Annotated in this window: 48 protein-coding genes, 3 pseudogenes and 1 riboswitch (2 of these 52 only partly in view); of the genes and pseudogenes, 30 read left to right on the top strand and 21 right to left on the bottom strand. The window is 65.9% G+C overall.

Annotation, left to right across the window (positions count from 1 at the left end; translation table 11 throughout):
* From J8F10_RS12855 to J8F10_RS12845, 3 genes are all read right to left on the bottom strand, one after another.
* Window positions 1-365, bottom strand: the beginning of a protein-coding gene (locus J8F10_RS12855; RefSeq protein WP_210654202.1) for a hypothetical protein. The gene continues 1507 nt to the left of window position 1, outside the view; 365 of the gene's 1872 nt are visible here — the first part of the coding sequence; the start codon lies at window positions 363-365; its stop codon lies beyond the left edge, outside the window.
* A gap of 241 nt (window positions 366-606) precedes the next feature.
* On the bottom strand, window positions 607-3360 hold the full coding sequence (locus J8F10_RS12850) for a protein kinase domain-containing protein (protein ID WP_210654201.1): 2754 nt from the start codon (window positions 3358-3360) through the stop codon (window positions 607-609).
* A gap of 207 nt (window positions 3361-3567) precedes the next feature.
* Complete coding sequence (locus J8F10_RS12845; RefSeq protein ID WP_210654200.1) at window positions 3568-4485, bottom strand: LysR family transcriptional regulator; 918 nt, start codon at window positions 4483-4485, stop codon at window positions 3568-3570.
* Between the two features lie 144 nt (window positions 4486-4629).
* Between J8F10_RS12845 and J8F10_RS12840 the strand changes: the two genes are divergently transcribed.
* Both J8F10_RS12840 and J8F10_RS12835 read left to right on the top strand, forming a co-directional pair.
* Window positions 4630-5268, top strand: coding sequence for a hypothetical protein (locus tag J8F10_RS12840; RefSeq protein ID WP_210654199.1), 639 nt, complete (start codon window positions 4630-4632; stop codon window positions 5266-5268).
* Window positions 5269-5613: 345 nt separating this feature from the next.
* Entirely contained in the window at window positions 5614-6750 is a 1137-nt protein-coding gene (locus tag J8F10_RS12835) for a prenyltransferase/squalene oxidase repeat-containing protein (protein WP_210654198.1), read from the top strand.
* Between the two features lie 240 nt (window positions 6751-6990).
* Here the strand turns inward: J8F10_RS12835 and J8F10_RS12830 are convergent, their stop codons facing one another.
* Together J8F10_RS12830 and J8F10_RS12825 are read right to left on the bottom strand one after the other, a co-directional pair.
* Entirely contained in the window at window positions 6991-7194 is a 204-nt protein-coding gene (locus J8F10_RS12830) for a hypothetical protein (protein WP_210654197.1), read from the bottom strand.
* A 141-nt stretch (window positions 7195-7335) separates the two neighbouring features.
* A complete protein-coding gene (locus tag J8F10_RS12825) occupies window positions 7336-7497 on the bottom strand; it encodes a hypothetical protein (protein WP_210654196.1) in 162 nt (53 codons plus the stop codon).
* Window positions 7498-7736: 239 nt separating this feature from the next.
* Between J8F10_RS12825 and J8F10_RS12820 the strand changes: the two genes are divergently transcribed.
* Window positions 7737-8363, top strand: a complete 627-nt coding sequence (locus J8F10_RS12820) for an FMN-binding negative transcriptional regulator (protein WP_210654195.1) — start codon at window positions 7737-7739, stop codon at window positions 8361-8363.
* 389 nt (window positions 8364-8752) lie between these two features.
* On the top strand, window positions 8753-12487 hold the full coding sequence (locus J8F10_RS12815; protein ID WP_210654194.1) for a PAS domain S-box protein: 3735 nt from the start codon (window positions 8753-8755) through the stop codon (window positions 12485-12487).
* Between the two features lie 3 nt (window positions 12488-12490).
* Here the strand turns inward: J8F10_RS12815 and J8F10_RS12810 are convergent, their stop codons facing one another.
* From J8F10_RS12810 to msrB, 4 genes and pseudogenes are all read right to left on the bottom strand, one after another.
* A complete protein-coding gene (locus J8F10_RS12810) occupies window positions 12491-13468 on the bottom strand; it encodes a tRNA dihydrouridine synthase (RefSeq protein WP_246523237.1) in 978 nt (325 codons plus the stop codon).
* A gap of 20 nt (window positions 13469-13488) precedes the next feature.
* The gene (locus tag J8F10_RS12805; RefSeq protein ID WP_210654193.1) at window positions 13489-14232 is read right to left on the bottom strand and encodes a GNAT family N-acetyltransferase; all 744 of its coding nucleotides are present in this window, start codon (window positions 14230-14232) and stop codon (window positions 13489-13491) included.
* A gap of 45 nt (window positions 14233-14277) precedes the next feature.
* Window positions 14278-15216, bottom strand: a complete 939-nt coding sequence (locus tag J8F10_RS12800) for an aldo/keto reductase (protein ID WP_210654192.1) — start codon at window positions 15214-15216, stop codon at window positions 14278-14280.
* Window positions 15202-15673, bottom strand: a pseudogene (msrB, locus tag J8F10_RS12795) (peptide-methionine (R)-S-oxide reductase MsrB); the annotation flags it as partial. The gene J8F10_RS12800 and the pseudogene msrB, both read right to left, overlap by 15 nt.
* A gap of 101 nt (window positions 15674-15774) precedes the next feature.
* On the opposite strand from msrB, the gene J8F10_RS12790 reads away from it, so the two are divergent.
* Complete coding sequence (locus tag J8F10_RS12790; protein WP_210654190.1) at window positions 15775-16620, top strand: alpha/beta hydrolase family protein; 846 nt, start codon at window positions 15775-15777, stop codon at window positions 16618-16620.
* A 69-nt stretch (window positions 16621-16689) separates the two neighbouring features.
* Here J8F10_RS12790 and J8F10_RS12785 read toward each other — a convergent pair whose 3' ends face one another.
* Complete coding sequence (locus J8F10_RS12785) at window positions 16690-17244, bottom strand: PepSY-associated TM helix domain-containing protein (RefSeq protein ID WP_210654189.1); 555 nt, start codon at window positions 17242-17244, stop codon at window positions 16690-16692.
* 417 nt (window positions 17245-17661) lie between these two features.
* On the opposite strand from J8F10_RS12785, the gene J8F10_RS12780 reads away from it, so the two are divergent.
* The 3 genes from J8F10_RS12780 to J8F10_RS12770 all read left to right on the top strand — a co-directional run bounded on the left by J8F10_RS12780 (window position 17662) and on the right by J8F10_RS12770 (window position 20313).
* Window positions 17662-19152 (top strand): DUF1501 domain-containing protein, encoded by a 1491-nt coding sequence (locus J8F10_RS12780; protein WP_210654188.1) that lies wholly within the window; start codon window positions 17662-17664, stop codon window positions 19150-19152.
* A gap of 344 nt (window positions 19153-19496) precedes the next feature.
* Window positions 19497-19718 (top strand): hypothetical protein, encoded by a 222-nt coding sequence (locus J8F10_RS12775; RefSeq protein WP_210654187.1) that lies wholly within the window; start codon window positions 19497-19499, stop codon window positions 19716-19718.
* A 256-nt stretch (window positions 19719-19974) separates the two neighbouring features.
* On the top strand, window positions 19975-20313 hold the full coding sequence (locus J8F10_RS12770) for a hypothetical protein (RefSeq protein WP_210654186.1): 339 nt from the start codon (window positions 19975-19977) through the stop codon (window positions 20311-20313).
* A 113-nt stretch (window positions 20314-20426) separates the two neighbouring features.
* On the opposite strand, the gene J8F10_RS12765 is transcribed toward J8F10_RS12770, so the two are convergent.
* Window positions 20427-20891: a hypothetical protein gene (locus J8F10_RS12765; RefSeq protein WP_210654185.1), complete on the bottom strand. Its 465-nt coding sequence runs from the start codon at window positions 20889-20891 to the stop codon at window positions 20427-20429.
* Window positions 20892-21286: 395 nt separating this feature from the next.
* Window positions 21287-21498, top strand: a riboswitch (cobalamin riboswitch).
* A gap of 203 nt (window positions 21499-21701) precedes the next feature.
* Here J8F10_RS12765 and J8F10_RS12760 point away from each other — a divergent pair.
* Both J8F10_RS12760 and J8F10_RS12755 read left to right on the top strand, forming a co-directional pair.
* Entirely contained in the window at window positions 21702-24014 is a 2313-nt protein-coding gene (locus J8F10_RS12760; RefSeq protein ID WP_390891139.1) for a ribonucleoside-diphosphate reductase subunit alpha, read from the top strand.
* A gap of 231 nt (window positions 24015-24245) precedes the next feature.
* A complete protein-coding gene (locus tag J8F10_RS12755; RefSeq protein WP_210654183.1) occupies window positions 24246-25244 on the top strand; it encodes a ribonucleotide-diphosphate reductase subunit beta in 999 nt (332 codons plus the stop codon).
* 85 nt (window positions 25245-25329) lie between these two features.
* On the opposite strand, the gene J8F10_RS12750 is transcribed toward J8F10_RS12755, so the two are convergent.
* The 4 genes from J8F10_RS12750 to J8F10_RS12735 all read right to left on the bottom strand — a co-directional run bounded on the left by J8F10_RS12750 (window position 25330) and on the right by J8F10_RS12735 (window position 29080).
* On the bottom strand, window positions 25330-25545 hold the full coding sequence (locus tag J8F10_RS12750; protein WP_210654182.1) for a hypothetical protein: 216 nt from the start codon (window positions 25543-25545) through the stop codon (window positions 25330-25332).
* Window positions 25514-26134, bottom strand: coding sequence for a zeta toxin family protein (locus J8F10_RS12745; protein ID WP_210654181.1), 621 nt, complete (start codon window positions 26132-26134; stop codon window positions 25514-25516). Before J8F10_RS12745 ends, J8F10_RS12750 begins: the two co-directional genes overlap by 32 nt.
* 57 nt (window positions 26135-26191) lie before the next feature.
* Window positions 26192-27757: a D-alanyl-D-alanine carboxypeptidase/D-alanyl-D-alanine endopeptidase gene (dacB, locus tag J8F10_RS12740; RefSeq protein WP_210654180.1), complete on the bottom strand. Its 1566-nt coding sequence runs from the start codon at window positions 27755-27757 to the stop codon at window positions 26192-26194.
* 516 nt (window positions 27758-28273) lie between these two features.
* Window positions 28274-29080, bottom strand: a complete 807-nt coding sequence (locus J8F10_RS12735; protein WP_210654179.1) for a hypothetical protein — start codon at window positions 29078-29080, stop codon at window positions 28274-28276.
* A gap of 260 nt (window positions 29081-29340) precedes the next feature.
* On the opposite strand from J8F10_RS12735, the gene J8F10_RS12730 reads away from it, so the two are divergent.
* The 6 genes from J8F10_RS12730 (at window position 29341) to J8F10_RS12705 (ending at window position 38900) form a co-directional block, all read left to right on the top strand.
* Window positions 29341-30303 carry an ExeA family protein gene (locus J8F10_RS12730; RefSeq protein ID WP_210654178.1) on the top strand — a complete coding sequence of 321 codons (963 nt, stop codon included), beginning with the start codon at window positions 29341-29343 and terminating at the stop codon, window positions 30301-30303.
* Window positions 30304-30403: 100 nt separating this feature from the next.
* Window positions 30404-31372 carry a hypothetical protein gene (locus J8F10_RS12725; protein WP_210654177.1) on the top strand — a complete coding sequence of 323 codons (969 nt, stop codon included), beginning with the start codon at window positions 30404-30406 and terminating at the stop codon, window positions 31370-31372.
* Between the two features lie 1210 nt (window positions 31373-32582).
* Window positions 32583-33188: a S1C family serine protease gene (locus J8F10_RS39835; RefSeq protein WP_210654176.1), complete on the top strand. Its 606-nt coding sequence runs from the start codon at window positions 32583-32585 to the stop codon at window positions 33186-33188.
* A gap of 143 nt (window positions 33189-33331) precedes the next feature.
* Complete coding sequence (locus tag J8F10_RS12715; protein ID WP_210654175.1) at window positions 33332-34027, top strand: S1C family serine protease; 696 nt, start codon at window positions 33332-33334, stop codon at window positions 34025-34027.
* A 123-nt stretch (window positions 34028-34150) separates the two neighbouring features.
* Window positions 34151-34405, top strand: a complete 255-nt coding sequence (locus J8F10_RS12710) for a serine protease (RefSeq protein WP_210654174.1) — start codon at window positions 34151-34153, stop codon at window positions 34403-34405.
* Between the two features lie 289 nt (window positions 34406-34694).
* Window positions 34695-38900 carry a tetratricopeptide repeat protein gene (locus tag J8F10_RS12705; protein WP_210654173.1) on the top strand — a complete coding sequence of 1402 codons (4206 nt, stop codon included), beginning with the start codon at window positions 34695-34697 and terminating at the stop codon, window positions 38898-38900.
* A 123-nt stretch (window positions 38901-39023) separates the two neighbouring features.
* On the opposite strand, the gene J8F10_RS12700 is transcribed toward J8F10_RS12705, so the two are convergent.
* Window positions 39024-40226, bottom strand: coding sequence for a PP2C family protein-serine/threonine phosphatase (locus tag J8F10_RS12700; RefSeq protein ID WP_246523235.1), 1203 nt, complete (start codon window positions 40224-40226; stop codon window positions 39024-39026).
* Window positions 40227-40411: 185 nt separating this feature from the next.
* On the opposite strand from J8F10_RS12700, the gene J8F10_RS12695 reads away from it, so the two are divergent.
* Window positions 40412-40831, top strand: coding sequence for an NUDIX hydrolase (locus tag J8F10_RS12695; protein WP_210654172.1), 420 nt, complete (start codon window positions 40412-40414; stop codon window positions 40829-40831).
* 78 nt (window positions 40832-40909) lie between these two features.
* Here the strand turns inward: J8F10_RS12695 and J8F10_RS12690 are convergent, their stop codons facing one another.
* Both J8F10_RS12690 and J8F10_RS12685 read right to left on the bottom strand, forming a co-directional pair.
* Window positions 40910-41833, bottom strand: coding sequence for a hypothetical protein (locus J8F10_RS12690; protein WP_210654171.1), 924 nt, complete (start codon window positions 41831-41833; stop codon window positions 40910-40912).
* An 84-nt stretch (window positions 41834-41917) separates the two neighbouring features.
* Window positions 41918-43066 (bottom strand): hypothetical protein, encoded by a 1149-nt coding sequence (locus tag J8F10_RS12685; protein ID WP_210654170.1) that lies wholly within the window; start codon window positions 43064-43066, stop codon window positions 41918-41920.
* A gap of 289 nt (window positions 43067-43355) precedes the next feature.
* Here J8F10_RS12685 and J8F10_RS12680 point away from each other — a divergent pair, with 289 nt between their 5' ends.
* The 6 genes and pseudogenes from J8F10_RS12680 (at window position 43356) to J8F10_RS12650 (ending at window position 49884) form a co-directional block, all read left to right on the top strand.
* Entirely contained in the window at window positions 43356-45431 is a 2076-nt protein-coding gene (locus J8F10_RS12680; protein ID WP_210654169.1) for a YgiQ family radical SAM protein, read from the top strand.
* A gap of 354 nt (window positions 45432-45785) precedes the next feature.
* Window positions 45786-46199, top strand: coding sequence for a hypothetical protein (locus J8F10_RS38765; protein WP_246523233.1), 414 nt, complete (start codon window positions 45786-45788; stop codon window positions 46197-46199).
* A gap of 49 nt (window positions 46200-46248) precedes the next feature.
* Window positions 46249-46863, top strand: coding sequence for a hypothetical protein (locus J8F10_RS38760; RefSeq protein WP_246523224.1), 615 nt, complete (start codon window positions 46249-46251; stop codon window positions 46861-46863).
* Window positions 46864-47094: 231 nt separating this feature from the next.
* Window positions 47095-47463 carry a DUF3362 domain-containing protein gene (locus J8F10_RS12665; RefSeq protein ID WP_210654168.1) on the top strand — a complete coding sequence of 123 codons (369 nt, stop codon included), beginning with the start codon at window positions 47095-47097 and terminating at the stop codon, window positions 47461-47463.
* A gap of 93 nt (window positions 47464-47556) precedes the next feature.
* Window positions 47557-49072, top strand: a pseudogene (locus J8F10_RS40790) (DUF1254 domain-containing protein).
* Window positions 49073-49164: 92 nt separating this feature from the next.
* On the top strand, window positions 49165-49884 hold the full coding sequence (locus J8F10_RS12650) for a YebC/PmpR family DNA-binding transcriptional regulator (protein WP_210654165.1): 720 nt from the start codon (window positions 49165-49167) through the stop codon (window positions 49882-49884).
* Between the two features lie 143 nt (window positions 49885-50027).
* Here the strand turns inward: J8F10_RS12650 and J8F10_RS12645 are convergent, their stop codons facing one another.
* The gene (locus J8F10_RS12645; RefSeq protein ID WP_210654164.1) at window positions 50028-51359 is read right to left on the bottom strand and encodes an outer membrane protein assembly factor BamB family protein; all 1332 of its coding nucleotides are present in this window, start codon (window positions 51357-51359) and stop codon (window positions 50028-50030) included.
* A 281-nt stretch (window positions 51360-51640) separates the two neighbouring features.
* Between J8F10_RS12645 and J8F10_RS12640 the strand changes: the two genes are divergently transcribed.
* From J8F10_RS12640 to J8F10_RS12630, 3 genes are all read left to right on the top strand, one after another.
* Window positions 51641-52540 (top strand): AraC family transcriptional regulator, encoded by a 900-nt coding sequence (locus J8F10_RS12640; RefSeq protein WP_210654163.1) that lies wholly within the window; start codon window positions 51641-51643, stop codon window positions 52538-52540.
* A gap of 126 nt (window positions 52541-52666) precedes the next feature.
* Window positions 52667-52939 carry a DUF3362 domain-containing protein gene (locus tag J8F10_RS12635; protein WP_246524202.1) on the top strand — a complete coding sequence of 91 codons (273 nt, stop codon included), beginning with the start codon at window positions 52667-52669 and terminating at the stop codon, window positions 52937-52939.
* A 189-nt stretch (window positions 52940-53128) separates the two neighbouring features.
* The gene (locus J8F10_RS12630; protein WP_210654162.1) at window positions 53129-54214 is read left to right on the top strand and encodes a ligand-binding sensor domain-containing protein; all 1086 of its coding nucleotides are present in this window, start codon (window positions 53129-53131) and stop codon (window positions 54212-54214) included.
* 791 nt (window positions 54215-55005) lie between these two features.
* On the opposite strand, the pseudogene J8F10_RS12625 reads toward J8F10_RS12630, so the two are convergent.
* Both J8F10_RS12625 and J8F10_RS12620 read right to left on the bottom strand, forming a co-directional pair.
* Window positions 55006-55170: pseudogene (locus J8F10_RS12625) on the bottom strand (aldo/keto reductase); the annotation flags it as partial.
* Window positions 55171-55207: 37 nt separating this feature from the next.
* Entirely contained in the window at window positions 55208-55603 is a 396-nt protein-coding gene (locus tag J8F10_RS12620) for a (R)-mandelonitrile lyase (RefSeq protein ID WP_210654160.1), read from the bottom strand.
* Window positions 55604-55901: 298 nt separating this feature from the next.
* On the opposite strand from J8F10_RS12620, the gene J8F10_RS12615 reads away from it, so the two are divergent.
* The 4 genes in view from J8F10_RS12615 to J8F10_RS12600 are tightly spaced (at most 32 nt apart) and all read left to right on the top strand, a layout consistent with a single transcriptional unit that may run on beyond the window.
* The gene (locus J8F10_RS12615) at window positions 55902-56378 is read left to right on the top strand and encodes a hypothetical protein (protein WP_210654159.1); all 477 of its coding nucleotides are present in this window, start codon (window positions 55902-55904) and stop codon (window positions 56376-56378) included.
* Window positions 56379-56404: 26 nt separating this feature from the next.
* Entirely contained in the window at window positions 56405-56809 is a 405-nt protein-coding gene (locus J8F10_RS12610) for a hypothetical protein (protein WP_210654158.1), read from the top strand.
* Window positions 56810-56841: 32 nt separating this feature from the next.
* Window positions 56842-57195 (top strand): hypothetical protein, encoded by a 354-nt coding sequence (locus J8F10_RS12605; protein WP_210654157.1) that lies wholly within the window; start codon window positions 56842-56844, stop codon window positions 57193-57195.
* Window positions 57195-57671, top strand: partial view of an RluA family pseudouridine synthase gene (locus J8F10_RS12600; RefSeq protein WP_210654156.1) — the beginning only. It continues 507 nt past the right edge of the window; the window shows 477 of its 984 coding nt (coding positions 1-477); the start codon lies at window positions 57195-57197; its stop codon lies off the right edge, out of view. Before J8F10_RS12605 ends, J8F10_RS12600 begins: the two co-directional genes overlap by 1 nt.

The following is a 57671-nucleotide window of genomic DNA, read 5'->3' as shown; positions in this document are numbered from 1 at the left end:
TCGTACAAGTTGTACGGAGCCGTGATCGCCAACACGTCTCCGGCGAGCGCTCGGCCGCCCACGCGGACATCACCGAACCGCGGATCGCCCTGGATCGCGCCTCCGGTACCAAAGGCCGCGCCCGAATCGGGCACGAGGCCGATGTTCACGTCCGCGTGAACCGCCCACGCCTGGAACGCGCGCAGGACCGCGAGCCGCGCATCCGGCCCGAGTTCCGCGAACAAGTCGGACGCGGACGAGCCGATGAGCGCGCCATCGGGCGCGAAACTGAGCGTGACGCGCTCGCCGTCCGGCCACGGAGTGCCGAACGTTGCGGGGACGTCGCGAGCTTCGAGTGCTTCCACTTGCAGAAGGGGGGCGGGCATCGACTCGGGCTCCTCTGGCGGGGGGAGGAGGTAGGGACCATCCGGTATGAAACGCTAGTTCCGATTATTCATGTTGCAAGGAAGTGACGGCTTTCGCAGCACACGAGTGTCCGGATAATTGACAGTGTCGTGTTCTTATTCAGGCCGCGAAATGATGCTAATTCGGCGCGGGAGCTTTTGGAGGATGGGAAAGTGGCTTCGAGATCGAATGCCCGAGCGGCCGGACGTCGCGCCGAGTGAGCTATTTCGCAGCGCCCGGGACAACGTGACTCACCGCGCGGAGGAGGCGCTGGAACTCGGGGTCGTTGCGGATCGGGTCGAGGTCGGTGTCCGTCGCCAGGAGTTTCATGTCGTCGAATCCGGCGCGCAGTGCGAGCGCGAGGAGCCTCAGTGCTTCCGCGCGATCGGGACCGCGCGGGACGTGTTTCGCGAGCTGGGCGTGTAACCCGGCCATCTGGTACTTGCGGTACGCGGTGGGCTCCGCCGCGAGCACCGCGGTCGCGTCCGCGCGGGCCTCGGGCGCGCGCCCCAACCGCGCGAGGTACACCCCGCGCCCGGCGCGCCCCTCGGTGTGGTCCGGGTACAGGTCGAGCAGTCGGTCCAGGAGCGGGACGGCGTCCGCTTCGCGGTGCAGGTGGTCGGCGAGCACGATGGCCTTATCGAGCAGGGCCTCTCGCATCGCGGGTGCGTGTTTCAGTGCGGCGTCGAAGTCCGCGAGCGCGGCCCGCGGGTCTTTCGCCATTCGGTGGCGCCCGCGCGTGGCCCAACTGATCGGGTCGCTCGGTTCGCGCTTCAGTCCCTCCGCGCGGTCCGCACTCGCGCCCGCGGGGTCGTTGTCCGCGAAGCGCACGCGCGCCCGGAGGAACAGCACCCGCGTGGGGGCGGCCGGGGCCGCCAGTGCGGAGGTGAAGTCGGTCTCGGCGCCCTTGTACTGCTTCAGCCCCTCGCGCGCGAGCCCGCGGTTCACGAGCACAACGGTCCAGTCCGGCTTGAGTTCGAGCGCGCGGGTGAAATCGGCTTCGGCTTCCTGGTAGCGCTTCTGTTTCAGCCGGGCGATGCCGCGGTTCGCGAGCGCGAGCGGGAAGTCCGGCACGAGCGCGAGGCACACGCTGAACGCGGTCGCGGCGTCGGCCGGTTGGCCGAGCGCGTCGTGGCACATCCCGCGCGCGAACCACGCCCGGAAGTGCGCCGGGTTGCGGTCGCAGAACCGCGCGAGGAGCGGGAGCGCTTCGCGGTAGCGGTCCGTGGCCGCGAGGTCGAGCCCGTCGAACTGGAGGTCCGGGTCGCGCGCGGTGACCGGTGCGGCGCGGAACGGCGGAACGGGTCGGCCGTCGCGCCGGGCTTCGAGTTCCGTGCGGTGCCGGTCGAGGACGCCCGGCCGGTCCTCCGGTGTAAACAACTGGTCCGCGGCGGCGTTCCATCGCAGCCCGGCCTCGATCGCGGCGCGCGAGTACCCACCGGCCTCGGCCTCGACGCGCGTCATCAGCACAAGCATTTCTGCCAGTGCCTTCTTCAGTTCCAAGCGGCGCCCGGTATCGAGGAGCACGAACTGCGGGCGCCGGTCCCACTTCGGGTCTTCGGTGACCGCGTACTGCGCGACCACCTTGCGCGCTTCAAACAACCCGCGGTCGCGCAGGGCGGGATCGGTGCGGGAACCGAGTTCCACGGCCGCGGTGTGGAGCGCGCTCACGGCGTCGTCGGCCGCGACCAGTGCCTCCGCGCGCTGCACTTCTTTCGCGCGCGAAGCGATCTGCGTTTGCCGGACCGCGGCGACGGACGCGGGCAGCACGAACAGCACCAGCGCCGCGGCCGTGACCATTAGCGCGGTCGCGGGGCGCGGGTTCCGCCGGCGCCACTTCCGGGCGCGCTCGCGGACCGAGGGTTCTGGGGCGAAGCGCAGCGGGAGGTCCGCGAGGTGCCGGGTGACGTCTTCCCGCAGGTCCGCCGCGCTCTGGTACCGGCGCGCGGGGTCCGGGTCGAGGAGCTTCCCGACGAGCGCCGCGACCGCGGGCGTGACGGCCGGGTTCCGCTCGCGCACCGGGACCGGCGGGAGCGACTGAACGGCGATCTGCCGGCGCACCGTGTCCTGCTTGTTCGGAAGCGAAACGTGGGGGAAGGGGAGTTCCCGCGTGAGCATCTGGTAGAGCATCACGCCGAGCGAGAAGAGGTCGCTGCGCGCGTCCACGACGGCCGGCTCGCCGGCAAAGGCCCGCAGGTGCTCGGGGGCCATGTACGGGAACGTCCCGCCGACCGAACTCGAGGCCACATCGGTGCCGTCGGTCGAGGTCGCCACGTTGAAGTCGAGGATCATCGGCGTGCCGTCGTCGGTGAGCAGCACGTTCCCGGGCTTCAGGTCGCGGTGGAGGGTGCCGGCGCGGTGGGCGTGGGTCAGCCCGGCCGCGAGCTGGCCGATCACCCACAGGCACCCGTCCGCGTAACCCGCGCGGTTCCGCTCGTGCTCGCGCGCACCGGGGAGCTGGTCGAACAGCGCGCGGGCGGAGGTCGGGATCGTGTCGGGCAGGTCGGCGAGCACCCGGGCCAGCGTGTGGCGCCCCAGGAACGGCATGCACACCACCTGGAACCGGCCCGCTTCGTGGACCGAGTACACCGGGATGATGTTCGTGTGCCGGAGCTTGGCGAGCGTCTGCGGCTCGGCGGTCCAGATGAGCGTGACCTTCAGCGCGACGAGCCGGTTCGCGAGCGACTCCTGGCGCGCGAGGTACACGCGCGCGAACGCCCCGCGCCCCAACTCTTCGACGATCTCGAAGTGCAGCAGGTGCGAGCCGACGCGCGGGTACGGGTCGTCGGAGAACAGCCCCGAGAGCTCGGCGGAGTCGCCGGACTCGGGCTCGTGGCCCACGAAGCACACGCAGTCGGTCGCGTCGTGTGGGGCGAGCACGGGCGGGGGCGTGCTCATGTGGCTGGTGCCGATTTCCTCGGCGAACGCGCGAGCGCTGCTGTCGTCGCGGTCTCGGGTTTGGGTCGAACGGGGCACCGCGCACCTCCGCGTGTGACGCGGACGAGTAGGGGCGACGTGTGGACTGAGCAGACGACCGGGAAACTGAACGCTCCGGGCCGGGACGATGTGTGGCCGTTGCAAGCCTAGTGCGCGTTTCGGCGCCGCGTGCGAATTCCCGCGTTTTCATTTCGGCGCCGAATTCTATTTGGGTCGAGTGCGGTCTGGTTGTGCGGCTCCGGAATTTCATCCCGGTGCCGCGGTGCCTGTGGGCTTCAGGAACTGGATGAACGCTTCCGCGGCGGGCGGCGGGGTTTCGCCGCGTCGAATCAGTATGCCCGAGTGGATCGGGTCGATCTGGCCGGGCAACTTTCGCACGCCGACCTTCACGCCGCTCGTCACCGCGCCGTTGGGCATCAGTGGAACCAGTGACACGCCCAATCCCGCTTCCACCATCTTCACCACGATACCAGTTGTGGTGGCCTCCATATCGACGCGGGGACTCAGGCCCAATCGGTAGAAGGCGTTCAACACGTGCTGTCGGCCGGTCGATCCGCGCTCGAACACGATCAGCGGTACGCCCACCAGGTCCGCCAGGGTCAGCCCGCGCTTCTTGAGGAGCGGGTGGCGCGGGGGCGCGATGAGCCCCCAATCGAGCGAGAACAGGTGCCGGTAGTCGAGGCCCGCGCCGCCCTCGTAGGGCGCGGCCACGCCGAACGCGAGGTCCGGGTCGCGGAGCAGCGCGTCCTCGATGTCGCGCTCGGTCCGCGTACTCAGGCGCACGCGGATCGCCGGGAACGTGCGGTGGAACCGGCGGATCGCGTCGAGCATCGCGTAGAGCGTGAGGTACTGTGTCGCCGCGACGTGGACTTCCTGTGGGCCGGTCGATTCGCCCCCGCCGAGGCGCCGGGCGCTCTCCAGGAACGCGGTCGCGCGCGGGAGGAACTGTTCGCCCTGTGGCGTGAGCGGGGACCGGCGCCGCGGGCCGCGCTGCTTGTGGTACAGCGACACCTTGAGCAGCCCTTCCAGCGCGACGAGCCGGTTCCGCAGCCCCTGTTCGGTGATGTGCAGCCCGGTGGCCGCGGCCCGCAGGCTCCCCGCTCGGGCCAACTCCACGAGGGCCGCGACCTGATCGGTCGAAACGGACGGGAGCTGATCGGCCACTGGCGCGCTCCGGGTTAAACAACACTCTACTGTTTAAGATTCAATTTTTACCACATTCTGTTGTCAGTACAAGCGGCTATGGTTCATCAACGGCCGGCGCCGTCGCACGGGGCGGGGGCGCGGTCGAGCTTTAGAGGAGCGAACATGGAGCGGTACCTGACGACGGGCGCGGTCGTGCTTGTGGTGGGGGCGCTGGTCGCCGCACCGGTCCCACCGGACACGCGGACGCCCGCGGCGTTCCCCGCCGGGCAATACGTTCTCGGCGGGTCTGGTGAGGCGGCGCGGGGCGAAGACCGCTACGAGTTCACCAAGACGTTCCGGCTCAAACGCGATCAGTACGTGCTCTCGGGCGGGCCGAAACCGACGGACCTGATCGTGGTGGACGACGATCTCGAAGTGACCCAGGGTGGGAAGAAGATGTTCGTGGACGACGACCATCGCGCCAGCACCGACACGCGCGGGAAGGAAGCGGCCCAGTACCAGGGGCAACCGATCGTTCTGGTTCTCGACCCCGCGAAGAAGGTGCGAATCGTCGCGACCGACCACGGCGGCGCGGACGCGGTCCTCAGCGCGCTCTGGCTCCACCGGTGGGACGGCGCGCGCAAGAAACTGACCGACGGGAAGAAAGTGACATCGGCCGCGACCCTTCCTTCGACGTTCTTCGATGAGTCGTTCGCGCTAGATGCCGGGTTCGAGATGCCCGAAAAAGTACCCACCGACGCGGTGGTCGACGTGCCCGAGAAACCCGCGATGCTGCTCCCGCGCTTCAAGAACAAGCCTTGATGTGTGTGGGGCCTTTTGTAGAGGTCGTGCCGCCAAATCAGACTCGGCGGTTTTCCGTGTGGCCCGCGCGCTCCGTGAGCGGTCGGTATCGCGCAGTGTCTGACGCGCCGGGGTCCAAACTCCGCTCGCGGAACGAGCGGACCACATGGGAGGCACAAAACAGGGAGACGAATCGCCACACTCCGGGCTGGTCACTTATCGACCCCTGCTGGTCAGGGATTGTCCATTCCCCCCGCCGCAATTCGCGCGTACTCTGGCGTTGGGCCGGTGCGCGCGTTCTCACGAGTGCAGGCGCACCGGTTGCATTTCGCTGGCGCTCCCGTTCCCTAAATTTCGAGGTTCCGCATGTCCGCACTGAACCGTCGCGATTGGCTCAAAGTTGCTGCCGTTGCGCCCGCGGCGCTGGTCGCGTTCCCGCGCTTCACGTTCGCCGCGCCGAGCGCCGACGACGTGAAGGCCGTTGTTGATAAGGCGCTGGGGTTCTACAAGACGGCCCAGAAGGACGACGGCAGTTTCGGGTCCAGCCCGCGCGCCGGCGAGCCGGGGCTGACCGCGCTCATTATCTCGGCACTCGTTAAGAACGGGGTCGCGGCCGACAACCCGACCATCGCCAAGGGGCTCAAGTACCTCGAATCGAAGGTGCAGAAGGACGGCGGCGTCTACGACCGGGGGCTGTCCAACTACATGACGTGCCTGGCCATCATGACGTTCAAGGAGGCGAACGCCGGGGGCAAGTACGACAAGGTGATCGAGGCCGCCGCGAAGTACGTGAAGTCGCTCCAGTTCGCCGACGGGCTGACCGAGAAGGACGCGGCCTTCGGCGGGGCCGGGTACGACAAGCCGAACGCGAAGGGGCGCCCGGACATGTCGAACACGCACTTCATGGTCGAGGCGCTGTTGGCGTCGGGCGTGAGCAAGGACGACCCGTCCATCAAGCGGGCGCTGGTGTACATCAGCCGGAGCCAGAACCTGGCGACCGAGGAGTTCAACAACCTGCCGTTCGCGAAGAAGGCGGGCGAGGCGGACAAGGGCGGGTTCGTCTACAACCTGTCCGACGCGGACAACCCGAAGAGCCCCAAGATCACCGCCGAGGGCGGGCTGCGGAGCGAGGGCGGGATGACCTACGCGGGCCTCAAGAGCTTCCTGTACGCGGGCGTGGGCAAGGACGACAAGCGGGTCCAGGCCGCGGTGACGTGGGTGCGCCAGCACTACAGCGTGACCGAGAACCCGGGGCAGAAGGACTCGGGCCTGTACTACTACTACCACACGTTCGCCAAGGCGATGGACGCGCTCGGCGAGGACCAGTTCGCCGACGCGAAGGGGACCAAACACGACTGGCGCCAGGAACTGTTCGACGAGCTGAAGAAAAAGCAGAAGGAGAACGGGAGCTGGGCCAACTCCAACGGCGCGTTCCTGGAGAATCTGCCCGAACTCGCGACCGCGTTCGCAGTTCTTTCAATCAGCTATTGCAAAAAGAAGTAGGCCGGTGTTTTCGGGCGAGGCCAGAGGGAAGGGGCCACGCCCTCGGTTCGGGGTCACGTTGAGGCAAGCGAGCCGCGACCGCCAGGGCAATGAGGTTCTGTGGGGCCGAGTAGCGCCTCCCGCTCCCTGGCGGTCGCGGCTCGTCGCAAGAAAAAGTGAAGACGGTGGGCACCATAAAAACGCGCGCGGGCCGTGGAGTATCCACGGCCCGCGCGCGTTCGTGACGTCATTAACCGCGCATCAGAACCCGACATCGGGACCGTCAATGACCGGCGCCCGGTTCGCGCGGAGCCCCTTGCGGGTTCGCGGGGAGAGGCGCTCGTCACGGGCTTCGGCCGTGACCACGGCGAGGTGGCGCCGGGCGGCCGCTTCGCGGGCCGCTTCATCGGCCGTCAGGCACGGGTCGAGCAGGAGCATCGTCAGCACGTCTAATTCGCGGTCCATGACGTCGGTCTCCTCAAATGTGGTCGGGGCGCTCGCGTGCGGTTAACCTCGTAACGGCTCGAGGGGTGGTCGTTTGCGCCGGAACGCCCCTCGGTTAATTTCGCGTAAAAACTACAGTTCGGGTCGTGTGCGTGGCAAGGGTTACACGGCGAGGGAGCCGGGTAGATCTACGCCCCCAATATCAAGCCACCAGTCGCCGTCGTCCGGGTTCGCGTCGAATGTGGCGTCGAGGAAGAACCGGGGGGCCGTCGCGTCAATTTGGGTGGATTGTGTCAGGTCGGAGAGGGCATCCACGGGAGTCATCGCGAATCTCGCACTGTATTTGTTGCCGAACCGCGACCCGTTCGCGTGTTCGATGGGAGTGGTAACGCAGTGCGCGTGCCACTCGCCGTACAAAAATGTGTGATTCACTCGACCGAGTGGCGCGCGGCGTTAGAACCGATAGAGGTTCCGTGCCCTCGCCCGGGGCACCAATTTACCCGTACTTCCAAGACGAACCCGTCGCACGCGGCGCGTGTCTGAAGTGACCCCGAGGAGCAAGCGTGTATACCCCTCCGTACTTCGCCGAGACCGACCGCGCCGTGCTTCACGATCTCATCGAGCGGCACAGTTTTGGTGTGCTCGTGTCGCTCGTTGATGGGGCGCCCTTCGCGACGCACTTGCCCTTCTTGCTCGAGCGCGGCGCGGGCGCACACGGCGCGCTCGTTGGTCACATGGCGCGTGCGAACCCGCACTGGCGCGAACTGCCCACGCAGAGCGCCCTCGCGGTGTTCAGCGGGCCGCACGCGTACATCTCCCCGACGTGGTACGAGAGCACCAACGTTGTCCCCACCTGGAACTATGTCGCGGTCCACGTGACCGGGCGCGTGACACTTGTCGAAGAACCCGGCGCGCTGCTCGACATCGTTCAGCGCACCGTGACCCACTACGAGGCCGCGCTGCCGCGCCCGTGGGTGCTGGACGAAACCGGCCCGTTCGTGGACCGTCTCTTGTCACAAATCGTCGGGTTCCGCATCGAGATCGCGCACATCGAAGGGAAGCAGAAGCTCAGCCAGAACCAACCCCTCGAGCGCCGGGAGAAGGTGATTCGGGCACTGGAATCAACTGGCGGCGGAGACGCGGCGGGCGTCGCGGCACTGATGCTCCGAGCCCTCAACGACGATAGGTGAGGGCCGGTCGAAGCACTCTTTTCTGATGAAGCGCATTCCGCTCACTTTGCAACGGATTCGGCGCGCCCGCACTTCGTGCCCGAAGTGCGAAGAGAGGGCACGTTTCGCGGTCGGCTGAATTCCCGCGCCCGATCTCAACTTTCTCGAAGCCGATACTTATGACGCAATGAATCGGCACAATTCTGACTTGATTGGCGTAGTTACCGCTCGATACTCTGCATAGTTAGTCGCTCGAACAATTGCCCCTGGTTGCACCTTCCAACGTCGTTCGGCGCGTTCATCCGAGAGCGTTTTAGCGCGGCACCATCCGTTCGGCCCGAAGTTCTCGCCCGGAACCAGCGCGAGACGCACGAGTCACTTGCTCGAACCTCGCCCGACGAGCGCTCGAAATGGTAATCGCCTCGCCCGTTCCTCCCGATTTTCGGCTCCTCTTCGAGTCGGCCCCCGGGCTGTACCTCGTTCTGCTCCCCGATTTCACCATTGTGGCGGTCAGTGATGCGTACCTGCGCGCCACGATGACGGCGCGGGCCGCGGTCCTCGGGCGCGGCATCTTCGACGTGTTCCCGGACAACCCGGACGACCCCACCGCGACCGGCGTGCGCAACCTGCGGGCGTCCCTCGAACGCGCGCGGACCCTCGGCAAACCGGACGTGATGGCCGTGCAGAAGTACGACATTCAGCGCCCGGCCGAAGAGGGCGGCGGGTTCGAGGAGCGGTACTGGAGCCCCATCAACTCGCCGGTGCTCGGACCGGACGGGCGGGTCGCGTACATCATTCACCGCGTCGAGGACGTGACGGACTTCGTGTACCTCCGCCTGCGCGGGATCGACCACGACAAACGCGCGGACGACCTGGTCGCGCGGGGGCAGCGCCTGGAGGCCGAGGTCTTCCAGCGGGCGCAGCAGATCCAGGACGCGAACCGGCAACTGCGCGAGGCGAACGAGGAACTCACCCGGCTCAAGGCCGAACTCGAGAACCGCGTCCGCGCGCGCACGGCCGAATTGACCGAGGCCAACGAGCACCTGCGGGCCGAAGTGGACGCGCGCCTCCGGTCCGAGCGGGAACTGTGGAAGCAGCGCGAGAAGCTGCGCGTGACCCTGGACAGCATCGGCGACGCGGTCGTGGTCACCGACACGCGGGGCCGGGTGACGATGCTCAACCCGGTGGCCGAGCACCTCACCGGCTGGACCTCGAAAGGGGCGACCGACGTGCCCCTTGAGGACGTGTTTCAGATCATCAACCAGCGGACCCGGGAACCGGTCGACAACCCCGTCGCGCGGGTGCTGAAGGAGGGCGTGGTCGTCGGGCTGGCGAACCACACGGTGCTCGTCGCGCGGGACGGGACCGAGCGCCCGATTGATGACTCGGCCGCGCCGATCCGGGCCGCCGACGGCTCGACCATCGGGGTCGTCCTCATTTTCCGCGACGTGACCGAGCGGTACGCGGCCGAAGGCGCCCTGCAGCGCGAGCGGGCGCTCTTGCGCACGCTGATCGACGCGCTCCCCATCGCGATCTGGACGAAGGACGCCGACGGGCGCTTCGTCGTCAGTAACCGGGCGCACGTCGAACTGGTTCGCGCCGAGTGCGAGAGCGCGGTCACGGGGAAAACCGGGTTCGACTTCCACCCGCCCGACCTCGCGCAGGAGTACCACGACGACGACCTGCGCGTCCTCCGCGACGGCGAAACCATCTTCAACAAGGAAGAACTGGTCCGCGACCCCGCGGGCCGCGAGCGCTGGCACCTCGTCATCAAGACGCCGCTCCGCGACCCGGGCGGGGAAATCGTGGGGCTCGTCGGCGTTAGTCGTAACATCCAGCAGATCAAGGAGACCGAGAGCGCGCTGCGGGCGAGCGAGGCGATGCTCCGGGGCGCGTTCGAGGACTCGAACGTGCCGATGGTCATCACGTCCCTGGACCACCGGTTCCTCCGGGTGAACGCCGCGTTCGCCAGATTGTTCGGCTACTCCCAGGCGGAGATGCTGGACCTGACGACGGCGGACGTGACCTACCCCGACGATTTGGCCGAGAGCTACGCCCGCCGGGACGTGCTGCTCGGGGGCGCGTCGCACTTCGTCCAGCAGAAGCGCTACGTCCACCGGGCCGGGCACATCCTTTGGGGGATAACGAGCGTGTCGCTCGTCCGCGACCCGAGCGGGCGGCCGACGCTGTACGTCGGCCAGGTGCAAGACGTCACCGCCCGTAAGCTGGCAGAAGAGGAACTCCGGGAGAGCGAAACCCGGTTCCGGGCGTTCTTCGACGCGACCACCGCCGGCATGGTCGAACTCACGCCCGATGCCCGCATCTTGGGCGCGAACGGCGCGTTCTGCCGGATGATCGGGTACACCGAGAACGAACTGCGCGCGATGACGGTGGCGGACGTTCTGTTCCCCGAAGACCTGGGCGAAGTGTTGCGCCAGTACGGGCGCATCGAGCGCGCGGAAAACGCTTCGTATGAGGCGGACCGGCGGTACCGGCGGAAGGACGGGTCCACCCTCTGGACGCGGGTGAGCGTGGTCGCCGCGCACGACGCGCTGGGGCGCCCGATCCGGGCTTCCGCCGTCGTGATCGACATCTCGGACCGCCGGGCCGCGGAAGAGTCCCTGCGCGTCAGCGAGGAGCGGTTCCGGCTCGTGGTGGACGGGGTGCGGGACTACGCCGTGTTCATGCTCGACCCGGTGGGGCGCGTGCTCACCTGGAACGCCGGGGCGGAGCGCATTTTCGGGTACGCGGCCCCGGAGATCGTCGGCGAACACTACTCCGCCTTCTACCGGTCCGAGGACCTCGACGCGGGGCGGGCCGAGGAGGAACTGCGACTGGCCGTTTTGCGCGGGCGCTTCGAGGACGAGGCGTGGCAACTGCGGAAGGACGGGACCCGGTTCTGGGGCGGGGTCGTCATCACGGTGCTGCGCGACGCCGCGGGGACGCTCCGCGGGTTCACGAAAGTGGTCCGCGACCTGACCGAGCGCCGGCGCCTGGAGGACCAGTTCCGGCAAGCGCAGAAGATGGAAGCGATCGGGCGCTTGGCGGGCGGCGTGGCCCACGACTTCAACAACCTGCTCACCGTTATCAACGTGTCGGGGCAACTCCTGCTAGAGCAGCTCCCGGTGCGCGACCCGGGGCGCCGGCTCGTGAAGGAAATTGCCGCCGCGGGCGAGCGGGCGACCGGGCTGACGGCCAAGCTCCTCGCGTTCAGCCGCAAGGCCATCGTGGAGCCGCGCGTCCTCGATCTGAACGAGGTGGTGAGCCAGTCCGAAATGCTCCTGCACCGGATCCTGGGCGAGGACGTGCGCCTGGCGACGGCCCTGGACCCGAACCTGCGACCGGTCAAAGTGGACCCGACCCACGCGGAGCAGATCGTGATTAACCTCGCGGTCAACGCGCGCGACGCGATGCCCCGCGGCGGGCAACTGACCATCGAGACCCGCAACCTGACGCTGCGGGAAGAGGACGCGGTCGTGTACCCGGAGCTCGCGTGCGGGCGGTACGTCCTGATGGCCGTCTCGGACACCGGGGTCGGGATGTCGGACGAGGTGAAGGCGCGCATTTTCGAGCCGTTCTTCACGACCAAAGAGATCGGCAAGGGAACGGGGTTGGGGCTGGCGATGGTGTACGGGGCCGTCAAAACGCACCGCGGACATATAGCCGTTTACAGTGAGGTCGGCGTGGGCACGACGTTTAAAATCTTGCTCCCGGTAACGGACGAAGCGAAACCCGGTCCCCGATCGGGTGAAATACGGACCGTCTCGCGCGGCACGGAGACGATCCTGCTCGTCGAGGACGAGGACACGGTTCGGCGCCTCGCGCGCCTCGCCCTCGAGATGCACGGGTACACGATTCTAGAAGCGAACGGCGGCGCCGATGCCTTGCGGCTGTCGGTCGAGCACTCCGGCCCGATTCACATGCTCGTGTCCGATGTCGTGATGCCGGTCATGGGCGGGCGCGAGGTCGCGGAGACGCTCCGCTCGCAGCGCCCGGGGGTCAAGGTTCTCTTCGTGAGTGGGTACACGGACGACGCGATCGTGCGCCACGGGATCGTGGAGGCCACGGACGCCTTCCTCCAGAAGCCGTTCACGCCGACCTCGCTCGCGCGCAAGGTGCGGGCCGTGCTCGACGGCGCCGAGTGAGGCTCAATTGGCGCCGTCGAGTGCCGCGAACAGTTCCTCGACGCTGCCGGTGCGCTTGACCGCGTCGAAGCGCGTGAAGCTCCCGAATTGAGACGCCAGCCGGAGCCACTGCTTCAACCGGCTCACGTTCTTGTCGGACTGCATCATGTCGAACTGGCGCGACCACGTCACGAGCGCCCGCAGTTGAGTGGACCAGTCGACCGGCATTTCCGGCTCCGCACTTTCGAGACGCGAAGGGAGCCCGAGTTCGGCCGCGACGCGGTGCGCGAGGCGCGGGTCCGCGAGCGCCCCGCGCCCGAGCATGAAGTGCCGGCACCCGGTCGCGTCGCGGCACCGGCGGAAGTCGTCGAGGGTCCAGATGTCGCCGTTCGCGACAACGGGGAGCTTCAACTGTTCGCGCACTTTTCCGATCGGTTCCCAGTGGATCGGTGGCGCGTACCCGGCCACGCGCGTGCGCCCGTGGATCGTGAGCCAGGCCGCTCCGCCCTCGGCCGCCATCGTCGCGTTCTCGTGGATCGCGTCGATTCCGTCCCAGCCGAGCCGCAGTTTCGCCGACACCGGCACCGCGCGCGGGAGCGCTGCGCGAACCGCGGTAACGATCTCGCGAATGCGCTTCGGGTGGCGCAACAGAGCGGCCCCGCCGTCGTGCCGGTTCACGGTGGGTGCGGGGCACCCGAAGTTGATGTCGATTGCCGTCGCCCCGAGTTCGTGCGCGCGGACCGCCGATTCTGCCATCAGACCCGCGTCCCCGCCCAGTAGTTGAACCTGCACCGGGAGCCCGGTGAGCGTTGTCGCGTTCGTATCCAGTTCGGGAACGTGATCGCGGAAGACGTGCCTGGGCGGAACCGAGTGACTGACCCGGAGGAACTCCGTCACGGCGAACGTGAACGCGCCCGCGCCCCCCTGAACCGCCCGCATGGGCGCATCGGTCACGCCCTCCATCGGCGCGAGAACCAGTGCAGATTTGTCAGCGTTGAGCATGAGAGTAGTGTATCACGGGCTTACACCCAGGCTCCGAACGGCGGCGTGTACTCGACGCGGCCCGTGACGCCGGTCAGCGCGCCGGGCACCAGTTCGGCGGCCATGAATGAATCGCCCGAGAAGGGCGAACGGAGCTTCGCGGCGAGCGCAGAAGAGAACCCGAATCGCGGGTAGAACGCCGGGTGCCCGAGCACAACAACGATCCGGTGCCCCCGCTCGCGGCACGCATTGAGGCCCGTGGCCACCAGTTGTGAACCGACGCCGAGGTTCTGGAACTCCGGCAGGACGGCCATCGGCGCGAGCGCCAGAGCGTGAACGGTTCCGCTTTCGGTGATGATCGGCAAATCGCTAAAGAGGACGTGCCCGACGATTCGGCCCGCGCACTCGGCCACAAGTGATGTCCGAACGTACCCGCCCGCGCGGAGTGCCTCGATCAAATCAGCCTCGGCATCACCACCGAACGCGCGCCGGTTCACGAGCCGTATGCCTTCGGCGTCGCTGGGAACTTCATCGCGAATTGTGTACACCGGCGTCGGTACCGCAACGAACCCGCCTCCCGCACGCACAACGAGCGGCTCTGCCAGCTCCACCCACCCGTCTGCGCCCGCTCGCGTTTTCGCGAGGACGCGCGCGGGCACCTTATCATCGGTGAGCGAAAAGACGGTCACGCCGCATCCCGCCTCGACGCCCTCCAGATGGAACCGCGGAACGAGTCGATCGTCCGCAAAGCGGAAGGTGTAGTGCGTGTCGCGATAGAGGTTCATCTGGGACTTGCTTTGTTGGAACGATTTTTTCTTGTTTCGGGGGTATCACAGTTCGGGATCGGGGTTCCACCAGCACGGCCCCTTGTCGCGGCGCGCGTCCTTCGCGCGCTGCTGAATGTCGTCCATCTGGTCGAGTGTGAGCGGGCGGAAGGAGCGCGCCGCGGCGAAGGCCGCGTCCTGCTCGTTCGGGTAGCTCAGACCGAGTAGAGCCACGTCCGGGTCGAGCGTCAGCGTGTAGTGCAGGCACTCGGCCACCGTCAGCCGGGGTAATATCGGCTCCGCATCGTCTGTTCCACCGCTCGACACCTTGCCCCGCGGGCGCGACTTGAGCGGCTGGTTGTACCCGGTCGTGTCGCCGACGAGTTTGCCCGCGCCGAACGTCTTGAAGCACACCGTCCCGATTCCGCGCGTCCGTGCGAGCGGCAGCGTCTCGGTCACGTAACGCGAATCCACGAACGGCCCGAGCGGGAACATCACAACGTCGCACACGCCCGCTTCGAGCGCGGAGCGTAGCACGTCCGGGTTGTGCGACGAGATCCCGCGGAACCGGCTCTTGCCGCTTTTCACGGCGTCCGCGATCTGGTCGAACCCGCCACCGGGCTGGCACAAGCGGTTGAAGACTTCGAGCGACGACAGGTTGTGGAACACGAAGGCGTCGGTGAAATTGAGCTGGAGCCGGCCCAGTGACTCATCGATCTGCGGGCCGACCGGTCGGTCGTGGTGGTCGATTTTGTCGATCACAAACACCGCGTCGCGGCGCACCTCGCGCACGGCCCGGCCGACGATCTGTTCGGAGTACCCGTCCTCGTAATTCGGGGCGGTGTCGATCACGTTCAGCCCCGCGTCGAGCGCGCGGCGCGCGGTCGCGACACACGTTTCGATCGGCACGTTCCGGTCGGCCAGGTCGCCGATCCCGAGAGCGGTCGCGACGAACCCGGTACCGCCGAGCGCGCGCCGGGGAGCGAAGGGCAGGGGGTCAGGCATGGGCGGCACCGTCGGCAACGAATTTCAGTGAAGCCGAGTTGAGGCAGTACCGCAGACCCGTCGGCTTGGGGCCGTCCGGGAACACGTGCCCGAGGTGCCCGCCGCACCGGGCACAGACGATCTCGTCGCGAATCATGCCGTGGCTGGTGTCGCGGTGAACGGCGACGTGGTCGGGGTCGAAGGGCGCGTAGAAGCTCGGCCAACCCGTGCCGGACTCGAACTTCGTCACCGAGCGGAACAGCGGGAGGTCGCACAAGCGGCAGTGGTAGACGCCGGGTTCCTTGTTGGCGAGGAACCCGCCACAGAACGGCGCCTCCGTGCCCTGGTACAGAATCACCCGGCGCTCGTCGGCCGTGAGCGAAGCGGCCAGCTCCTCGCGCTCGGCCGCGCTCGGCGGGGTGAGGTCGTATCCGGAGGCGGACGTGCGCTGGTTCGGCGATTCGGCATTCGTTGGCATGAGGAACTCTCGCGGGTGTGGGCACTCTCATCTTACGCGCGCCTCGGCCGGCGCGGGCACGTAGACTATTCCGCGGTACTCGTTCCTCTTCCGGTAACACCATGAACACACGCATCTCGGTTGTTCTCGCTGTCGCGCTCGTGAGTACACTTCCGCTCGGCGCTCGCGCCGCGGAGCCGAAGCCGTTTCCCGGACCGGTGACCAAGTGGCAGGGCTTCGTCAAACACGATTTCAAAGTTGGTGAACTCGAAGCCACGGTCGTGGTGCCGGAGAACGCGCTCCCGGGGCGGCCGTGGGTGTGGCGCGGGGAGTTCTTCGGGGCGTTCGCGGACGCCGACGTTGCGCTCGTGAAGGCCGGATGGCACCTCGCGTACCTGAAAGTCCCCGACCTGTTCGGCGCGCCCAAAGCGGTGAAGAAGTGGGAGACGTTTTACGACGCGATGGTGAAGGATTTCGGGATGCACGCCAAGCCGGGGCTGATCGGGCTCTCACGCGGCGGGCTGTACTGCATGAACTGGGCCGCTGCGCACCCGGACCGGACGCTGGCCGTGTATTTGGACAACGCCGTGTGCGACTTCAAGAGCTGGCCCGGCGGGGCGTACAAGAAGCTCGGCGCGGGTAAGTCCGGCTCGGAGGCCGAGTGGAAGAAGATGCTCGCCGCCTACGAATTCAAGAACGACGAAGAGGCGATCGCGTACAAGCTGAACCCGGTGGACACCCTCGCTCCCGTCGCGAAGGCCAAGGTTCCGCTGCTGCTCGTGTACGGCGACAAGGACGCGGCTGTCCCGCACGCGGAGAACTCGGAGCTGTTGTACAACCGCTATAAGGCTCTCGGTGGCCCCGTCGAGCAGATCGTGAAGCCGGGCCAGGACCACCACCCGCACGGGCTGAAGGACGTGACCCCGGTCGTGAAGTTCTTCGCCGCCGCGCTCGAACCCAAAAAGTGAAGGTGAAACTCCCCGCGCCGCGGGTCGCCACAATAGGCCGGCCGCGGCGCGGGGAGTTACCGCGAGCACTCACCAGAACAGGCGCTTCAATCCCTTTCGGTCCGGTTTCCGCATGGCCCAGTAGATCACCAGTCCCGTCACCAGCAGCACTACCAGCGCGAGCCCCCACGCGGTCCCAAACACCAGCCCCCAATCTCCGAACGCTTCGCCACTGTGGAGGCGGGTCAGAAACGGCTTGTCCTCGTACCGTTCCCCGCGCAGGAATTCTCCGGTTTTGGCGTTGTAGATCAGCTTCCGGTCCTCCCCTCCGCCGGGCTTGCCGAGATAAACCGTGACCGTCGGCGGGTCGCTCTTGAAGTCCACCAGCACCTTATCGACCGGTGCCCCTTCCGTTTGTTTTGCGGCTTCGGCGAGGGCTTTCGCAACCGGGTCGCTCACCGCGGTTGCGGGCGCTGGGAGTTTCACATCGCTGACCCGTTCGCGCGCCTTCTCCCGTGCTTCCTCGTCCTCACTCGTCATCTCCGCGACTCCGGCGATGATCCCGGTGATGGCCGCAAAGAGGAGGAACGGGGCGGCCCCGAACCCGATCCACCGGTGCCACTTCCGCCACCCGGTCTGACTCACGGTTGGACTCCGTATTGGGGGAAAATTGGGATGAGAGGAGCCGTGAAACTAGCGGACTTGGCGGAGTGAAGCCAGGGAGAAACGGTGAGAGCGATACCGGTAACCTCTGTGAACGGTGTGGTTGAACGTCTGCATGGGACACCACCCGCTCGTTGACACGCGCGGTTCGCTGGGGCACTTGGCGAACCGCGCGTGCCAACGAGCGGGTGGAATTGCGCCATTACTCGAATTCAGACGGCTCGGTTTGAGCAGAATCGGCTGTCATTGGGCTCGGATTTCGGGTAAGATCACACACCTACCTGCCCCGCTTGCTGGATATTCCCACCCCCTACGGACGCGCGGGCTGCCTCCCAGCGCTACGTTCTCGGCCCAGAGCCGATCCCGGTGGACGATCGTTCTCTTCAAACGAGTGAAGCGATGCTCCGCATTCTCGGGTCGAACAAGGTGTTTTGTGACGGGCTGACGCGCCGCGACTTGCTCCACGTCGGTGCGCTAGCCCCGCTCGGGCTGACGCTCACCAACTGGTCGCGTGCAACGGCGGCCCGCGAACAGGCCGCTCCCACAGCCGGCGGGTTCGGGTCCGCGAAGCGCTGCATTCTCTTGTACTTGTGGGGTTCGCCGAGCCAGATCGACACGTTCGACCCGAAGCCCGATGCGCCGAAGGAAGTGCGCGGCGCGCTGGGCTCGATTCAGAGCGTGATTCCGGGCGTGCGAGTGGGCGAGGTGCTCCCGCGCATCGCCCGGATGCTTGACCGTGTTACTATTCTGCGATCGTTGACGCACCCCACGCCCATTCACGGCACCGCGTTCGCGTTCTCGGCGGTGCCGACGACCGATCTGCAACTGGAAGGCAATGTGCGCGACCCGCGGCACTGGCCGTTCATCGGGTCCGTGGTCGATTACCTCGGCAGCCGCGCGGACGCGAAGGCCCCCGCGGTTCCGCGCAACTACTGGCTACCGTTCCCGTTCGGATCGAAACGCGGGCCGTCGCGCCCCGGGCCGTTCGGCGGGTTCCTCGGGCCGACGTATGACACCATCTGGTCCGAGTTCCGCGCGAAGGGCACGCGCGAGATCCTCCGCGATTCGGGCGACCCGAACACGCCGACGCGGAAGGTCTCGGATCCCTACGCGGGTATTCTCCCGACAGACCGGTTCGAGACCGTTACCCCCGACGAAACGCTGACGCTCGACCGCCTCAACAGTCGTGCCTCGCTGCTCGATCAGCTCGATTCCGCGCGGCGCACGCTCGACGCGAAGACCACCGACACGCCGTTCGACCGGCACCGGGCGCTGGCTCGCGCCGTGCTCACGTCCGGCAAGCTCCGCGACGCCCTGGACGTGCAGAGCGAATCGCCCAAACTGCGTGAGCGCTACGGGATGACGTTGTTCGGCCAATCGTGTCTCGCCGCGCGTCGGCTGCTCGAAGCCGGAGGGAAGTTCGCGACCGTGTGCTGGGACGAGTACGGGTTAGTGAACACGGGCTGGGACACGCACGTGTATCAGGAATCCCGCCTCAAGGACGAGCTCGGGCCGGGGCTGGACAATGCGTTTTCAGCGCTGCTCGAAGACCTTGAGGCGCGGGGGATGCTGGCGGACACGGCTATTGTGGTGATGAGCGAACACGGGCGCACGCCGCGGGTGCAGAACGTGGCCGGCGGCGGGCGCGACCACTGGTCGCGGGCGTATTCGGCGATGTTTGCAGGGGCCGGGTTCGCAAAGGGGCGCGTGGTCGGGCGCACGGACCGCATCGCGAGCGACGTGGCGGAATCGCCGTTCTCGCCGAAGGATGTGGTTGCGACGCTGTTCCACCTGCTCGGCATCGACCCCCAAGCCGAGATCCACGACCGGCTCGGGCGCCCGTACCCGATCGGTGGGAACGGGCGCGTGCGGACCGAACTACTTGCGTGAGTAATGCTTGCGTCCCGGCATCGTTCGTTCAGGGACGGAAAAGTGATTAAGTCGAACGGCTATTCGGGTCGACGTTTGATATGTACAACTCGTGCCGATTTGCTGTTGCTTCCGGCCCGCCCGTCGGGTAGATTTGGGATGTTCATGGCTCTCGTGTGAACCCGATGTTCCCCAACACTCTTATGCGCCGTTGCGGGTGGGTTATCGCGCTGATCGCGGTCACCTTCCTGTCTCCGAGCCGGGCTTCGGCCGGGTGTAGCGGGCACTCGTCGTGGGGGTTCTCACCACTCCTCGAATCTGAGCAACTGTCGCCGCAATTCGGATCGACTGAACACCACAACTCGATGCCGAAGCCTTGCCAGGGGCCGAACTGCTCCGGTAAGCCGCTACGCGATTCGATGCCCGTACCGCCGGTGCCGACCGTACCGGTGCCGGTGAAAGACCAGGTGCTCCGCGTCGCCGCACCGGGTGGCGAGGAGCAGGGGCAATTACTCGCTTACGATTCCACTTCTCCGCGCCCGATACTTCGGGCCTCTTCCATTTTTCACCCGCCGCGACTCGGCTAATTCCGTCAACGCGCCCTCGCTGCGCACTGTGCCGATCGAAAGACGGCACCGGTCCCGCGTTGCGATGCTCGCTTTGACGGCACATTCGTTCTTTTAATCAGCGCCAGAAACAACGTTATTGGGTGCTCGAAATCCGGAGAGGCAACCGCCTCGTCGCGCTCGTCGTAGCCGCGCCGGTTCGAGCCTGTTAATTTCGCACAACACGACCTCGTGGGTTCGGCTCATCGAACCGCGCGGTTATTTCACACAATCTGATATGATCTCGAACACGAAAACGAAAGAAGAACGTCAATCGCTGGGGCTCTGCCGCTTCTGTGATGCCCCCCAAATCCCCGGCTCGGTGCTGTGTCAACCGCACCGCGAGCGCGAACGGGTACGGGAGCGAACGAAGTACGCCGAGCGCAAGGCCAGCCGGGTGTGCATCATCGCCGGGTGCGGCGAGCAGGCCGCGACCGGCTTCATCCGCTGCGTCGCGTGCCATGCGAAGTACACGGCCTACCAGTGCGAGTACAAGCGCGAGGCCCGTCGGCGCCAGCGCGAAGCAATTCGTGCGAAGCAGACCGAACAGTTCGGCTGCACCGCGACCGCGTGCTAATTCCGATTAGTGGCGGGAAGCACCCGCAGTTCGCGAATGTCCGAAATGATTCAAACGTGCCGGCGCGGCCATTTGGTCGCGCCGGTGTGCTTTTTGGGGTGGGTGATCGGCGCTCAACCCGGGCCGTAAATGACTTGGCAGCCGGCAGGTAGGTGAGAACCCCAATCCAGGTTGTACACGACGCGGCACTGGGTGCCGTTGTTGAAAAGTTGCACGCTCGTTGTGTAGAAGAACGCTCCGCCCGCGTGCGGTCGGTTGCCCGCGGCCCATTCCGTGATCCACACCGTAATGACCCGGGTTCCCGCCGGGAGCCCCGAAATCGTCAGAATGTTGCGCCCGGGTGAGGCGTCCGGCGTGGTGCGCGAGAAGAACGACGAGAGGCCGTTCGCCAGTGCCCGGGCCTGGACCTTCGACACGTCGAGCTTGTGCTCGCCCGTTTTGGGATGGGCCGCCGTGTCACCCGAACTGGCGACCTTCTCTTCCGGCTTCTCGTCGGCCGCGGCCACCGATCCCCCGGCCGCGACGATTCCCGCCGCGGCCGCCAGTTTGACTGCGTCCCGCCGATTGACATCGCTCATGGCACTCTCCCTCATGTAACCGGGGAGCGGGTGAAATTGCCCGGAAGCAATTCTCCCTCGAGCACCACACCCGCGTGCCTTGAACCCGCTGTGCCCGCGACACGGGGGCAACTTCTTGGCACAGTGCGGCCGGTTCGTGTGGTGTGACAGGGGCAATGTGCCCCGTGTCAATCCATTAAGCGATCGTTGAGCCGTAACGGTCCGCCGATTTCGGAGAAACGCTGTGCCGCGCGATCGTATCGCTTTGGGCGCCGTGCGAATTTTAAGCTCGAGTCCGAGCGGCTACCATGTTCCGCAGCACTATCGATCCGATCAGCCCGCAGAATCAGCCTCGAAACCTTCACCGATTCGGCCCCAGTCACGGATTCGAGTGAGGGCCGTGGCGCGGATGGTCGATGAGCCTGCTTGTCGTCGGTTCGGCTCGCTTCGCGCGGGCCGATGAAAAGGGAACCCGGTGCGAATCCGGGACTGCCCCCGCAGCGGTATGCAGGAACGAACGCCGTCACAAGCACTGACCCGCGTCGGGTTGGGAAGCGACGGCTAGTAGGTGTGCGGTGAGCCGCACGCGCCTGCGAGTCCGAAGACCTGCCGCCGACCGCGCGCGATCTCGTGCGTGATGTACCCGTGCCTTCGAGGGGAGGGCGGCGGGGCGGTCGGCCCGCGCGCCCACAGCGCGTTCCCCTCCGCCTGCGCTCTTTCCCCGCGTTTAATCGCGTTCACCGGGAGAGAGCCTTGCAAACCTCCACTCTTGATCTCACCGTTACGCCCCCACCCGTCAGCCCCTCTCGGTTCCCCGATCCCCAAGCAATCATGAAGGTTCGCAAGCGGAACGGCGCGCTCGAAGACGTCAACGTAAACAAGATCGTCCGCGCCGTGCAGCGGTGTGCGGGCGGACTACCGACCGTCGATCCGATGCGCGTGGCCGTGAAGACGATCGGCGGGCTTTACGACGGCGCGACCACCGCGGAACTCGACCGGCTTTCGATTCAGACTGCTGCGGGACTCATTGCGGAGGAGCCGGAATATTCACGGCTCGCGGCCCGGTTGCTCGCGACGTACATCGACAAAGAAGTCACGAATCAGGACGTTCACTCGTTCTCACAGTCGATCGCGGCCGGGTACCGGCACGGGCTGGTGGCCGAGGGGACGATGGGGTTCGTCGCGTCTAATGCGCGCAAGCTCAACGCCGCGGCCGGCGAGCCGCAACCGGACCTGTTTGAATACTTCGGGTTGCGAACGGTCTACGATCGTTACCTGCTCCGGCACCCCGAAACGCGCCACGTCATCGAAACGCCCGCGTTCTTCTTTCTGCGTGTCGCGTGCGGTCTGGCCGATTCCGCCGCGGACGCGATCGAACTGTACCGGCTGATGGCCGCGCACCGCTACCTCCCGAGCACGCCGACGCTGTTCAACTCCGGCACCGCGCGCCCGCAAATGTCGTCGTGCTACCTGCTCGACTCGCCCACCGACGACCTCGAAGCGATTTATGACCGCTACACCGACGTCGCGAAGCTCTCGAAGTTTGCAGGCGGGATCGGGCTGGCATATCACCGGATTCGCTCGCGCGGGTCGCTGATTCGCGGCACCAACGGGCACAGCAACGGGATCGTTCCGTGGCTCAAGACGCTCGACTCGTCCGTGGCCGCGGTCAACCAGGGCGGCAAGCGCAAGGGCGCGTGCTGCGTGTATCTGGAGTCGTGGCACGCGGACGTTGAAGAGTTCCTGGAGTTGCGCGACAACACCGGCGACGCGGCCCGGCGGACGTACAACCTGAACCTCGCCAACTGGGTGCCGGACCTGTTTATGCGCCGAGTCGAGGCGGGCGAGGAGTGGTCACTGTTCGACCCGAAAGTGGTCCCGCACCTGACCGACCTGTTCGGTGAAGCGTTCGACGCGGCCTATGTAGAAGCCGAGAAACGCCGTCTCGCGTCGAAGCGGGTACCGGCCCGCGACCTGTACGCCCGGATGATGAAGACGCTGGCCGAAACCGGCAACGGGTGGATGACCTTCAAGGACGCCTGCAACCGCACCTGCAACCAGACGACCGCGGCCGGGACCGTCGTTCACAGCTCGAACCTCTGCACCGAGATCGTCGAGGTCACGTCGGCCGGTGAAACTGCGGTGTGCAACCTCGGCTCGGTCAACTTGGCCCGACACGCCACGAAGGACGGTTTCGACTTCGCAGCGCTGGCCGAGACGGTGCGGACCGCGGTGCGGTTCCTCGATCGCGTCATCGATGTGAATTTCTACCCGACGCCGGCCGCGGCCACGTCCAACGCGCGCTGGCGCCCGGTCGGGCTGGGGGTGATGGGCCTTCAGGACGTGTTCTTCAAACTGAAGCTCCCGTTCGACGCGCCCGCGGCCCGTGAATTATCGCGCCGCATTCAGGAAGAGATTTACTACCACGCGCTGGCGACGTCCTGCGACCTCGCCGAAGCACGCGGACCGCACCCGACGTTTGCCGAAACGCGGGCCGCGAGCGGCGTGCTTCAGTTCGATTTGTGGGACGTCATTCCAACAGATTCGGCTCGGTGGGACGCACTGCGCGCGCGCATTCGCACGCACGGCTTGCGAAACTCGCTTCTGGTCGCCATCGCGCCCACGGCCACAATTGCTTCAATCGTCGGTGCTTGCGAGTGCATCGAACCGCAGGTGTCGAACCTGTTCAAGCGCGAAACGCTCTCCGGCGAGTTCCTCCAGATGAACCGCTACCTCGTGAACGATCTCAAGGCGCTCGGGTTGTGGACGGACGCAGTGCGAACGAAGATCAAGCTCGCCGACGGCTCGGTTCAGGGCATCGAAGAACTGCCCGCGGCTCTGCGTGCGGTCTACCGCACGGCGTGGGAGGTGCCGATGCGGGCACTCGTCGACATGGCCGCGGACCGCGGGCCGTTCATCGACCAGAGCCAGTCGCTCAACCTGTTCCTGGAAAACCCGACCATTGGCAAGATGTCGTCAATGTACATGCACGCCTGGAAGCGCGGATTGAAGACCACCTACTACCTCCGGTCCCGGCCCGCGACCGGCATCGCCAAAACGACCGTGACGAAGGCCGCGCCCACTGATGAAGCGGCGGTGACGTGCTCGCTCGAAAACCCCGGCTCGTGCGAGGCGTGCCAGTAGCCGTGGCCTGCTCTTGAGTGTAGTCCGCGAGCGGTCCTTGGAGTTTTCGAGTGTGGTCCGCTCGCTCCGCGAGCGGTTGGCATTCGCAGACCAAGTGCGGCGCCCGACTTCCTGAGAGCCAAGAACCGCTCGCGGAGCGAGCGGACCACACTCGAATGCTCCAAGAACCGCTCGCGGCTCGTTCATCCCTACTCACTCTCAAAAAAATACAGTGATTCACGGAGATTTTCGATGCTCCTCGATCCCGGCATGAGTCTGACCCTGCGGCCGATGCGGTACCCGCATTACTTCGAGATGTACAAGGACGCGATCAAGAACACCTGGACGGTGGACGAAGTGGATTTCTCCACCGACCTCACCGACCTGCGGTCGCGCGTGACCCCGGCCGAGCGTCACTTGATTCACCGACTGGTCGCGTTCTTCGCCACCGGCGACTCGATCGTCGGCAACAACCTCGTGCTGAATCTCTACAAGCACCTGAACGCGCCGGAGGCGCGCATGTACTTGTCGCGGCAACTCTATGAGGAGGCGCTGCACGTCCAGTTCTACCTCACGCTGCTCGATAACTACCTGCCAGACATGGCCGAGCGGGAGGCCGCGTTCGCCGCGGTGGACACCATCCCGTCGATCAAGCTCAAAGCCGACTTCTGCTTCAAATGGATCGATTCGGTCGAGGGCCTGGACCAACTCCGCACGCGGGCCGACCGCCGGGCGTTCCTGCTGAACCTGATCTGCTTCGCGGCGTGCATTGAGGGCTTGTTCTTCTTTGCCGCGTTCGCCTACGTGTACTTTCTGCGGTCGAAGGGGTTGTTGCACGGCTTGGCGACCGGCACGAACTGGGTGTTCCGCGACGAGAGCGCGCACATGGCGTTCGCGTTCCGGGTGATCGACACCGTGCGCCGCGAAGAACCGGGCCTGTTCGACGCGGAACTTGAATCGCAAATCGTCGCGATGCTGCGAGAGGCCGTCGAGTGCGAAACGACGTTCGCCCGGGACGTTCTGGGGATGGGCGTCGCCGGGCTGTCGCTCAACGACCTCCGGTGCTACCTGGAATACGTTGCCGACCAGCGCCTGACCGCGCTCGGCGTCGCACCGGTGTTCGGTGCGAAGAACCCGTTTGATTTCATGGACTTGCAAGACGTCCAGGAGCTGACCAACTTCTTCGAGCGCCGCGTGTCGGCGTACCAACACGGCGTCACCGGAGCGGTGGCGTTCGGCGAAGATTTCTGAGCGTTTGAATGCGGTACTGTACCCCGAAGGGGTTGCACATCGCAGCCCAGGGTCGATCGCAACGCGAGCGCACCCTGGGGAATTTTCACGCTGCTTTTTCTCGACCGAATTCATCAAGTCCATACCGCGCGAAGATCTCCGCCGGCGTCAGCCACACGACTTTACCGTCACGCGATTCACACACCGGGCGCCCCAACCGAGCGTGTTCGAGGAGCGCTTCCTTGTTGGCCGCGGCGTGTGCCCGGTCGATCGCGGCGAGGTCAATCAGGTCAGCCGTCGGAAGGGTTGTTTGCTCCGCCATCGTCCGCACTCCTGTTAAATTGGCCCCACCGGTCCGGATCGAGAATCGTGTCGAAAAAGCTGTTGTTGAAGGCGATCAGGCGCCGGACGTTGTGAGTGTTATCATACACCTGCCACGTCGTTACCACAGGCCGATAGAGTTCCAGAAAGTTGCGCACGCTGCGGACGTACCGTCTTCGGACGGTGTCGTCGGGGACGTGATGCCCACCCGCGCGCACTCGTTCAGCGACCCGACCAATAGCCAGTTCCGGACTATCGAGCCAGTAGTAAAGCAGGTGGATCGCGTATCCATCGCGGGCCAGTTCGCCGAGCCACCGCGCGTAGGCGCGGCCCGATAGCGTCGTCTCGAACGCGAAACTTTGGCGCACGGCAGCGAGTCCGTGAAGGTGGTCGAGCATCACCCGCCCGGCCTTCGCCGCGACTGATTCCACGTCGAAAGCGTTCAGTCCGCGGGCAATCGTGTCCGCGTTCGTGAACGAAGGGATGCGCATGGCGTCGCGCAAAATATGCTGAGACGCCGTCGTCTTCCCGGCGCCATTAATGCCCGCGAGAACAGCAACTTGCGGGCGCGGGGTTGAAGGTGTAGCCACGGGCGACTCCTTTGCTGTGCGAAAGCAGCCAACAGTGAACCGAAGCGCTTCACCGGATTACGGCGCGTGTTCGTAGAGCACTTCGCACAGTTTGCCGAGGGCCTTTCCCTCGCGGGCGGAGGTTACGCCTTCCGGGAGCGGCACGTTGTTTACGATGATGCAGAAGTAGAGTTCGGTTCCGTTCTTGGTGGTCATCGTGCCGGCCAGCGCTTTGCTTTTAAGAATGAACCGCTCGTTCGCGTTGTCGTACCAGATGAGCGTGCCGGTTTTCGCGAACGCCTTTCCGCGCGCCGGGCTGTCTTCCTTCACCGATTCACTGAGCGTGCCGTCCACGCCGAGAATTGGCAGCGCGGCCTTGTATGCGTCCCACTCCGGGCGCTTCGCCATGCCCTGAATGACTTGCACCGTCGCTCGGGCACTCGCGTGGTCCGCCGGTGATCCACCCGCGCCGCTACCGAACGAGACCGCGTTCGTGTCCACGCCCAGTTCCTTCAGGATTTTACCCTGCTCCCTGAGGCCCGATTCGACCGTGGATTGCCCCTTCGACGCGGCCACGAGCGCCGGCAGCGCGCTCGCGTACAGATTGTGACTCACTTTCAGCGTTACGCGGATCGTGTCCTTGAGCGGCGCCGAGGCGAGCGTCGCGAGCTTCGGGAGCTTCTCGTAGTCGTTCTTTGAGGGCAGGGGGCTGGGGGAGGGGCGGAGCACCGCGCACTGCGCTTGCACCCCGTTGCGCCGGAGTGCTTCGATGAAGAGCGCGCGGGCGAAGAGGGCCGGTTCGTCCACGTTGTAGATGCGCACGTGCGGCTTGCTGCCCAGTGGCACTTTTCCGCGAACGGCAAACTGTGTTGGACCGACGGCGAGTACGTGGAGATTCGCTGACGACTTCTCGGAACCCGTTCCGACGCTCGCGTCGAGTGTGTAGAAGGCCGTTTCCGGCCGCATTACCACCTTCGCGGGAGCGCCCTCCTTATCGCCCGGGGTGACGATCACATCGATGGCGTTATCGTTCACGACGATCGGGGACACCGAGTCCGGGCCGCTCCCGGTACCGCGGGCGCGGGCGAACAGCCGGTCATCAATGAGCACTTCGCCGTCGATCTGCGTGATGCCCGCGGCCTTCACTTGCTTCGCGAGGTCGTTCAGCCCCGCGAGCGGGTCCGTATCGGTCACCTCGCAGTCGCCGAACCCGCCGTTCGCGTAGGTGTGGTCCTTGTCCTTGAAAACGATCTTCCCGTCTTTCGCGGTGCGCCCGCCGAGCATGAGATCCCCGGACGCGACCACGACCAAGTCACCGCGGAGCGTGCCCTTGAGCACAAGACCGCGCTGGTACACGCACGTTTCCTGCGTGTGATCCGGTCCGAGCGCGACGAGGGCAGCGGCGCTCGAAAAGAGCTTCGTAACCGACGCGGGGGCGAGCGTCGCATCGGGGTTGCGCGAATAGACAGTGGCTCCCGTTTTTGCGTCTGTGACCAGAATGCCCCAGGAGGCGTGCTTGTAGTCGGGGCCTTCGATGACGGCTTCGAGTTTCTCTGTCAGTGCGGCGGGAGGTGCGGCCGCGGCGGGAACGATCCAGGCGATTACGAGCAACGCGAGCGCGAGCGGGGAACGGGCACGAACCACGGCGACCGCCTTTCCGGATTGGGGAACGTGATGTGAAGATCATGGTACCCGCCCCGCACCACGTGTGCGAGCGCGCGCTACGCGCAGTGCGTTAACTTTGGATTGTGGCCCCAGCGTGACGCGGTCGGATTCAATCTGGAGGGGGGAAAGCAATCGGGCGGCGCGATCGCGCGTGAGCGGGAACCGGTGCCGATCCGAGATCTGTACTGGAAGCGGTTAGGGCGAGTGCGCCCGCGCACCTCGACGACCGACGGTGTGTTGCGCCACTGTGAGCGGCCGTGGGCCTGATCCTGACAAGGACACGGGGCGGGTGTTTGGTGCTACTCGTCGATATCCTGGGGGCTCATCACCGACCCAAGCGAGTGCTCACCCGGTGAGCGTTCTGCTTACTTGTGCCGGGTCGTCAGTTTGAAACTGCGGAACACGAAATGACCACGCCCGAGCGCGTCCTGCGCCCGGGCGTAGTCGCGGCCGTGGCTTCCGTGCCAGCCGCCTGGTCCGTGTGTTCTCGAATCTTTAGCGGTCCAGTTTGCTGATGCGGAGCCGGTCGAAGTGCGGGCGCGGGAACGAGACCGTGTCCGTTCGGACGGATGCGCCGCTCGCGGTGCCCGTGCCGTCCGCGATGCGCACGAACGGGAGGAGCACACGGTCGCCGTCCCTGGCGAATTGCGCGTCCTGCGCATACCGTGTGTTTTCGCGCGTCTTGGCCGTTCGGCGCTGCGTGAGTCGCGCGGTCTCGAACTTGGTGCGCTCCCAGGTGTTCGTGAGTTCGCGGTGTCCGGGGCGGAGGAACATGGCCTTCGCCAGTATGCCGCGTGCTTTACCCAGTTTGCCCATCTCCAACAGTCCGCCCACAGCGACGCGGATGACGGTCACATCGCCGGGGGCTTGTTCGGCCGCTGCCAGCATCTCGCAAACGCCGCGCCGCACTTGACCGCAGCGGGCCGCGGCCCGACCGAACGCGGCGCGGTAGAGCAGGTTGGTGCCGTCGAGCAGCGTCGCCTTGCGGAACGCGACCGCGGCCTTGCGATCGCACCCCTCCGGATCTTCTTCCCACGCCCGCCCTGCCAGGTAGCGCGTGCGGGCCTCCGTCACATCGAACCCGGCCGCGGCCTTCAGGTGCCGGCGGGCGGTGGCAAAGCGCCCCAGGTCGAGGGCGATGGTGCCGGCCAGTTGGTGGCCCTCGGTCGCGATGTCCGCGGGCACATCGGGCCGCGCGAGTAGCAGCTCCAGTTGGGCCAGTGCGTCCGCCTTGCGCCCGTTCTCGGCGATCGCGCGGATCGATTCCCAACCGGTTTGGATCAGGGTGAGCGTCCTGCTCATGCCTCTGCACTCCTTGCAGCGTGTGCGCTGTGCGGTGACCTGTGAGTTGGGAAGATATACCGGTCACGACCGGGTGTGCAAGTACGAAATCGTGTGCCGTTTAAATCGGAAAAATCGGGGAGAAAAACCGGCGCGGGGCCTTGACTCGCGGCCTTGTGCGGATGGGGTCAAGTCGCACCTTCACAATGGCCGATTACGCACCAACAGGGAAACAGTTCGCCCCCCTGCCGAGCGCGAAACACCAAGATGGAGAAGCGGTCGTGGATTGGTCGCACTTCGGCATGGACCGCCCGCCGTTCCGCCCGGCCGTAGACGCCGCGGCGTACTACCCCGCGCCCTCGCACGCGGCGGCACTGGCCGCGCTGGTGGCCGCGTTCGCCCGACGCGACCCGGTCGTTCTCATCGACGGCCCCTCTGGTGTGGGCAAGTCGCTCGTGGCCCGCAAGTGGCTCGACGACCTGCTCCCGGACGTGCCGCGCGTGCTCCTCCCGAACGCCCGCGCCGAGACCCCGGCCGACCTGCTTCAAGCGATCCTGTTCGACCTCGGCAAACCCTATCAGGGGTTAAGCACACAGGAACTCCGGCTCGCGGTCACGGGCCACCTGCTCGACGCCGCGGCCAGCGGGTTCCCCACCGTCATCGTGATCGATGAGGCCCAGCACCTGAGCCCGTCCGCGCTCGAAGAACTGCGGTTGCTCGGCAACCTGGAGTCGCGGACCGGCGCCGTCGCGTTCGTGGTGCTGGTCGCGCAACCCGTGCTGCGGGCCGCACTGCGCGGGTCGGCACACGCCCCGTTCGCGGACCGGATCGCGGTCCGGTGCCTGCTCGCGCCCCTTTCGGCCGAAGAAGCGCCGGCGTACCTGCACCACCAGGTGCGAGCGGCGGGCGGCGAACCGCTGAAGGTGCTCGACGAGGGCGCAACGGCCCTGATCGCTTCCGCGTGCGGCGGGCTGCCGCGGGTGCTGAACCGCGCCGCAGCGCTGGCGTTCGAGTTGGCCGCGGAAGCCGGGGCCGAGGTCGTGGACGTCGAGGCCGCGCTCGAGGCGCTCGAGCGCCTCGGGATCGCCCCTCCGGACGAGGACGGGACCGGTGACGCGGTGCTGCTCCCGCACCCGGGGCGCGAAACGGAGCCCGAGCGCCGCACGAAGCGGAAACCGGCCTCCGGCGAGCGCGGCGCCGCCCGCGGACCGAAGGTCAAGGCGGTTCGGAAGCGCCCGGCGTGACGCCGGGGCTGAGGGTTCGATGTCCGTCAGTTCGCACGCGGGAGTAGTGCCCGCTGCGTAAAGAAACGTGACCGCTCGAGTTGGCTAACAGGGGCACGGAATGAGCCGGGTGTTTAGCGCGCTGACCGGATCGAATCTGGCTCGCTCGATCGCGAGCGAGGAACCGCACATGGACGACGAACTGTTCGTGGTCGGCGCCGAGGACGCGCCGTTCGTCGAGATCGGCGGTCCGGGCGGTCCCGTGTTTTCAGGCGCGCCGAAGCCGGAAGTGAAGCGGCCGGAAGCCGTGCGCTCGTTCCCGCGCATCGCGACGCCCGCTCCGATCCCGGCACCGATTCCCCCGGCGCCCGCTCCGATCCCGGCGCCGGTCGTTGAAACGTCGGCCGCGTCCTTCCTGTCGGTGCGGTTCCACGACACCGCGCCGCGCGTCACCGGGCGCACGGGCGGCCCCGACGCGGGGCTCGTCGCGCTGCACTTCCCCGATCACGCGGTGAGCGCCGAGTACCGCACGCTGCGCGACGAGGTCACGAAGCAGCTACCGGGCGCGACCTCTCGGGCGCTGATGTTCACGGCCGCGACCCCGCAGGCGGGCACCACCACGGTGCTGCTCAACCTCGCGCTGACGCTCGCACGCGACGGCCAGCGCGTGCTGGTCGCCGACGCGAACTTCACGCGCCCGGGGATCGCCAACAGCCTCGCGCTGCGGCCCAGCCCCGGCCTCGCGGAAGTCCTCGGCCAGCACCTCCCGCTCCCGTGGGCGCTCCAGCCCACCCCGCTCCCGAGCCTCCAGGCGCTCGCCGCGGGCGCGGCCCAAGACAGCACCGCCGGTGCGATGGGGCACGACTTGCCGAAGCTGGTCGCGCAGTTGCGCCAGTGGTTCGACTGGGTGCTCATTGATGCGGGCGTGTGGGGCGTGGTGCCGGAGCGCGACGCGACCTGTTCGGCCGCGGACGCGGTGTACCTCGTCACCCGGGAGCCGGATACGGAGCGCCCCGAGTTCGCCGGGCTGAAGACGTGGGTGAAGCAATTGGGTGGTTCGCTCCGCGGGTACGTGACCACACGGGCCTAGCCCGTCGCATTGAAGCAGCACAAGCACCGCGGGTCGTGAAGTCGAAGACGCTCAAATGGGCGTCTTCGACTTCACGACCGCGGTGCTTGTAGTGCTTCAATGTTCGATGAGTCGGGGTTTTTGTCTGCTGTTCGTGGCGCGTGCCACGGACAGCAGACAAAACATGAGGGGGTCAACGTAAGTAATGGTGGTGCGGGCGGTAATTACTTGTAACACCACACTTCGATTAGCCGCTACGGAAGGTACGGGGATTGCATCCGGTCTTGTCGGTGCGTGTCCAAAACGAGTGGCGCGACCCCGGGGACAGGTCGGTTTAGGGTTTTGAGAAGCGGGGCCTGAATCGAATCGGATCGGTCCGTTATCAAAAGCAATGTCCCGCACCTGTGCTAGTGTTCGAGTACGAGTGGGGTTCTGCCCCAAGCCGGCGACGAGTCACATTGGGCCGGCGGCACGCGACGCCCGTTTCGTTTCGAGACCGGATTCCTCACGATCCGGTGTTCGCGCGTTCGCCCACCAGCGCGGCTATTTCGAGATCAGTGATGCGCAATCTTTCCCCACCGATACCCACCAATTGCCCTTCCAAATGGTCACTTTGGGAGCGAACAATACCACCAACCCCTTGCACGGTCCGAGCAGATGAGAGAAAGTGGAGAAAACGGGTAACGGTGGTGAATCCCCAATTTACCTCCGATACTCTTCATGGGAACCACACGCTCGCTCCGCTGGAGTCACACCATGAAAGTGCCACGGTCGGCCCGTCTGGCCGCCTGTTTTGGTCTTCTGATCGCTGCCGCCTTTGCCGCCACCGCGCCCGCCGCCGACCCCGCCCCGAAGTGGGACCCGGCGCACGACCCAACCGGAAGACCTCACGGAGCTGAAATTGCTCCAGGCCACCGTGAAGGACGTGGTCGACAAGTGCTCGCCCGCGACCGTCGCCGTGCTCTACGGCGCGAGCCGGGAGCGGCGTCATCGTGAGCGAGGACGGGCTCATCCTCACCGCGGCGCGTGATCCGCGATTACGAGCTCCCGAAGAAGGGCTCGCTCGAGGGCCGGGCGCTGCCGTTCGTCGCGGGCAAGGAGTGTACCATCCGGTTGCCCGACGGCGACACCGTGGAGGCCAAGACCCTCGGGATCAACGAGGGCATGGACAGCGGCATGGTGCAGATCACCGGCAAAAATCGAAGAAGGGCACGTGGCCGAAGGACGGTAAGTGGCCGTTCCTGCCGGTCGCGAAGTCCGGCACGTTACAAAGGGCCAGTGGGTCGTCTCCCTCGGGCACCCGAACGGCCCGCGCGACGGCCGCCCGCCGGTCGCCCGCTTGGGGCGCATCGAGGGGAGCACGAAGAGCGTCCTGCGCACCAACTGCACGCTGGTCGGCGGCGACTCCGGCGGCCCGCTGTTCGACCTGAACGGCAACGTGGTCGGCATCCACAGCCGCATCGGGCTCCCGATCTCGCAGAACATCCACGTGCAGGCCGACCAGTTCAAGAACGACTGGGACAAGCTCGTCGCCGGCGAGTGGGTGGACAAACCAGCGAGCGCGACCAAGGGCGGCGGGGCGTACATCGGCGTCGTGTTCTCGGACGACGAAGAGGACGACGCCTGGTTGAAAGAGGTCGAGGACGACGGCCCGGCCGGTAAGGGCGGGCTGAAGATCGGCGACACGATCACCAAGTTCAACGACACGCCCGTAAAGACCGTTAAGGCGTTCCGCAAGCTGATGGAGTCCGCGAAGCCGGGCGACAAGGTGCGGATCACCGTGCGGCGCGGGGCCGCGGTTCTGGCTCTGCCCGTCACCCTGAGTAAGCGGGCGTAAGGCTCCCCGGTTCCCGCGCCACCAGGCGCGGGGCGGGGTCCGAGGCACACGCGCCCGAAATCGTCCTTTCCTCCCAACGGGTTCCGAACCCGTGCACGTTCCCAACCAGTTTCTTTCTCACCTACCTAGCGGAGTTACGACCGATGATCGCGCGTCTGATTACCACCGCCGTGGTGCTGGCTGTTGCTGGTTCCCCGGCCCTCGCCCAGATCGGAAAGGATGCCAAGCTGCTCGCGCCGTTCAAGCCGGTCGTGGCGAAGGCGAACGAATCGACCGTCCGGATCAAGTGCGACGACAAGGACACGATCCTCGGCACCGTTGTGGACGAGGCCGGGTACATTCTCACGAAGGCGAGCGAGCTCCGGGGCACGGTCTGGGTCCGGCTGCCCGACGGCAGCGAGTACGAAGCGACCACCGTCGCCTCGCACAACGCCACGGACCTCGCGCTGCTGAAAGTGGACGTGAAGGGCCTGAAGGCCGTCACGTTCGCGGACACCGAGAAGGTCCCCGCCGGGAACTGGGTGGCCGCGTCCGGCCCCACGAGCGACCCGATCTCGGTGGGCATCGTCAGCGTGATGACGCGCAACCTGACCGGGCGCGACACGGCGATCGTCAACCCGAACCGCGGGTACCTGGGCATCTACCCGGCCGACGAGAAGGACGACGAAGGGAAGCTGCTCGGCGCCAAGATCGCCGAACTGAGCCCCGGCGGCGCGGCCGATAAAGCCGGCCTGAAGTCCGATGACGTGATTGTCGAGATGAACGGCAAGAAGATCATCGGGCAGACCTCGCTCCGCGACTTCCTGGACACGCTCCGCGAAGCGACATCATCAACGTGAAGGCCAAGCGCAAGGGCGAGACGAAGGACTTCAAGGTGACCCTCGGCAGCGCGCCGAAGGACCGCGGCGACGTGCAGAACTCGATGGGCAGCACGCTGTCCGGGCGCGGACCGGGTTCGAAAGGTGCTCCAGAGCGACCTGGTCGTGGACGCGAAGGATTGTGGCGGCCCCGTGGTCGACCTCGAGGGCAACGTGCTCGGGATCAACATCGCCCGGGCCGGGCGCGTGGAAACGTGGATTCTTCCGAGCGAAGTGATTCGGCCGCTGCTCCCGCAATTCAAGTCCGGCAAATTTGCGCCGGTCAGCGCCAGCACCCCGCGCTGCCGGTCGCCCCCCGCGCGCGCAAGTCGGGCAACTGAGCCCGCGAAGCGCCTCTGAACCAACGGACCGCCGCACGAAAATCGTGCGGCGGTTCTGTTTTTGTACCCCGCAACTCGTTTTCGTGCCTCGAAATACCACTCGCTCGTTGACACGCGCGGTTCGCCAAGAGACTCGGGCGAACCGCGCGTGTCAACGAGCGAGTGCGTTGCGGGCAGAAACAATTTCCGCCGGCGCCGTTGGGGTTGAATCCGGTTCGCGGGACCGCTTACCATTCCCGGTCTGCCGCGCTCGCTTGTCCGATTCGGGCGATCCGACACGACCGCGGCGGTCGCACGGACGCGGATACATGCCGACGATCAACAAGCGCTTCCTCCTCAGACTCGTCCTCGTTCTCCTCGCGGGCGCCGGCGTACTGCTCGGGGCACACGAGATCCAGGCGCAGCGCATCCCGGCCGCGCTCCGGCAACAGTCCGAGCGCGCCGCCGACGCGGGCAAGTCGGACATGGCGGTCCACTACCTGCGCCAGTACCTCGAGTTCCACCCCGAGGACGTGGGCGCCCAGGTGCAGCTCGCGGACCTGCTCGCGAAGCGCCCCGAGACCCAGAACGGGCGCACCCAACTGCTCTTCCTGTACGACAAGATCCTCCGCCTCGAACCGGACCGGCACGACACCCGGCGCAAGGCGCTCACCGTCGCGCTGAAGCTCGGGAAGTACGCCGACGCCGTGACCCACGGGGAGGAGCTGCTGAAACAGTTCCCGACCGAATCGGCGCTGTGGCACGAGATCGCCGAGGCGCACGCCGGGATGAACCAGAACGCCGCCGCGCGCAAGTCCTACGAGGCCGCCGTGCGGTGCGCCCCGGACGAAATCATCGGCTACCAGCAGCTCGCGCAGCTCGTCTGGAAGAACCTGGAAGACGGGCCGGGGGCGCGCGAGGTGCTCGACCGCATGGTGAAGGCGCTCCCGCAGGAGCCCGAAGCGTTCCTGATCCGCGCGCGGTTCGAGACGTTCACCGCCGAGGACCCGGGCCAGGCGATCGGCGGCAGCCCGTACAAGCGCGCGGCCGCGGACCTCCAGCGCGTCCTCGAACTCGACCCAGAACACGCGGAAGCGGCGCTCCTGTTGGCCGAAATCATGCAGCGCAACCGCAACGTCCCGGCGGCCCACGCGCTGCTCCGCGACGCGGTCACCCTGTACCCGAAGAACCTGAAACTCGTCCGCGGGCTGTCGTGGTTGGAACTGATCCGCGGGAACACCGCCGCGTCGATCGCGGTCCTCGAAGACGGACTGAAGGCCACGCCCAACGGCTTCGACCTGATGGTCCCGCTCGCGGACCTGCTGGTTCATCAGGGCGACACGGTCCGCACCGCCGAGCTCCTGCGCCGGCTCGAAACGCGCAAGGCCCCGGGCACCCAGGTGAAGTACCTGAAGGCCCGCATCGCGATGCGCGAGCAGCAGTGGCAGCAGGCGGTCACGATGATCGAGGGGCTGCGGTCCGAGATCGTCGGGCTCCCGGGGCTGGACATCCAGCTCAACCTGCTCCTCGCGACGTGCTTCGGCAAGCTCGGCGACCCGGCCGCGGAGGAAAAGGCCTACCAGCGCGCCACGAACGGCGACCCGAAGAACGTGACGGCCCGCGTCGGGCTGGGGAACCTGTACCTGAACCTCGGCAAGTTCGAGGCCGCCGCCCGCGAGTTCGACAGCGCGCTCCAGTCGCCCTACGCGACGGGCGCGGTCGTCTCGCAGTGGGCGCGGCTCAAGGCCCGGCTCCTCGCCCCGAACGCGGCGGAGGGGTGGCACCGGCTGGAAGACGCGCTCGCCCGGCAGTTCGCGCCGCGGTTCGCCCGCGGGTCGTCCGAACCGGTGGTCCTCGTTGCCGAGGTGCTCGCCGCCCAGGGCCGGCTCGGGGACGCGGTGCGGCTCCTGCGCCAGGAAGCGGTGCGCCGGGCCGGGGACGCGCGCCTGTGGTCCGCGCTCGCGCTCATGACGGCCGACCTGAACGGGTGCGCCGCGGGGCTGGCCGCGCTCGACGAGGCCCAGGCCTCGGCCGGGGACTGTGTCGACGTGCGGCTCGCACGCGCGGCCCTGTACGCCCGCGAACCGGGCCACGTGCGGTCCCTCGACCCGCTCGACGATCACATCGAGAGCTGGCCGGAGAACGAGCAGATCCGCCTGCTCTCGGGCCTGATCGAAGTGTACGACCGGCTGGGCGACAACGCGAGCGTGGTCCGCGCGCTCCGCGGCATCATCTCCCGGCAGCCGGCGAACTCCGCGATGTGGTTGAAGCTCCACGAGCGCTCCGGGGCCAGCGAGGGGAGCGCGGCCGCGCGGAGCGCGCTCGCGAAGCTCGAGGGCGAGACCGGCCCGTCCGTCGCCCTGTGCGACGCGCGCACGGCCACGCCCGAAACGGCGGCCCCGGTCACGAACCGGCTGCTCCTCGCGTTCGGCGCGAGCCCCACACGTGCGGATGCGTGCCTCGCACTCGCGCGCCTGAAGCAACTCACCGGCGACGCGGACGGCGCGAGCGCGCTGATCGAGCGCGCGTTCGTGCTGGAGCCGACCCGGTACGAGTCGGCCGAAGCGCTGCTCGCCCACCTGGGGCAGTCGGGAGCGACCGACCGCACGACGCAGTTCCTCACGCGCCTGGCCAACGACCCGCGCTGGGCCGGCGAGCCGTTCCGCCGAATGGTCGGGCACGTGCTCCCCGCGCTGCCCCCCGGTGCGGCGACCGCGGTCCTCACGCGGTGCCGCTCTCTCGTGGCGCGTGACGCCGGCGGTCCCGCGTGGGCCGCGGAGTGCGCCGTCGCCCTCCGGCACCCGGAGGCCGCGGTCCTGCTCGACGAGGCCGCCAACCAGCCCCGCGCGACCTCCGACGACTGGCTCCGCAAGGCGCTCTTCGTGTCGGCGTCGAACCCCGCGGCCGGGCCGGAAGTGCTCGCCGCGGCCCGGGCCAAGCTCCCCGTACCGGCGTACTTCGCGCTCCTGGCCGTGTACTGCGACACCGCCGCCGGCAGCACGTTCGTACCGGACGTGGCCGACCCCGCCGACAAGCGCGTGCTCGCGCAAGCGCGGCTGTCGGTGAAGCTCTGCAAGTCGCAGCCCGCCGAGGGCGCCAAGATCCTCGAAGCCCTTCTCGCGCACAAAGACCTCAGCGCGACGGACGCGGACTGGGCGCGGCGCAACCTCGCGATGATCTACGCGGTCGGCGGGACCGCCGACGACCGCACGCGGGCGATGGCGCTGCTGAAAAACGTGACCACGACCGAGAAGGCCACCCCGGAAGAGCTGCGGGCCACCGCGAGCGTGCTCACGACCCTGGGCCGCTACCTGGAAGGCCCGGACCGGCGCGACGTGCTGAACAGCGCCATCGCGTCCCTGGCCGCCGCGCACAAGGTGACGAACGCGCCGAGCTACCTGTTCGCGATGTCGCAACTGTACCGGGCGATCAACGAGCGCACCAAGAGCCGCCAGTGCCTCCAGCAGTTGCTCAACGACCCGAAGGACCCGTCGTACTCGTTCTACCTCCGCGCCGCGCTCGACGAACTGGTCGAGGACGGGAACTTCGCGGCGGCGGCCACGTTCGCGGGCAAACTGACGGCCTCGCACGGGGGCGACTTCGGCGCGCTGGCGAGCGTCGCGCGGTTCGAGTGCCGGGCCGGGCGCCCGGAGCGCGGGCTCGCGGTCGCCGAGGACTACGCCCGGGTCGCCGATTCGGGAACGGGCGACTACCTCGTGCGCTCCGCGCGCGTCGCCGAGTTGCTCGACGAACTGAGCCGGATGCCCAACGTGCGCGGGACCCCGGTCGCCCGCCGGATGACGGACGCGGCCGTCGAGCGGTACACGGCCGTCGTGCCGAATCGCCCCGAGGCGATCGTCGGCGCGGCCGGCGTACTGGCCGCCGACGGGCGCGCGGCGGACGCCTTCGACCGCGTCGAGCGGTTCGGGCGCTACTTGCCGGCGCGCCTGCGGGCGAGCGCGGGGCTGGCGATCGTGCGCGGCGGGCCGGTCACGGACCGGCAGGGCGAACTCGTGCGGAAGTGGTTCGACGACTGTTTGGTGGAGGAGCCGGACTCCGTCCCGCTCCTGCTGAACCGGTCGGAGTTCCTCGCGATCCGGCGCGACACGAAGGGCGCCATTGAGGGTTTCGAGAAGGTGATCGCGAAGGAACCGCGCAACGTGATCGCGCTCAACAACCTCGCGTGGCTGCTCGCCGCGGACCCCGCGACGGCCGAGAAAGCGCTGGAACTGGTGGCCCGCGCCACCCGCGAGAGCGGGCTCACGGGCGACCTGCTCGACACCCGCGCCCGGGTCCAGATCACGCTCCGGCAGTTCGCCGCGGCCCAGCGCGACCTGGCGGAAGCGATCAGCCAGGACCCGACCGCGCTGCGGTGGTTCCACGTCGCGCTCCTGCGAATGAGCCAGTCGCCGCAGAGCACCGAGGAGGCGAACAAGGCCTTCCAGGAGGCGAAGCGCCGCGGGATCGACGCGCGCGGCGTTCACCCGGCGGACGCGCCGATGTTCAAGGTGCTCGACGCGGCAAAAGTGAAGTAGGAAGTAAGTAGCAAGAAATCGGAGCCGCGGATGACGCGGATAACGCAGATTAAGACCAGAAATTGAATCTTATCTGGTTCTGATCTGCGTTATCCGCGTCATCCGCGGCTCTTTTTGTCCCACTCACTCTTCGCGCGACACTTCCCCCACGACCAGCGTCACGTCGTCGCTGAGCTTCTGGTCGCCCCGGAACGCGCGCTGGTCCGCGAGCAGGCGCGCCGTGAGTTCGTCGGCGGTGCAGGCCCCGTGCTGCGCGAACGCGCGCTCGAGCCGGTCGGTGCCGTAGCCCTCGCCCATCTCGTTGCGCGCCTCCACCAACCCGTCCGTGTAGAAGCAGAGCCGGTCGCCCGGTTCGAGCTGGACCGTTTTCTCGCGGTACTGCTCGTCCGGGACGATGCCCAGCATGAACCCCGTGACCGAGAGCGCCTGCACCGCGCCGGTGCGCGCGACGAACCGCAGCGGGTACGGGTGCCCGGCGTTCGCGTAGGTCAGCACCCGGGTGCGCCGGTCGAGGACGCCGTAGAACGCGGTCACGAAGCGCTCGTCGGCGAGCCCCTGCAGCCGCGCGTTCATCTCCGAGAGGACGGCCCCGGGCGAGATCGTGGCGCCCGACACGTCCGCGAACGCGGTCCGCGACAGGATCGCGACCATCGCCGCGGCGATGCTGTGCCCGCTCGCGTCGGCGATGAGGAACCCCAGGTGGTCCGGCCCCGGTTGCGCGACGTCGTAGTAATCGCCACCGAGGTGGTCGAGCGGGGCATAGTGAACGCCCCACCGCAGTTCCGGCCAGTCCGGGGGCGCGTGCGGGAGCAGCAGCCGGGTCTGGAACCGTCCCGCGGCGCTCAGGTTGTACCGCAACTCGGCGTCCCGCGACATGATCTCGTCGAGCGCGTGCTTGAGCTCGCGCGTGCGGTTCTCGACGAGGCGGTTCAGGTCGTCGGCGCGCCGGAGCATCAGCATCCGCGTGGACACGATCCCGAGCACGCGCCGGTCGGCGTCGACCACGGGCAGGTGCCGCACGCGGTGCCGGTCCATCATCGAAACGGCCTCGTCCCACCCCACATCGGGCGCGATGGTGAACGGGTCCGGCGTCATCCACTCGGCCACGGGCGCGTCGCGCCACCCCGGGTCCGCGTCCGCGACCCGGCGCAGCAGGTCGCGCTCGGTGAAAATGCCGATCAGCGTGTTCGCGCCGTTCACCACGATCACCGCGCCGATCCGGCGCCGGTTCATCTCCCCCATCACGTCCCGCATCGGGCACGTGCTCGGGACCGTCACCGGTTCGGCCTGCATGACCTGGCGCACACTCAACGATTGTTGCCGCATGAAACGAGTTCACCTGTAAAACCACGCGCTGGGAACCGCGAAATCCGATCGGCGCGATTTGAGGGGAAATTATAGGCGCCGCGGGCCGTGTCGATGTGAATCCCGTGAATGCGCCCAAAGAAGCTTGAACTCCCGCGCCGATACGACAAGATACGCAGCAGACCGACCCCGCTGGAGTGAAGCCGATGCCGATCTGGGTGCGACAGGCCGCGGCGATCCCGGTGCGCGACGGCCGCGTGTGTTTGGTCACATCCAGTAGCGGGCGCCGGTGGGTCGTCCCGAAGGGCCAGATCGACCCGGGCCACACCGCCGGCGAAGCGGCCCTCGTTGAGGCGTGGGAAGAAGCCGGTCTCGTCGGGGCGCTCGACACCGAGCCGCTCGGTTCTTACGCCTACGAGAAACTCGGGCGCGAGCTGCACGTTCTGGTCTACCGAATGACGGTCACCGAGGCGCGCGACGAGTGGCCCGAGCGCGACCTGCGCGTGCGGGCCTGGGTTACGCTCGACGAGGCCCTCGACCGGATCGAGGAGCCGGGGCTGCGCGATCTGCTCCGGCTCTCCTTTCATCTGAAGCACCCGATTCGGCCCGTTCTCGCGACCGCGTAAACGCAAAAAACACACCCGCTCATTTCGCGGTTCGCCAAACGCCGAGGCGAACCGCGAAATGAGCGGGTGTTGTGGTTCTCACTTCACCAGCGGCAGAATCACCCGGTCTACGTCCGCCTCGGTCTTAACGGGCGGCACGCCGCCGTGCAGTTCCCACGACTCCTTCAGTTCCGCGGACGCGCCCGGGGCGAGCGCGACCAGTTCGCCGACCGTTTCCATTTCCAGCATGTCCTCGTTCGAGAACGTCTGGTACCGCGTCCCGCGGTCCGGGTACACGGCCCCCTCGCGGTAGTCGAACCGCTTCACGAACAGCGCGCCGGAGTTCAGGTACGCGACCCAGCCCTCGCGGTGCGCGAGCCCGATCTTGGTCGGCCCCTTGTCCACGTCCTGGCGCAAGAGCGCGTACTTCTTGCCGAACGTCCAGCGCGTGTCGGCGAAGTCGAAGTACGGCCACAGGATCAGTTCCTGGTTCGGCGCGAAGTCGGCCGGCGATTTGGCGTTCTTCGGGTGGAGCGGGTGGTTCTTCTTGGGCGGCAGCGGGATGATCTCCACCCCACCCGGCGCCATCACGGTCGGCCCCCAGGGGGCGAGTTCGGTCGGCGCGTTTCCGACGTTCGTGACGCGCAGGGTGACGTCCACTTTGGTGCCGCTCGCGCCCAGGCGGAGTTCCATCACCTTCTGTACGCCGTACTCGGTTTCCGGCGGCGCGGTGATGCGGGCCGCGTGGGGGCCGATCTGCTCCCACTTCACCGGTCGGTTGTCCGGGAAGTACGTCCGCGTGAGGTCTTCGGGGGAGAGCCAGAAGCGGTGCCCGCCGCGGATCTGCCACTCGGCCTCGCCGGTGCCGCCCATCATGGAGTCGTAGTTCTTCAGCACGTTGAACCCGCCCGGGAGCCGGTACGCGATCACGCGCGGGCCGACGTCGAGCGTCACGACGAGTTCCACGTCACCGTTGCTGAGGCGCAGGTTGTTTTTCCAACCGCGGTATTCGATCACATCCACGCCAGAAGCCTCGGAAGGGAGAAGGAAAACAAAAGAACGGCCGGCATGGTACCATGCCGGCCGTTCGGAGGGTATCGTTTCGCGTTACTTCGCGCTCAGCAGTCGGACCCCGAAGCGCCACGTCCCAACGGTCCCGAGTGCGATCGCCCCGAGGAGCAGACCCGCGGGCGCGGGTACCGGGTTCGGGTTGCCGGGGTTCCCCGGGTCAGTTGGGTCGGTCGGGTCGGTCGGATCATCCGGCCCACCCACGGGCGGTGTGGTGACCGTCGGAGGCGTCGTACTGGGGGGTGTTGTGGTGCCGCCCCCGCCAACCGGGACCGTTTGACCGTTCCCGCCGGGGTTCCCGGCGAAGAGCCCGCCACCGCCACCGGTGTTACCCAGTCCGCCCGCACCACCGCCCATTCCGCCACCGGAGCCGCCACCCGTTCCAGCTCCACCGGCCGTCAGTGCCCGGGAGAAGGCCCCGCCCGCACCGGCCGCACCGCCGCCCTTGAACCGCAGCGCGAACTGCGACTGGGCCACGACCTTGTCCGCGTTCTCGATGCCCTGCAGCCGGATCAGCTCACGGCCGCGCAAGTCGGGGTTCTCGTAGAACAGTGCGTCGTCGCGCCCCGTCAGCGAGTCGAGGAACGTCTGCGCCCGCTGAACGTAGATCGGAGCGTCGGCCTTCGGGTAGTCCGCCTGGAAGTCGCCCGCGAACAGGTCCAGTTTGAGATCACCCATAGCCGGTTCGGTTTCCTGAACGATTTCCCACAGCGCGATCTGGAACGCGACCGCGTCGTCCGGGTTGACGGCCTTCAGCGCCGGGTCGCGGAAGTACCGGCCGAACAGCTCGGTGACGAGCTTGGTGCGGCGGTTCGCGACGTCGTTCACCTTGTCCTTGTCAACGCCGTCGACGTTGTAGTTCCCGGGTGCGTAGATGTCGTTCACCCGGAAGCGGTAGAGTTTGTTCTTGGTGATCGGTACCAGTGCTTCGGCACAATACCCGGTGAAGTTCCGGTCGAGGCCGTTGGTGCCGAACTCGGTTTGGGGGACTTCCCACCGGAACACGCCCGCGTTGCAGGCGCCTTCCTTCCCCTTCCACTTGTACTTGAACGACTCACTCGGCTCGAGTTTTGTGTAAAACACCTCGAGAGCCGGCTCTTGAGCGCGTGCTCGCGTTTGTAGGACCATCGCCAACGGAAGGGCCGCGATCAGCGCGACCAACCGGGTGCGAGCGAAGGTACGGGCCATGACGGACGATCTCCAGCATGGGGCGCTAGAACCGGAAACGACGGGACGGATTGGGGCGCCCCAATATCAGACAATACCCGCACCGGTCATTGGTTAAAAGCCCGATATCCCGGGGAAAGGCCACCGTTTGTGCCGTTTTAAACGATGGCGCGAACTGTATCGCTTGTTTCAACTCGACTCGATCTGAAATTCAGATCCCGCAATACAATTCGCCGACCGGCACAAAGCCCCCGGCGGCTTCGCACCTGCTATAATCGCGGAATCGTCCTTTTTATCCCGAGCGGAATTGATGTCCACCACCCAGAGTCGCATCTCCCTTCCGGTTTGGCAAGAGCGGTTCGCCGCGCCGTTCGCGCCGACCACGGCCGCGGAAATGGCCGCGCGCGGGTGGGACTTCGTGGACGTCGTGTTCGTCACGGGGGACGCTTACGTCGATCACCCCAGTTTCGCGATGGCGATCCTGCACCGGGTACTGGAACGGGCAGGCTTCCGCGTGGCGATCCTGAGCCAGCCCGAGTGGAAGACGTGCGAGCCGTGGCGCCAGTTCGGGCGCCCGCGCCTGTTCTTCGCGATCAGCGCGGGGAACATGGACTCGCTCATCAACCACTACACCGCGAACAAGAAGGTCCGCAACGACGATGCGTATTCGCCGGGCGGCAAGATCGGGCTGCGCCCGGACCGCGCCACGCTGCCCTACTGCCAGCGCGCCCGCGAAGCGTTCCCGGGCGTGCCGGTGATCGCGGGCGGCGTGGAGGCGTCGCTCCGGCGCCTCGCGCACTACGACTACTGGTCCGATTCGGTGAAGCGCTCGATCCTGCTCGACTCGAAGGCCGACCTCGTCGTGTACGGCATGGGCGAGCAGAGCATTCTCACGATCGCGCAGAAGCTGAAAGCGGGCGGGACGCTGCGTGACCTCCGGGCGATGCGCGGCGTCGCCTACGCGATGGGCGCGAAGGAGTCCGAGGCGTGGATGGCCCAACAGCAGGCCGCCGACGGCGCGGACGGCGCGGCCCTCAGCATTATTCCGTCTTTCGAGCAGGTTCGGGACGACAAATGGGCCTTCGCCGAAGCGACGCGGCTCATCCATACGAACACGAACCCGTTCAACGCGGCCACGCTGGTGCAGTTCCACGACCGGCAGGCGGTGGTGCAGAACCCGCCCGCACTACCGCTCTCGCAGCAGGAAATCGACGCGGTGTACGACCTGCCGTATAACCGCCGCCCGCACCCGAGTTACAAGGAATCGGTCCCCGCGCACGAGATGATTAAGGACTCGGTGACGATCCTGCGGGGGTGCTTCGGCGGCTGCACGTTCTGTTCGATCACGGCGCACCAGGGCCGCATCATCCAGAGCCGGTCGTCCGAAAGCGTAATGAAGGAAGTCCAAAAGCTCGCGGCCGACCCCGACTTCAAGGGGATCATTTCGGACATCGGCGGCGCGACCGCGAACATGTACACGATGCGGTGCTCGCGCCCCGAAGTCGAAGCGAAGTGCAAGCGCCTCTCGTGCGTTCACCCGGGCGTGTGCAAGCTGCTCGGCACCGACCACGGGCCACTCATCGACCTGATGCGCGAGGTGCGCAACGTCGACGGCGTGCGCAAGGTGCTGGTGTCATCGGGCATCCGCATGGACCTCGCGCAGCTCTCACCCGAGTACGTGCGGGAACTCGCGGAGCACCACACGGGCGGGCGCCTGAAGGTGGCCCCCGAACACGCCAGCCCCAAAGTTCTGGAGCTGATGAAGAAGCCGAGCATTGATAACTTCGGCGTCTTCGCCGACCAGTTCCGGCAAGCGAGCGCGGACGCGGGCAAGCCGAAACAGCAGATCATCCCTTACTTCATCGCGAGCCACCCGGGGTGCGATCTCGATGAGATGATTGATCTCGCGCTCTACCTCAAGCAGAACGGTTACCGCCCCGACCAGGTGCAGGATTTTATCCCGGCCCCCTTCGATATCGCGACGTGCATGTACTACGCGGGGCTCGATCCGTTCACGAAGAAGCCCGTGAACACCGCGCGGAACCTGAACGACCGCAAGCTCCAGCGCGCACTGATGCAGTTCTTCAAGCCCGAGAACTACTTCGAGGTTCGCGAGGCCCTCATCAAGGCCGGGCGCGCCGACCTGATCGGAGGCTGCGACGGCCTGATCCCGGCGCAACCACCCAAAGAGGCCATCGAATCACGCCGCAAGCAAGCGAACGCGGCCGCGCGCAACGACCACTATCACTCCGTCGCCAACCCCGCCAAGGGCGAGCAACCGGGAGAACGGCCGGTCCCGCCCCAGGTCAAAAACAAGGGTTACCGGCCCGGACGCAACTCGGCTTCGCGCAAGAACCGAGGACCGGGTAAGCCCCCACCCAAGTAGGAACCCCTGAACTGCCGGCGGCGCTGGTGTGTCCTTCATTGCCGTCGACGTGCCTCACAACGAGTTGTTCACGCTCCGGCGGTTCATGGAGGCGTCCCGATGACCGAAGAAGAATGGCTGACGGGTACGAATCCAACACCGATGCTTGCTCTCCTTCGCTCGAACTCGTCTGTCCGAAAACTGCGGCTGTTTGCTTGCACCTGCGTCCGAACTGTTTGGGACGATTCTTGGCCCGAACGGTGTAAGGATGTCGTTTACACAACAGAACTGTTCGTCGACGGGCGCGCCACGGAAAATGAACTGAACCGCGCCCGCTCACGAGCCTGCCAAGCGTCCCGTCCCGCGATTGGGGCGATGCGCGGCAAGGTAGATTCCGCAGCGGCGCAGGTGTTCGAGTTTCAGCTCATTTTCGCGGCCGAAGCTGCCGCGCCCAACTCCCAGCTCCGCCACCGAATAACCGTTCGTTACGGTCAGTGGTTCCACTACCACATCAACAACCCTTTAATCTCAGTCATGCCGACGGTTCTCCGTGACATCTTCGGCAACCCATTCCGCCCCATCACCTTCTCTCCTTCGTGGCGCACCGATACCGTCTTGGCTCTCGCTGCTCAGATGTACTCATCGCGTGATTTCAGCGCGATGCCGATTCTCGCGGACGCACTTCAAGACGCGGGCAGTGATAGCGCCGAGGTGCTGGACCACTGCCGCGGACCGGGACCGCACGTGCGCGGGTGTTGGGTTGTGGACTTGGTGCTCGGAAAGGACTGAAGCGCCACACGAACAAGTTTCGTGAGGGCCTGTACGTGAGGGCACTCTGATGACCGAAGCGGAGTGGCTGGCGTGTAACGAACCCGAGGCGATGCTGGCGTACTGGCAAGAGAATGCCCGAAGCGAACGGCGGGAGCGGCTCCTCGCCGTCGCTTGCTGCCGGCTCGTGTGGGGCTCCATTACTGGGGAGTGGGAGCGGAACCTAGTCGACGTGGCGGAGCGTGCTGCGGATGACTCGGCAAGCGAATCGGAGTTACGTCGGATTGCACCCCCCGCAATCCGTGGTCCCATGAGGGACGCGGATTGGATGTGGTGGCAGACGTGCAGACGGTGGGTCGACGGGAGAAGGCTGGTAAAATCCTTCGCCAATCTGTACTCGCCTACGGCGGTGGTGGTCGCACTCGATGTTGCCGTCGGATTGGTTCGCGACATCATTCCAAACCCGTTCCGCCCCGTCGCCTTCGCTCCCCCGTGGCGCACCTCCACTGCCGTTACCCTTGCGTCCCAGATGTACGAATCACGCGACTTCGACGTGATGTCGATTCTTGCGGACGCGCTTCAGGACGCGGGGTGCGACAACGGGGATGTCTTGTCGCACTGCCGCGGTCCCGGGCCGCATGTCAAAGGTTGCTGGGTTGTGGACCTTGTTTTGGGCAAGGAATGAGCCCCAACGAAACATTCTCTAATGAGCCCGTTAACAGGTCAGCTCTGGTACAGTACATACCTGCTCCGTAATAAAATGATGAGGAACGCTCAAATACAAACGCAAACGCCCCTGTAATAAAACAGGGGCGTTTCGCCAGAAGCCTTTATTTGGAAACAACTTGCATCAAATCAACAAACATGAGCAAGCGTACAAATATTTACTCCCGCGACTTTCGATATCGCGACGTGCATGTACTACGCGGGTCTCGATCCGTTCACGAAGAAGCCCGTGAACACCGCGCGGAACCTGAACGACCGCAAGCTCCAGCGCGCGCTGATGCAGTTCTTCAAGCCCGAGAACTACTTCGAGGTTCGCGAGGCCCTCATCAAGGCCGGCCGTGCCGACCTCATCGGGGGCTGCGACGGTCTGATCCCGGCGCAACCGCCCAAAGAGGCTATTGAATCACGCCGCAGGCAGGCCAACGCCGCCGCGCGCAACGACCACTACCACTCCGTGGCGAACCCCGCTCAGGGCGAACCCGCGGGCGAGCGCCCCACACCGCCGCTGGTCAAGAACAAGGGCTATCGACCGGGGCGAAAATCGCAGAAGAGGCGGTGAGGGAAGAAGAATGGTGGCGGAGGCTGACGAAGTCACCAACGAGTGGCTTTTGGCAGGCAAGGTGACGAAGTTTCTCTTCTGGAGAACAATCGGATGAAGCACCTCATTCTCATCGCCATCGGGGTCGTGTTGTTGGCGGGTGTCTCTTATACGCAAAACCCTTCCGCACCCGCGAACAACCCTGGCGCGGAACCGCCGCCTTACCGCTACTTGGGCAACGCCACCAAAGAGCCTCTGGGCGGTCAGCCGCCTGAAGGCGTGCGTCCGTCGCAGGCGGATTTCGACTATCAGGTGAAGTATCAGCGCGCCTTCGAGGCCGTGGTCTGGGGCATGCCCGCCGTCGCGATCTACCGCTTCCGCGCCGCAGCAATGGACGACCTCGGAATGAAGGACAACGACATCATCACCTACTCTCAGACCGCAGGCCCGAATCTCGAAGCTATAACCGCCAACAGCAGCACGCCGTACATCGCGGCGTACACCGACTTGCAAAAAGGTCCGGCCGTTCTCGAAGTGCCGGTAGCGGGACCGGAGGGGAGCCTGTACGGGCAAGTCGTCGATGCGTGGCAGTTCACGATTGCGGACGTCGGGCCGAAGGGTTTGGATCTGGGCAAGGGCGGGAAGTACCTCTTCACACCGCCGGGATACAAAGAGAAGATCCCCGAGGGGTACATCCACGTCGCCTCCCCGAACTACCGCGTCGCGCTGGCGTTTCGGTCGATCGTCGCACCGGGCAAGACTCAGAAGGATGCGTTCGACTACGCCCAGAAGCTCCGCCTGGTACTATCTGTCCGAAGCGGCTAACCCGCCGGAGCAGAAGTTCGTTGACCCGGTGAACGACCGCTACGCGACGATTCCGTTCTTCGACGAGCGGCACTTCCAGGACATTTACAACATCGTGACCGTCGAGCCGGTCCGTCCAATCGACAAGCACATGATGGGGATGCTCGCGTCTCTGGGCATCGAGAAGGGCAAGCCATTCGCGCCCGACGCGACCAGCAAAAAGGCCATGCGGCAGGCGGCTGTTGACGCATGGTACTACCTTCAGGGCTACCTCGACAAGTTGCCCCAAGAAAAGCTCTACTGGCCCGACCGACACTACGTCTCGCTGATGATGGCGGACACGAATAAGACGTTCACCTACGAGTACGCTGACAAGATCGACATCGACCTGCGTGCCGCACAGTACCTCTGGTGTACCTACGTGCCCAAGGTGCTGAGTGACGACCCGGCCGTACAGTACATGGTCGCGCTTGGGGATGCCAACGGCAAACTCTTGGAGGCAGGCAAGACGTACAAGGTGGACGTACCCAAAGAGATGCCCGTCAAGCAATTCTGGGCGCTCACGGTGTATGACCACGCCACCTTCGGATTCATCTACACCGACTCCAAGCGCACGACGCTCTCCAGTTATGACCTGGAGAAGCTGAAGAAAAACACAGACGGTTCCGTGACGCTGTACGTCGGCCCCAAAGCACCCGAGGGGATGGAGTCGAACTGGATTCCGACGGCGGGGAAACGTCCGATGCCGACGATTCGCTTCTACGGTCCGAGCGAGGAGTTCAACAAGAAGGCCTTCAAGATGCCGGATTTCACTGTTGTCAACTAAGAAACGGTAAGGGAAAAAGGTTAAAATTCTTGCTGATGGAACGGACCACTCAAGGCCCGGCTCCTTTGGAAAAGTAGAAAGGTAGACTTCATATGGGACGAATTTTCGAGAAGCGCAAATACTCGATCTTCAAGACCGCGGCCCAGAACTCGAAGGTCTATTCCAAGTACAGCAAACAACTGTACGTGGCGGCCAAGAACGGCGTGCCCGACCCGCACGCCAATCCGGTTCTGCGCAGCATCATTGACAGGGCCAAGCGCGACAACGTGCCGAGCCACGTGATTGAAAAGGCGATTCAGAAAGCCGCGGGCGCGGGGGGAGAGAGCTACCAGTCGGCGCGGTACGAGGGTTTCGGCCCCGGCGGTTCGCTCGTCATCATCGACTGCTTGACTGACAACAATACGCGCACGATCTCCGACGTTCGCAGTTGCTTCACCAAGACCGGCTCCAAACTATCTGCCAGTGGATCTGTGGTGATGCTGTTCGATCATTTGGCCGTAATTTCTTTCGCCGGCAGCAGCGAAGAGAAAGTGCTGGAGGCCATGTTCGCCGCGGACGTCGCCGTCGAGGAGGTCGAAAGCAAGGACGGCACCGTTACGGTCTTTGTGCCTCCCGCCGAGTTCTACAAAGCCAAAACCGCATTGCACGGAGCATTCCCCGACCTTGAGTTCGATGTCCAGGAAATCACGTTCCTTCCGCGGGAAACGAAACAGCTCAGCGGGGACGACTTGGCCCTGTTCGAGAAATTCTTGGGTATGCTAAACGATTGCGATGACGTGCAGGATGTCTACCACAACGTCTCTCTTTCGTGAACGTTCGGGGTTCCGTGAGTGAGGCGTTGTAAACGTGCTGACCGGGCGGCGTTGAACAACTTGAGAGAAAAGAAAAACGGCGCCCAGGTCCGCTCCAGTTGGAGCAGGCCTGGGCGCCGCAGTGGACGAGTCCGACGGGGGCGCTACTTCGCCTTCACGTCGTAGCAGTACATCACGGTCTGATCGCGGATGTAGAGCTTGCCGTTGACAATAACCGGGTGCGGCCAGCTCTGTGAGTGCGACCGCTGATCGGCCGCGGGGAGCTTGAACGATGACACCACCTTCAGCTCTTTGGGGTCCGGCTCGATGAGCACGAGCACGCCGTTCTCGTACCGGAAGTACAGGCGCCCGTCCGCGGCGAGCACGGCCGCCGACTTCTGCCCGCCGGCGGGCGATTTTTCCGGCCCCCACTTGACCTCGCCCGTCTTGAAATCCACGCACACCGGGCTCCCGCCGTTCTGGTCGTGCCCGAAGTAGACGTGCCCGTCGACCAGTACCATGCCGCCGTGGTGGTTGTTGAGCTGCGGCTTCCGGTACGCTTTGATCTCCTTGACCTCGAATGCGTCCTTCCCCTTTGGCACGATCTGCAGAAGGGCGGCGCCACCACCGTAACTGCACGACACCCACACCCGGTCGTCCTTCACGACCGGAATCGGGATCTGCGCGATGCCTCCGGTGGCCGCGGTTCCCTTGTACTGCCACAGCACCTTCCCGGTCTCGGTATGAACCCCGACGAGCCCCGACCCGTTGCCGAGGAGGACGAGGTACTGCGGCACCCCGCCGAGCGTGGCCTTGACGGGCGACGAGTACCCCTGGCCCGATGAGAACCCCCGGCTGTTCGGGGCACCGATTTCGCCCGCGTCGGCCTTCCATACGGTCTCACCCGTGTCGGCCTTGAGCGCGACCACTGCGGCCCCTTTCGCCGCCGGGGTGCAGATGATCTTGTCGCCGTCGGCCAGTATCGAGTCGCTGTACCCCCACGCGACGCCGGCCTTGCTGCCGACCGCCCCGCCGAAGTCCTTCACGTAACTCTTCGACCACACGGGCGTACCGTCCTTCGCGTTCAGGCACGACAACGTGCCGTCGGCGCTCACGGTGTACAACTTGTTATTGTGGACGGTGGGCGTGCTGGCCGGGCCGTTCGATTGAGGAAACAAGTCACTGGCCGAGGTCGCGAACGGGCGGAACCACAGTTCGGAGCCGTCCGCTTCCTTCAGAGCCCAGACGCCGTCCTTGCCGTCGCGCGCGCCGACGCCGTAGATGACGCCGCCCGCGAACGACGGCGTGCCCCAGCCGAGGCCCAAGTTCTTCGCGGTCCAGAGCTGCTTGGGGCCGCCTTCGGGCCAAGCTTTGAGTAGACCAGTCTCGGTACAAACGCCGTCACGGTTTGGGCCGCGAAACCCGGGCCAGTCGGCGGCCGGCGCTACCGTGCCACTGAATAGCGCCGAGGCGAAGAGTGCAAGTCGAAGAGTCATAAATGAGTTACTCCGAGTGATCGTCTGAAAAGCTCGCCCGGCCCCTGCGACGCATCGGGACGCGGAAATCGACCGCTCTCAAGGATGGGATGTACGAGGGGTCTCCGGGACGTTGCCCCGACCGGCGAAGGGAATGGTAACCCGAGTCTCCAAGGAGCCGGTAACCCGTTCGTCTAGAGTTCTTGCCTAATCTTCCAAAAGCGTTGGAGATGTCTGTGAATGTGAATGACCGCTGCGGGTAGACTGTGGGTGAACGAGGTCGATCGGCCGGGAGGACGGGCGTGGCAACGGACGAGTTGGCCAGACTGGTGGCCGCGATCGAGCGGCACGCACCGACGGACGGCGTGTGCCGCACGGCGGTGCCCGGGTTGATTATTGCCCGGCTCCCGGAGCCGAGCGCCCCCAACGCCCTCGTGGTCGATCCGTCCCTGTGCATCGTCGCGCAGGGCGCGAAAGAAGTGTTCCTCGCGGGCGAAGTGTACCGGTACGACCCCGCCCACTCGCTGCTCGTGTCGGTCGACCTCCCGATCTCCGCCCGAGTGGTCGAAGCGACCCCCGCCCGGCCGTGTCTGGCGGTCCGCCTCTCCTTCGACCCGTCGGTGGTCGGCGAACTGCTGGCCGACTTCCCGGACGCCTTGCCCCCCGGCCCGCCCGCACGCGGGGCCGACGTGAGTCCGGTCGAACCGCAGCTTTTGGACGCGGTCGGCCGGCTCGTGGCCCTCCTCGATTCGCCGCAAACTCTTGAGCCGCTGACCCCGCTCGTGCTCCGGGAGATCACCTTCCGGGTGCTCATCGGCCCGCAAGGGGCGCGGCTGAGACAGATCGCCACGGCCGGGGCACCGGCCCACCAGATCGCCCGCGCGATCCGGTGGCTCCGGGACCATTTCGCGGACCCGCTCCCCGGTGAGGCGCTGGCCCGGCAAGCCCAGATGAGTCTGTCGGGGTTCCACCAGCACTTCAAAGCGGTGACGGGCTTGAGCCCACTGCAGTACCAAAAGCAACTACGTCTCCAGGAGGCGCGGCGGCTGATGCTCGGCGAGGGACTGGACGCAGCAACGGCGGCACTTCGGGTCGGGTACGAGAGCCCGTCGCAGTTCAGCCGCGAGTACCGGCGGCTGTTCGGGACACCGCCGCGTCGGGATGTGGCCGCACTCAAAGTCGTCGTCCAGACACCGGGTTAGTCCGGCTGAGAAATAGCAAAGCCCCTCCCCGCATCGCGACGTGCAAGTACACGGGGTTCGGCCCGTTCACGAAGAAGCCCGCGAACACCGCGCGGAACTTGAACGACCGCAAGCTCCCGCGTGCTGATGCAGTTCTTCAAGCCCGAGCACTATTTCGAGGTGCGCGAGGCGCTCATCAAGGCGGGTCGTGCCGACCTGATCGGAGGCTGCAACGGCCTGATCCCGGCGCAACCGCCCAAAGAGGCCATCGAAGCGCGCCGCAAGCAGGCCGCGCGCAACGACCACGACCACTCCGTCGCTCACACCGCCAACGGCGAACCCGCCGGCGAACGCACCACCCCGCCGCTGGCCAAGAACAAGGGCTACCGGCTGGGGCGCAAGTCGCAGAAACAGCGGTAAGTGAGGGCGAAATAGAGCGGGCTCACAACCACAGTTGTAGCGGACGGTTCTGCCCGTCAGAAAGACGGGGGGAGGGCGGACTCAGTGAGCGGACTCGAACCACCCCGGCAATTCTTGCGTACAAGAGGCTACCCAGCAAACGTGCCACAAAGCGTAGCGTTACCCAAGAAGTCGATCGAGGAGTAGAACGTGGCACTGCTCACCCGCGGTCTTCGCGCTTTGACGGCTCTGTCCCTCCTCGCCGCGTTCTCCGTCAGCGCCGCAGGGTGGGACAATCCCGCAAAGCCGGAACAGAAGACCAGCAGCAATGACAAGAAGGCACCTACTGCCAAAGGCGAGATCGTTTCGGAGACGGGCAAGAGCGTGATGTACGTGTTCCAGTCCAAGAACGGTGACTACTGGTTCGGGAGCAACGACCGGGGGGTGTATCGCTACAACGGGAAGACCCTGGTTAACTTCACCACGAAGGACGGACTGGTCAGCGACCGCATCCGTGGGATTCAGGAGGATACGGCGGGGGCCGTCTACTTCACCACCTACGAGGGCATCAGTCGGTTCGACGGCAAGTCGTTCACCACCCTGGTCGCATCGGAGAGGGCCGATGCAACGGAATGGAAACTCCAGCCGGGCGACCTGTGGTTCGTGGGGCCTCCGGATGCCGGCGTGGTCTTTCGGTACACCGGCAAGTCGCTCCACCGCTTGGAATTCCCCAAAACTAAACTCGGCGACGAGCACTTGGAGCGAATGCCGCGCTCGAAGTTCCCGAACGCGATCTACAGCCCGTATGACGTGTACTGCATTTTGAAAGACAGCAAGGGCAACCTCTGGTTCGGCAGCACCTGCGTCGGCGTGTGCCGGTACGACGGCAAGTCATTCGACTGGCTCACCGACAAGACCCTGACGGAGGCACCGGTTCGGTCCATCCTCGAAAACAAGAAAGGAAACTACTGGTTCACCTATAGTGGCAATAGGCCGCTCGATGGCCTCAAGGCGGTGAACGACTTTGGCAAGTTGCAAGCACGGGCGGAAGGCACCATCGTTGAAGGCACGTCGATCATCGAAGACGACAACGGCACGCTCTGGACCGCGGCGTTAAGTGCTGGCGTATTCAAATACGACGGAAAACAGAAGGTCGGGTACCCTATCAAGGAAGGCAATACCACTATTGAGGTGTTCGCTATTTACAAAGACAATCGGGGCGATTTATGGCTCGGGACGCACAACGGAGGGGCGTACAAGTTCAACGGCAAGACGTTCGAGAAGTTCCGGCCGTGACGACAGAAAAAGAGCTACCACAAGAAATCCTCACCAAATCTAGGCGGTAATATCGCGGTTTCCTTTGCTCTGTATGACTGGCCGGTTTCAAATTATTCTGGTACCTGCAGGCCAACCCGGTGCAGAAGTTGTCGGTTCGCAACCGCACATAGCCGGCCATATGCACTCCGCCCTCTTCGACATCGCGACGTGCATGTACTACACGGGTCTCGATCTGTTCACGAAGAAGCCCGTGAACACCGCGCGGAACCTGAACGGCCGCAAGCTCCAGCGCACAATTATGCCGTTCCCAACTGTGGGTCGCGGACCCGGTGCTCGGCAAGCAGTAGCGAACAGAAGTAGGGCCGCACCACTGCGGATTGTGTTCTTATTTTCACTAATAAAGTTGATATCGTAACTCACCTGCGCGTATAATGTGGTATGGGAAAATGTCCTGTTCAACGTGGTCGAACGGCGTGGCTTCAACCCACCAATTTCGACACGGCAACGGGCGCGGCGCAGCGCGAATGTTAGCCGTTGTGAGTGTCGCGTGTCATTTTTCCCCGGCGAAATCGCGATCCGGGCGCCCGACCCCGAAATGTTAGCAATTGTTACCCGCGCTCGGGCGCGTCCGCGGGTGGTGGGTCGTAGAGTTGATACTCGACAAGGAATGACTTCGGGCACGCGGCGACGAGCGAGAACACCGGCGTGCTGGTTCTAGCTTCCGTCTCACACTCAGCGCAATGTGGCGTAAGTCGTCGGGGGTGAGTTCGACCGAAGCGGCCCCGGTATTCTCATCGAAGCGATGAAGCCTCGGCGGTGTCGAAGAATGTGACGCCGCGGTCCACGGCCGCCCGGATAACGGAGGTCATCTCCTGCGTGTCTTTGGGCGGGCCGTAGCCGAAGCTCATGCCCATGCAGCCGAGACCGATGGCCGATACTTCCAGATTGCTCGTTCCGAGTTTGCGCGTTTGCATTGCTGTTTCTCCTCGCGGGTTGTCGTTCCGATCCCGGTCAGGCCCGGTACTGTTCGTCGCTCACCGGCTCCATCCAGTCGGCGGTCTTGCCGTCGAGCTCTTCCACGATGGCGATGTGCGTCATCGCGGTGGTTGCCGTTGCGCCGTGCCAGTGCTTCTCACCGGGCGGGAACCAGACCACGTCGCCCGGGCGAATGGGCTCGATCGGCCCGCCCCAGCGCTGAACCAGCCCGCACCCCGCCGTCACGATCAGGGTCTGGCTCAGCGGGTGGGTGTGCCACGCGGTCCGCGCGCCGGGCTCGAACGTGACGCTGGCGCCGAACCCCCGCGCCGGCGCGGGAGCCTTGAATAGGGGGTCGATGCGGACCGAGCCGGTGAAATACTCGGCCGGCCCCGTGCCGGAAGGTTGCGAGCCGCTTCGTTTGATGTCCATTTCCCGAACTCCTTTGCTTCAGACGCAGAACGCACAGGGCTTCTACCCGATGCGCCTGAACTCTGCGCTCGGTGGAGGGATTGTAGACCGAATCTTCGAGGGACCGGTAACCCGATCGTCCCGGACCTTTGCCCAATCCTCCACGCCCCGGGCGGCGCCCGCGCCGGTGGTCGTATGCGAGTCGTGCGACCGTCGATATGCTGACTGTTGTGCCGGTGGTCGGCGGCGGCGGCGCGATGCGCACACAGCCGCGCCCGTTCCCGAATCGAAGGCGCAGTAACCGTTGGAGTCACGCACGATGGCAGAAACCTCTCCCGAACCCGAATCGCGCAAGGTGTTCGTCGCCGAGAGCGCGCACGTCGCCGAAGCGGTGATCCGGTTGCTCGCGGCCAATGACATCGCGGCCGAGATCGAGCAGCCCCCGCCGCAACCGGCCTCCGCACTCACCGGGATGAGCGACGAGGCCCCGGCCGACGAACTCCCGGTTGTGGTCACCGACCCGGCGAAGGTGCAGGCCGCACTAGAGTTGCTCTCCGCGGCCCAAACGATGACCGCACTGAACGCAGTGCGCGAGAAGCGCGCGAGCCGCACCGGGACGGTCACGGCCGTGTGCGAGGATTGCGGCAAGTCGTCCGAGTGGCCGGCCCAGAAGATGGGCACGACGGAGAACTGCCCCCACTGCACCGGCTTCATGGACATCCCCGACCCGGACGAAGACTGGTCCGAGATGGATTTCGGGGTTCCCGAAGACGAGAATGAAGAAGACGACAACTAGCCCGGTAACGGGCCGGGAGGGTATTTATGGTCGCGAGCGTAGAACCGCGGGTCGAGATCGACGACCGCATCCGCGAACAGCCGGAGTTGTTGGACGCCGTGGCTCAGGCCACCGATTACCTGCGGCACCACCTCGGTGGCGTCGCAGTTCCCGCTCTCATCCGCTGGTCCGTTTCCCCCGGTGACGAAGCGCGGATCGTGCTCACGATTTCGGACGCGACCGACTCTGCGGGTCCGGCGGCCGCGCGCGCGATTTCCGCGCAGCACCTCGCGGGCGACCCGTACCGGCGCGACGTGCTCACGCTCAACGTGTTTAGCGACCTGTTGGGGGAGCGCTCCAAAAAGAACCGGGCGCGAATTAACGAACTGGTGCGCGCCATCGATTTCGATGCACTCGCGGAAGCGTACACCAACGTCCTCAACGCCCAGTAAGCGGTTCCCACTAACTTCGCCGGAGTTCTTCCGTGGCCGGAAAATCGCCTACCGAGTTGAACGACCTTATTGCCGTGCTGAATACCGAACTCGCCGTCTTAACCAAAGACCTTGACCTGCTCCGCGATGCGTTCGGTCGCGCGGAACTTGCGGAAGCCCGCGAGCGGCTCACGCGCGCCGAATCGCTCCTGGCCCTCGTCGACATCCGCGCCCTCCTCGCACACATCGCGACCCTCCAAGAGCAGGTCGCGGAACTAAAGAAGTGGCGCGAGGAGACCGAGCGGAAGCGGTGGCAGTTCTGGCTCGGGGTCGGCATTTGCGGCATCACGTTCACGGCCAACTTGGTCATGAACCTCGTCCTCTTTCTCGCCCGAAAGCCCGGCTAATGTCGTTCGTACTGCCCCCATTTACCGTTGCGCCCCAAGAAGCGGGGTTCACGCTCGCGAAGGTGCTGCGATCGCGGCTCGGCGGACCGTCGTGGACCGACGTCCGCAAGCTCATCGCCGCGCGCCGCGTCAAGGTCGGCGACGCGATCTGCTCGGACGAGGCGCGCCGCGTCAAGGAGGACGAGGTCGTCGTGCTCCTGGAGCACCCCAAACCGCTCCCGCGGTCCGCGCACCCGGAACGGCTCGTCGTCCGGCACCTCGACGAACACGTTGTCGTGGTTGAGAAGCCCTCGGGGGTGAACACGGTTCGGCACCCCGCGGAGCTGGAGTGGTCCGAGCAGCGCCGCGAACTCGACCCCACGCTCCAAGACCTCACGCAGTGGGCCGTCGCCCACCAACTCAATCGCGACCCGCGCGACATGAACGGCTTGCGGATCGTTCACCGGCTCGACAAGGAAACGAGCGGGCTGGTCGTG

This window comes from Gemmata palustris (assembly GCF_017939745.1).
GTDB classification, from domain to species: domain Bacteria; phylum Planctomycetota; class Planctomycetia; order Gemmatales; family Gemmataceae; genus Gemmata; species Gemmata palustris.
Note: the sequence above shows the minus strand (reverse complement) of the source record. Positions and strands in the feature narration are given on the sequence as shown.

Bases quoted from the DNA above. Each gene is read 5' to 3' on its own strand.
- J8F10_RS12770 (WP_210654186.1), top strand. From the start codon at position 19,975: ATGATCTCGAACACGAAAACGAAAGAAGAACGTCAATCGCTGGGGCTC.
- J8F10_RS12810 (WP_246523237.1), bottom strand. From the start codon at position 13,468: ATGCTCAACGCTGACAAATCTGCACTGGTTCTCGCGCCGATGGAGGGC.
- J8F10_RS12610 (WP_210654158.1), top strand. From the start codon at position 56,405: ATGGTCGCGAGCGTAGAACCGCGGGTCGAGATCGACGACCGCATCCGC.
- J8F10_RS12760 (WP_390891139.1), top strand. From the start codon at position 21,702: ATGAAGGTTCGCAAGCGGAACGGCGCGCTCGAAGACGTCAACGTAAAC.
- J8F10_RS12835 (WP_210654198.1), top strand. From the start codon at position 5,614: ATGTCCGCACTGAACCGTCGCGATTGGCTCAAAGTTGCTGCCGTTGCG.
- J8F10_RS12715 (WP_210654175.1), top strand. From the start codon at position 33,332: ATGATCGCGCGTCTGATTACCACCGCCGTGGTGCTGGCTGTTGCTGGT.
- J8F10_RS38765 (WP_246523233.1), top strand. From the start codon at position 45,786: ATGCGCGGCAAGGTAGATTCCGCAGCGGCGCAGGTGTTCGAGTTTCAG.
- J8F10_RS12790 (WP_210654190.1), top strand. From the start codon at position 15,775: ATGAACACACGCATCTCGGTTGTTCTCGCTGTCGCGCTCGTGAGTACA.
- J8F10_RS12825 (WP_210654196.1), bottom strand. From the start codon at position 7,497: ATGACTCCCGTGGATGCCCTCTCCGACCTGACACAATCCACCCAAATT.
- J8F10_RS12800 (WP_210654192.1), bottom strand. From the start codon at position 15,216: ATGCCTGACCCCCTGCCCTTCGCTCCCCGGCGCGCGCTCGGCGGTACC.
- J8F10_RS12750 (WP_210654182.1), bottom strand. From the start codon at position 25,545: ATGGCGGAGCAAACAACCCTTCCGACGGCTGACCTGATTGACCTCGCC.
- J8F10_RS12700 (WP_246523235.1), bottom strand. From the start codon at position 40,226: ATGCGGCAACAATCGTTGAGTGTGCGCCAGGTCATGCAGGCCGAACCG.
- J8F10_RS12685 (WP_210654170.1), bottom strand. From the start codon at position 43,066: ATGGCCCGTACCTTCGCTCGCACCCGGTTGGTCGCGCTGATCGCGGCC.
- J8F10_RS12665 (WP_210654168.1), top strand. From the start codon at position 47,095: ATGTACTACGCGGGTCTCGATCCGTTCACGAAGAAGCCCGTGAACACC.
- J8F10_RS12650 (WP_210654165.1), top strand. From the start codon at position 49,165: ATGGGACGAATTTTCGAGAAGCGCAAATACTCGATCTTCAAGACCGCG.
- J8F10_RS12765 (WP_210654185.1), bottom strand. From the start codon at position 20,891: ATGAGCGATGTCAATCGGCGGGACGCAGTCAAACTGGCGGCCGCGGCG.
- J8F10_RS12645 (WP_210654164.1), bottom strand. From the start codon at position 51,359: ATGACTCTTCGACTTGCACTCTTCGCCTCGGCGCTATTCAGTGGCACG.
- J8F10_RS12805 (WP_210654193.1), bottom strand. From the start codon at position 14,232: ATGAACCTCTATCGCGACACGCACTACACCTTCCGCTTTGCGGACGAT.
- J8F10_RS12735 (WP_210654179.1), bottom strand. From the start codon at position 29,080: ATGAGCAGGACGCTCACCCTGATCCAAACCGGTTGGGAATCGATCCGC.
- J8F10_RS12695 (WP_210654172.1), top strand. From the start codon at position 40,412: ATGCCGATCTGGGTGCGACAGGCCGCGGCGATCCCGGTGCGCGACGGC.
- J8F10_RS12620 (WP_210654160.1), bottom strand. From the start codon at position 55,603: ATGGACATCAAACGAAGCGGCTCGCAACCTTCCGGCACGGGGCCGGCC.
- J8F10_RS12780 (WP_210654188.1), top strand. From the start codon at position 17,662: ATGCTCCGCATTCTCGGGTCGAACAAGGTGTTTTGTGACGGGCTGACG.
- J8F10_RS12755 (WP_210654183.1), top strand. From the start codon at position 24,246: ATGCTCCTCGATCCCGGCATGAGTCTGACCCTGCGGCCGATGCGGTAC.
- J8F10_RS12635 (WP_246524202.1), top strand. From the start codon at position 52,667: ATGCAGTTCTTCAAGCCCGAGCACTATTTCGAGGTGCGCGAGGCGCTC.
- J8F10_RS38760 (WP_246523224.1), top strand. From the start codon at position 46,249: ATGACCGAAGCGGAGTGGCTGGCGTGTAACGAACCCGAGGCGATGCTG.
- J8F10_RS12840 (WP_210654199.1), top strand. From the start codon at position 4,630: ATGGAGCGGTACCTGACGACGGGCGCGGTCGTGCTTGTGGTGGGGGCG.
- J8F10_RS12725 (WP_210654177.1), top strand. From the start codon at position 30,404: ATGAGCCGGGTGTTTAGCGCGCTGACCGGATCGAATCTGGCTCGCTCG.
- J8F10_RS12680 (WP_210654169.1), top strand. From the start codon at position 43,356: ATGTCCACCACCCAGAGTCGCATCTCCCTTCCGGTTTGGCAAGAGCGG.
- J8F10_RS12830 (WP_210654197.1), bottom strand. From the start codon at position 7,194: ATGGACCGCGAATTAGACGTGCTGACGATGCTCCTGCTCGACCCGTGC.
- J8F10_RS12815 (WP_210654194.1), top strand. From the start codon at position 8,753: ATGGTAATCGCCTCGCCCGTTCCTCCCGATTTTCGGCTCCTCTTCGAG.
- J8F10_RS12615 (WP_210654159.1), top strand. From the start codon at position 55,902: ATGGCAGAAACCTCTCCCGAACCCGAATCGCGCAAGGTGTTCGTCGCC.
- J8F10_RS12775 (WP_210654187.1), top strand. From the start codon at position 19,497: ATGCCGAAGCCTTGCCAGGGGCCGAACTGCTCCGGTAAGCCGCTACGC.
- J8F10_RS12705 (WP_210654173.1), top strand. From the start codon at position 34,695: ATGCCGACGATCAACAAGCGCTTCCTCCTCAGACTCGTCCTCGTTCTC.